General features: G+C 73.3%; 32 protein-coding genes, 1 other RNA gene and 2 pseudogenes. 20 read left to right on the forward strand and 15 right to left on the reverse strand.

Going from position 1 to position 43,764, the window contains the following annotated elements; genetic code table 11:
- Together ACZ62B_RS15575 and ACZ62B_RS15580 are read right to left on the reverse strand one after the other, a co-directional pair.
- Positions 1 to 439, reverse strand: a pseudogene (locus tag ACZ62B_RS15575) (hypothetical protein); the annotation flags it as partial.
- Positions 440 to 665: 226 nt separating this feature from the next.
- Entirely contained in the window at positions 666 to 1,634 is a 969-nt protein-coding gene (locus tag ACZ62B_RS15580; protein WP_468719391.1) for a LysR family transcriptional regulator, read from the reverse strand.
- 83 nt (positions 1,635 to 1,717) lie between these two features.
- Here ACZ62B_RS15580 and ACZ62B_RS15585 point away from each other — a divergent pair, with 83 nt between their 5' ends.
- Together ACZ62B_RS15585 and ACZ62B_RS15590 are read left to right on the forward strand one after the other, a co-directional pair.
- Positions 1,718 to 3,064, forward strand: a complete 1,347-nt coding sequence (locus ACZ62B_RS15585) for an MFS transporter (protein WP_469690664.1) — start codon at positions 1,718 to 1,720, stop codon at positions 3,062 to 3,064.
- A 90-nt stretch (positions 3,065 to 3,154) separates the two neighbouring features.
- Positions 3,155 to 4,162 (forward strand): LacI family DNA-binding transcriptional regulator, encoded by a 1,008-nt coding sequence (locus ACZ62B_RS15590; protein ID WP_468886150.1) that lies wholly within the window; start codon positions 3,155 to 3,157, stop codon positions 4,160 to 4,162.
- Positions 4,163 to 4,294: 132 nt separating this feature from the next.
- Here ACZ62B_RS15590 and ssrA read toward each other — a convergent pair.
- From ssrA to ACZ62B_RS15605, 3 genes are all read right to left on the reverse strand, one after another.
- Positions 4,295 to 4,698, reverse strand: a transfer-messenger RNA (tmRNA) gene (gene ssrA / locus ACZ62B_RS15595).
- Positions 4,699 to 4,896: 198 nt separating this feature from the next.
- Positions 4,897 to 5,376 carry an SsrA-binding protein SmpB gene (smpB, locus tag ACZ62B_RS15600; protein ID WP_030834350.1) on the reverse strand — a complete coding sequence of 160 codons (480 nt, stop codon included), beginning with the start codon at positions 5,374 to 5,376 and terminating at the stop codon, positions 4,897 to 4,899.
- 60 nt (positions 5,377 to 5,436) lie between these two features.
- Positions 5,437 to 6,606, reverse strand: coding sequence for a S41 family peptidase (locus ACZ62B_RS15605; RefSeq protein WP_344559202.1), 1,170 nt, complete (start codon positions 6,604 to 6,606; stop codon positions 5,437 to 5,439).
- A gap of 251 nt (positions 6,607 to 6,857) precedes the next feature.
- On the opposite strand from ACZ62B_RS15605, the gene ACZ62B_RS15610 reads away from it, so the two are divergent.
- Positions 6,858 to 8,045 (forward strand): RNA-guided endonuclease InsQ/TnpB family protein, encoded by a 1,188-nt coding sequence (locus tag ACZ62B_RS15610; RefSeq protein ID WP_469690667.1) that lies wholly within the window; start codon positions 6,858 to 6,860, stop codon positions 8,043 to 8,045.
- 34 nt (positions 8,046 to 8,079) lie between these two features.
- Here the strand turns inward: ACZ62B_RS15610 and ftsX are convergent, their stop codons facing one another.
- Positions 8,080 to 8,997, reverse strand: a complete 918-nt coding sequence (ftsX, locus tag ACZ62B_RS15615; protein ID WP_344559201.1) for a permease-like cell division protein FtsX — start codon at positions 8,995 to 8,997, stop codon at positions 8,080 to 8,082.
- Between the two features lie 29 nt (positions 8,998 to 9,026).
- Positions 9,027 to 9,716: a cell division ATP-binding protein FtsE gene (gene ftsE / locus ACZ62B_RS15620; RefSeq protein ID WP_030868506.1), complete on the reverse strand. Its 690-nt coding sequence runs from the start codon at positions 9,714 to 9,716 to the stop codon at positions 9,027 to 9,029.
- A 333-nt stretch (positions 9,717 to 10,049) separates the two neighbouring features.
- On the opposite strand from ftsE, the gene ACZ62B_RS15625 reads away from it, so the two are divergent.
- Positions 10,050 to 10,241 carry a hypothetical protein gene (locus ACZ62B_RS15625; RefSeq protein ID WP_142195050.1) on the forward strand — a complete coding sequence of 64 codons (192 nt, stop codon included), beginning with the start codon at positions 10,050 to 10,052 and terminating at the stop codon, positions 10,239 to 10,241.
- Between the two features lie 98 nt (positions 10,242 to 10,339).
- Here ACZ62B_RS15625 and ACZ62B_RS15630 read toward each other — a convergent pair whose 3' ends face one another.
- The 4 genes from ACZ62B_RS15630 to ACZ62B_RS15645 all read right to left on the reverse strand — a co-directional run bounded on the left by ACZ62B_RS15630 (position 10,340) and on the right by ACZ62B_RS15645 (position 15,783).
- Positions 10,340 to 11,113 carry a hypothetical protein gene (locus ACZ62B_RS15630; RefSeq protein WP_469690669.1) on the reverse strand — a complete coding sequence of 258 codons (774 nt, stop codon included), beginning with the start codon at positions 11,111 to 11,113 and terminating at the stop codon, positions 10,340 to 10,342.
- 307 nt (positions 11,114 to 11,420) lie between these two features.
- Entirely contained in the window at positions 11,421 to 12,527 is a 1,107-nt protein-coding gene (gene prfB, locus ACZ62B_RS15635) for a peptide chain release factor 2 (protein ID WP_344559197.1), read from the reverse strand.
- A gap of 234 nt (positions 12,528 to 12,761) precedes the next feature.
- Positions 12,762 to 14,006: a serine/threonine-protein kinase gene (locus tag ACZ62B_RS15640; RefSeq protein WP_468886146.1), complete on the reverse strand. Its 1,245-nt coding sequence runs from the start codon at positions 14,004 to 14,006 to the stop codon at positions 12,762 to 12,764.
- 109 nt (positions 14,007 to 14,115) lie between these two features.
- Positions 14,116 to 15,783: a serine/threonine-protein kinase gene (locus ACZ62B_RS15645; protein ID WP_468886144.1), complete on the reverse strand. Its 1,668-nt coding sequence runs from the start codon at positions 15,781 to 15,783 to the stop codon at positions 14,116 to 14,118.
- 494 nt (positions 15,784 to 16,277) lie between these two features.
- Between ACZ62B_RS15645 and ACZ62B_RS15650 the strand changes: the two genes are divergently transcribed.
- The 9 genes from ACZ62B_RS15650 to ACZ62B_RS15690 all read left to right on the forward strand — a co-directional run bounded on the left by ACZ62B_RS15650 (position 16,278) and on the right by ACZ62B_RS15690 (position 33,922).
- Entirely contained in the window at positions 16,278 to 19,970 is a 3,693-nt protein-coding gene (locus tag ACZ62B_RS15650) for an FHA domain-containing protein (RefSeq protein ID WP_469690672.1), read from the forward strand.
- Positions 19,971 to 20,335: 365 nt separating this feature from the next.
- Entirely contained in the window at positions 20,336 to 21,742 is a 1,407-nt protein-coding gene (locus ACZ62B_RS15655) for an ABC transporter substrate-binding protein (RefSeq protein WP_468719384.1), read from the forward strand.
- 7 nt (positions 21,743 to 21,749) lie between these two features.
- Positions 21,750 to 23,099, forward strand: a complete 1,350-nt coding sequence (locus tag ACZ62B_RS15660; RefSeq protein ID WP_344559188.1) for a carbohydrate ABC transporter permease — start codon at positions 21,750 to 21,752, stop codon at positions 23,097 to 23,099.
- Positions 23,096 to 23,998: a carbohydrate ABC transporter permease gene (locus ACZ62B_RS15665; RefSeq protein ID WP_468886136.1), complete on the forward strand. Its 903-nt coding sequence runs from the start codon at positions 23,096 to 23,098 to the stop codon at positions 23,996 to 23,998. The genes ACZ62B_RS15660 and ACZ62B_RS15665 overlap by 4 nt, the downstream gene beginning before the upstream one ends.
- Before the next feature lie 148 nt (positions 23,999 to 24,146).
- Positions 24,147 to 26,417, forward strand: a complete 2,271-nt coding sequence (locus ACZ62B_RS15670) for a bifunctional glycosyltransferase/CDP-glycerol:glycerophosphate glycerophosphotransferase (RefSeq protein ID WP_469690675.1) — start codon at positions 24,147 to 24,149, stop codon at positions 26,415 to 26,417.
- Between the two features lie 163 nt (positions 26,418 to 26,580).
- A complete protein-coding gene (locus tag ACZ62B_RS15675; RefSeq protein ID WP_469690677.1) occupies positions 26,581 to 28,785 on the forward strand; it encodes a bifunctional glycosyltransferase family 2 protein/CDP-glycerol:glycerophosphate glycerophosphotransferase in 2,205 nt (734 codons plus the stop codon).
- A gap of 7 nt (positions 28,786 to 28,792) precedes the next feature.
- Positions 28,793 to 31,006 (forward strand): bifunctional glycosyltransferase/CDP-glycerol:glycerophosphate glycerophosphotransferase, encoded by a 2,214-nt coding sequence (locus ACZ62B_RS15680; protein WP_469690679.1) that lies wholly within the window; start codon positions 28,793 to 28,795, stop codon positions 31,004 to 31,006.
- Complete coding sequence (locus ACZ62B_RS15685) at positions 31,003 to 32,268, forward strand: hypothetical protein (RefSeq protein ID WP_469690680.1); 1,266 nt, start codon at positions 31,003 to 31,005, stop codon at positions 32,266 to 32,268. Before ACZ62B_RS15680 ends, ACZ62B_RS15685 begins: the two co-directional genes overlap by 4 nt.
- Positions 32,269 to 32,368: 100 nt before the next feature.
- The gene (locus tag ACZ62B_RS15690; protein WP_469690682.1) at positions 32,369 to 33,922 is read left to right on the forward strand and encodes a hypothetical protein; all 1,554 of its coding nucleotides are present in this window, start codon (positions 32,369 to 32,371) and stop codon (positions 33,920 to 33,922) included.
- On the opposite strand, the gene ACZ62B_RS15695 is transcribed toward ACZ62B_RS15690, so the two are convergent.
- Positions 33,912 to 34,325: an organic hydroperoxide resistance protein gene (locus ACZ62B_RS15695; protein WP_030868470.1), complete on the reverse strand. Its 414-nt coding sequence runs from the start codon at positions 34,323 to 34,325 to the stop codon at positions 33,912 to 33,914. The two genes, ACZ62B_RS15690 and ACZ62B_RS15695, sit on opposite strands and share 11 nt — an antisense overlap.
- Before the next feature lie 136 nt (positions 34,326 to 34,461).
- Between ACZ62B_RS15695 and ACZ62B_RS15700 the strand changes: the two genes are divergently transcribed.
- The 5 genes from ACZ62B_RS15700 (at position 34,462) to ACZ62B_RS15720 (ending at position 40,212) form a co-directional block, all read left to right on the forward strand.
- Positions 34,462 to 34,959 (forward strand): MarR family winged helix-turn-helix transcriptional regulator, encoded by a 498-nt coding sequence (locus ACZ62B_RS15700; protein WP_344559174.1) that lies wholly within the window; start codon positions 34,462 to 34,464, stop codon positions 34,957 to 34,959.
- A 133-nt stretch (positions 34,960 to 35,092) separates the two neighbouring features.
- Positions 35,093 to 36,553, forward strand: coding sequence for a nitronate monooxygenase (locus ACZ62B_RS15705; RefSeq protein ID WP_469690684.1), 1,461 nt, complete (start codon positions 35,093 to 35,095; stop codon positions 36,551 to 36,553).
- Between the two features lie 56 nt (positions 36,554 to 36,609).
- Positions 36,610 to 38,241, forward strand: a complete 1,632-nt coding sequence (locus ACZ62B_RS15710) for a glycosyltransferase family 2 protein (RefSeq protein WP_469690687.1) — start codon at positions 36,610 to 36,612, stop codon at positions 38,239 to 38,241.
- 55 nt (positions 38,242 to 38,296) lie between these two features.
- A complete protein-coding gene (galE, locus tag ACZ62B_RS15715; RefSeq protein WP_468719377.1) occupies positions 38,297 to 39,280 on the forward strand; it encodes a UDP-glucose 4-epimerase GalE in 984 nt (327 codons plus the stop codon).
- Entirely contained in the window at positions 39,280 to 40,212 is a 933-nt protein-coding gene (locus tag ACZ62B_RS15720; protein ID WP_468719376.1) for an ADP-ribosylglycohydrolase family protein, read from the forward strand. The genes galE and ACZ62B_RS15720 overlap by 1 nt, the downstream gene beginning before the upstream one ends.
- Positions 40,213 to 40,247: 35 nt before the next feature.
- Here the strand turns inward: ACZ62B_RS15720 and ACZ62B_RS15725 are convergent, their stop codons facing one another.
- On the reverse strand, positions 40,248 to 40,892 hold the full coding sequence (locus ACZ62B_RS15725) for a dihydrofolate reductase family protein (RefSeq protein ID WP_344559165.1): 645 nt from the start codon (positions 40,890 to 40,892) through the stop codon (positions 40,248 to 40,250).
- A 422-nt stretch (positions 40,893 to 41,314) separates the two neighbouring features.
- A complete protein-coding gene (locus tag ACZ62B_RS15730) occupies positions 41,315 to 42,061 on the reverse strand; it encodes an SDR family NAD(P)-dependent oxidoreductase (protein WP_344559163.1) in 747 nt (248 codons plus the stop codon).
- A gap of 81 nt (positions 42,062 to 42,142) precedes the next feature.
- Here ACZ62B_RS15730 and ACZ62B_RS15735 point away from each other — a divergent pair, with 81 nt between their 5' ends.
- The gene (locus ACZ62B_RS15735) at positions 42,143 to 42,760 is read left to right on the forward strand and encodes a TetR/AcrR family transcriptional regulator (RefSeq protein WP_344559161.1); all 618 of its coding nucleotides are present in this window, start codon (positions 42,143 to 42,145) and stop codon (positions 42,758 to 42,760) included.
- 15 nt (positions 42,761 to 42,775) lie between these two features.
- Here ACZ62B_RS15735 and ACZ62B_RS15740 read toward each other — a convergent pair whose 3' ends face one another.
- On the reverse strand, positions 42,776 to 43,402 hold the full coding sequence (locus tag ACZ62B_RS15740; protein WP_344559159.1) for a TetR/AcrR family transcriptional regulator: 627 nt from the start codon (positions 43,400 to 43,402) through the stop codon (positions 42,776 to 42,778).
- Positions 43,403 to 43,547: 145 nt separating this feature from the next.
- Here ACZ62B_RS15740 and ACZ62B_RS15745 point away from each other — a divergent pair.
- Positions 43,548 to 43,764: pseudogene (locus ACZ62B_RS15745) on the forward strand (ABC transporter permease); the annotation flags it as partial.

Below are 43,764 nucleotides of genomic sequence, written 5' to 3' on the forward strand. Positions count from 1 at the left end.
AACGCCCAGCGTTCCGGGAACCGTCCGCCGAGCTCTCGGACGGCCCCGTCCGGTGCGGCGCCGCGGAACGCCCAGCGTTCCGGGAACCGTCCGCCGGGCTCTCGGACGGCCCCGTCCGGTGCGGCGCCGCGGAACGCTCGGCGTTCCAAGGGCTGTCCGGACGGCCCGACGCCGACGCCGTCCGACCCGGCGTCGCGGGGCCACGGGTGTCGTCGGTGCGTGGCCCGGGCCGGGCGGGGGGCTCCGTGCGGTGAGCGGTGTCGGGCAGGATCTGGGTCCTGTCGTTGCCGCTGGGGAAGACGCCGAGGCGGGCCCAGCGGTCGTCGAGGGAGCCGGGGCCGGTGTCGCGCGCGTCCGGGTCGGCGGGCTTCTCCCCCAGGGGGAGGACCCTCGTCTCACGCAGGTCCTCGTCCTCGGCGTTCCCGTCGAACGCCGACACGCCCTCGGGCCGATCCGGTTGGGCGTCTTCTCGCCAATTTTCCACGCGCACGCACTTCCCCCCACAGGGCACTTACGGTGCGCACGTACGACCCGAGCACCCGTCGGCGGACCGGGCCCCCACCCGCTCCGAGCGCCCCGTTTATCACACCGTGCTCGGGGACCGAATGTAGCGTACGTGGAGGCCCTGTGTTCCCGCGGCAGTCGTTCGTGTCAGTAGTGAGACATCACCGGGCCGCCATCACGACAATATCCCTCTCGGGCAGCCATCCCCCGTCCGGCCGCCGCAGCCAGCCCTCCTCTGCGGCGACGACGGCCGCCGCCCGCCGCAGGGCGTCCAGAGCGGGATGGGTCATCCCTTTCCTCCACACCAAGGACACGGGTGACAACGGAACCGGATCCACGAGGGGGCGCAGCACCGTCGAGGGCAGTGGCGGAAAGTCGACCACGGCGAGGATCGGATGACGTGTCCTGGCCATGATCCGCTGGAACTCCTCCTCCCCGACGGCCAGCGGCGCGGGCGACGCGAGCGTGATCCCCCGCCCCTCGAACAGCGACCGCGCGAGGTCCGTCCACTCCGGCGTACGGGGGTTCCCGGCACCGGCGTAGACCGTCTCGCCGGCGAGTGCGGCGAGCGGCACCTCGGTCAGTGCGGCCAGCGGGTGGTCCTCGGGCAGGACGACCCCCATCGGCTCGTGGCGCACGGGCTGCTGGTCGAGTCCGGCCCGCAGTGCGGGGGCGAGGCCCGCGAACCGTCCGAACGACGCGTCGAGCCGCCCCGCGAGCAGCTCCCCCGCGGCCCCGGTCAGTCCGCTCTCGTAGCGGGCCATCAGTTCGTGGGCGGGGGCGAGTTCACGGGCCCGGTGCAGTACCCGGCGCGGGGTGGCGAGGCCCGGTGAGTTGAGGTCCACCAGCAGGGGCCGGGCCTGTCCGGCGGCGGCGAGCAGGTCGTCCTGCGCCTGGAGCACCGCGCGGGCGTACGGCAGCAGGCGTTCGCCGTCGGCGGTCAGGGTCACCTGGCGGGTGGTCCGTACGAACAGCTCGCTGCCCAGGTCGCGTTCCAGCCGCCGTACGTCCCGGCTGAGCGCCTGCTGGGCGACGTAGAGGCGCGTGGCGGCCCGGGTGAAGTGCAGCTCCTCGGCGACGGTCACGAAGGCGCGCAGCAGGCGGGGGTCGAGGTGGACGGGGGCGGCCATGACGCGAACTTACAACACGGGTGCGTCAATCGGTGCGGGGAAGGTGTTGGACCGGCCGTACGGCCGCGGGCGACGGTGGTGTCATGCCTCAGCCGACCTCCCGGGCCGCCCGGGACACTCCCCTGTTCGCGGTCACCGCCGACACCCTGGTCGCCGTCGACTTCGGCCCGCGCGGGCGGAGCGAGCCCCGCGCGGAGGGCTCGTACCGTCGCCCCAAGGGCCCGTACCGCCGTCTCTTCGCGCTGCCCGGCACCCGCGCGTTCACCGCCGGGAACCTGATCGCGCGGCTGCCGATGGGCATGTTCAGCGTGAGCGCGGTCGTGATGATCGCCGGGACGCGGGGCTCGTACGCCCTGGCCGGCGCCGTCACCGCGACGGGCCTGGCGGCGACGGCGGTGGTCGCCCCGTGGACCGCGCGCCTGGTCGACCGGTACGGGCAGGCCCGGGTCGCCCTGCCGGCCACGGTGTTCGCCGCGCTCGGCTCCCTCGCGCTGCTGCTCTGCGTGCGGCACGGCGCCCCGGACTGGACCCTGTTCGCCTCCTACGCCGCCACCGCCACGACCCCCAACACCGGCGGGATGTCGCGGGCCCGCTGGGCGCACCTGCTGAAGGGGGACGCCGAGGCCCTGCACACCGCGAACTCCTTCGAACAGGCCGCCGACGAACTGTGCTTCATGCTCGGCCCGGTGCTCGCGGCCTTCCTGTGCGGGACGTTCTTCCCGGAGGCGGGCACGCTCGTGGGTGCCGTGCTGCTGCTGACGGGCACCGTGCTGTTCACCGCCCAGCGGTCGACCGAGCCGCCGGCCGCACGGCGTTCCTCCGCGCGGGCGCCGCTGCGGTCGCCCGGCATGCGGCCGCTGCTGGTGGTCTGTCTCGCGACGGGCGCGGTGTTCGGCTCGCTGGAGGTCGTCACCCTCGCGTTCGCGGACGAGCGGGGGCACCGCACGGCGTCCGGCGCCGTGCTCGCGCTCCAGGCGGCCGGTTCCTGTGCGGCGGGGCTGCTGTACGGGGCGATACGCCCGGCGGGGTCCGCGCGGTCCCGGCTGCCGTGGTGCCTGGCCGCGATGGCCGCGCTGATGACCCTGCCGCTGCTCGCGGCCGGGCTCACCGGCTCGCTGGTGCTGCTGGCCGGGGCGCTGCTGGTCGCCGGGATGGCGACCGCCCCCACCATGGTCACCACCATGACCCTGGTCCAGCGGTACACGCCCGAGGACCGGCTGAACGAGGGCATGACGCTCGCGGTGACCGGTCTCCTCGGCGGGATCGCCTGCGGCAGCGCGGCGGGCGGCTGGACGGTGGAGCACGTCTCGGCGACGGCCGGGTACGGCGTACCGGTGGCGGCGGCCGCGATCGCCCTTCTCGTGGCCCTCTGCACCTTTGTCCCGTTCGGGCCGTCGAACCGCGCCGGCGATTCCCTCCCGACCCATTGACGGGCACAGGTCCCGCACATACCTTCACCCGTCGAAGCGCTTCGAAACCGCTTTCTGCCTCCCCACGGACCGTGCAGATGAGGACCCCCGATGGTGAAGATCACGGATGTGGCCCGGCGCGCCGGGGTCTCCCCCAGTACGGTCTCGTACGCGCTCAGCGGCAAGCGTCCGATCTCCGACGCGACCCGGCTCCGGGTGCAGGCGGCCGTCCGTGAGCTGGGCTACCGCGCGGACGGCGGTGGCCGGGGCGCGGCCGGCCACCGGTCGAAGGTGCTGGCCCTGGCGGTCCCGATGCGCTCCGGCGTCCACGTGCCGGTGGTCACGCAGTTCGCGGTGTCGGTGGTCACCGCCGCCCGCGCCCAGGACCACGACGTGCTGATGCTCACCCAGGGCGAGGGCGAGGAGGGCATCGGGCGCGTCGCGGACACCCGGATGGCGGACGGGGTGATCGTGATGGACGTACAGCTCCAGGACCCCCGGCTGCCGCTGCTGCGCTCGGGGTCCTTGCCGTCCGTGCTGATCGGCGTGCCCGCCGAGCCGGACGGGCTGACCTGCGTCGACCTGGACTTCCGGGCGGCCGGTGAACTGTGTGTGGACCATCTGGCCCGGCTCGGGCACCGGGTGGTGGCGCTGGTCGGCTCGCCGCCGGAGGTGTACGTGCGGCGGACCGCGTTCGCGCGGCGGCTGGTGGAGGGCTTCACGACTGCCGCCGACCGGCACCGGCTCACCTCGGCCGTGCATCCGTGCGGGGCGGGCCGTGACGCCGCCCGCGCGATCGCCGAACGGCTGGTGCGCGAGCTGCCGGCGCTGACGGGGGTGGTCGTGCACAACGAACCGCTGGTCGATCCGCTGATCGACGCCTTCGAACGGCTGGGGCTGAGCGTCCCCGGCGATCTGTCCCTGACCGCCGTCTGCCCGTCCCCCGTCGCCGCGTCGGCCCGCGTCCCGGTCACCTCGGTCGCCGTGCCGTCGGCGGAACTGGGCACCCGCGCGGTGCACCTGCTCGTACGGAAGCTGTCCGGTCTCCCCGTACCGGGGACCACCCTGCTGCCGCCCCGGCTGACGGAACGGGCGAGCACGGCACCGCGCGGGGCGTGACGGCCGGTGTACCGGCCTCAGCCCGGTTGCCGGGCGTTCCAGGGCCTTCCCCCCGTCCGCCCCGGGCCTTCCCGGGGCCGCATGACAAAGGCCCCGCCGCTCGAAGCGACGGGGCCTGTGCCCACATGGGATGAGTGGAGATGGCGGGAATCGAACCCGCGTCCAACGGTGCGGAACCAGGGCTTCTCCGTGTGCAGTCGGCTGTGCTTTTCTCGGCCCCGGAGATCACGCCGACAAGTCTCCGACGGGCCCAGTCACTGTGTGGTTTCCCTCTTCACCCCGTGACCGGGATCAAGGTTTAGTTCCCTAGCTGATGCCAGGATCCGGGTCGGGAACATCCCCGGGCTGACACTCCCTTAAGTAGGGGAGCCGCTGCTCGCTACCTGAAGATCAGGCAGCGAGGGCGAGCTCGCCCTGGGAGACAGATCGCTTGGAATTGGCGATTATTTTTTTCGGCCTGTGGTTTACGAGATCATGGCCGCTTCCTCGACACGCTTCCCCTGCTTCGACAGCCGCTGTCGAAACCGATCATCCCCATGTTGTTTTTTCAAGCCCCCCGAGAGGGGCACGCACCCTCTGTGAGGTGCTTGCGCCATCGTACGTGACCAACGCCCGACGATGCCACCGTATTCCCGGCGGTCGTCCCGCCGTTTCCAGCGGTCCTCCCGCCGTTTCCGGTGGTCCTCCCGCCTTCGTACCGGGTTCAACGCCACCCGGGTCCGGGATGTTCCCGCTCAGGCCCGCTGCTTCCTGCGGACCGCCGAGATCGCCCGCTCGGTCTCGCGCCGGTCCTGCTTCTCCCGGAGCGTCTGCCGCTTGTCGTACTCCTTCTTGCCCTTGGCCAGCGCGATCTCGACCTTCGCGCGGCCGTCCTTGAAGTACAGGGCGAGCGGCACGATGGTGTGGCCCGTCTCCTGGGACTTGGACTCCAGCTTGTCGATCTCCTCGCGGTGCAGCAGCAGCTTGCGCTTGCGCCGTGCGCTGTGGTTGGTCCAGGTGCCCTGGCTGTACTCCGGGACGTGCACGTTGTGCAGCCACGCCTCGTTGCCGTCGAGCTGGACGAAGCCGTCCACCAGCGACGCCCGTCCCTGGCGCAGGGACTTCACCTCGGTGCCGGTGAGGACCAGGCCGGCCTCGTAGGTGTCGATGATGAGGTAGTCGTGCCGCGCCTTCTTGTTCTGCGCGATCAGTTTGCGCCCTTTTTCCTTAGCCATAGTGCCGCCCATTTTCGCACTACGGAGGGGGTCGGCGGGAAGCCGATTATCGACGGTGCCCTACCGGCCGAGTCCGCTGAGGACCGTCTCGGCCCGCTGGAGCGCCTCTTCGTCGGCCTCCACGTCGGGGGTGAGGCCGTGGCCGTCGACGCCGCGACCGGAGGGGGTGCGGTAGTGGCCCACGGTCAGCTCGGCGACGGAGCCGTCGGGCAGCGGGGTCGGCATCTGGACCGAGCCCTTGCCGAAGGTGCGGGAGCCCACGACGACCGCCCGTCCGCGGTCCTGCAGGGCACCGGTGAGGAGCTCGGCCGCGCTCATCGTGCCGCCGTCGACGAGCGCGACCAGGGGTCTGGTGGTGTCGCCGCCGGGCTCGGCGTGCAGGGCGCGCTGCTCGCCCTCGACGTCGTACGTGGCGACCAGGCCGCCGTCGAGGAAGGCGGAGGCGGCGGTGACCGCCTCGGCGACCAGACCGCCGGAGTTGCCGCGCAGGTCGAGGACGATGCCGGCGCCGGCGGGGGCCTGCCGTACGGCGGCGCGGACCTCGTCGCCCGTTCCCTTGGTGAAGGCGCCGACCTTGACGACAGTCACCCCGGAGGCGAGCTCGCGGACGGTGACGGTGTCCCGGGACAGCCTGGCGCGGCGCACGGTCTCGTGCCACGCGCGCGTGCCGCGTTCCAGGCCGAGCCGGACGGTGCTGCCGGCGGACTCGCCGGTGGCCTCGCCGCGCAGTAAGGAGACGACCTCCGTGACGGGCCGGCCGTCGACCTTCTCGCCGTCGACGCTGCGCAGCCGGTCGCCCGCGCGGATCCCGGCGTCGGCGGCGGGCGTGTCGTCGCCCACCTTCGTCACCTCGATACGGCCCTCCCGCTCGCGGGCCCACAGGCCGACGCCGGTGTACCGGCCGTCCAGGGCCTCCTCGAACTCCTCGTACTCGCCCGGGGAGTAGACGGCAGCCCAGCGGTCCCCGCTGCGGCTGACGGCGCGCTGGGCGGCCTCCATGGGGGAGGTGCCGTCGGCGGCGGCCTCCTCGGCCGCCCTGGTGACGTCGGCCTGGTGGCCGACGGGAGCGGCCGGAGGGGCCGGAGGAGCCCCCTCCGCCGTGGCCCTGCCGTCTGCCCCGGGGAGGTTGCCCGTGGCCGCGCCGGCGACGAGCACGCTCGCGAACACCAAGGTCAGGGCGGCCCCACGGCGGATGCGGCGGGGCTGACAGAACAGGGCACGACCTGACATGCCGGTGAGTCTAGGACAACACGAAGGGGCGCACGGCCGGTTGGCCGTACGCCCCTCGTGGCAAGGGTCACTCGGTCTCTTGCGAGGAGACCCCGACGTTCAGGCCGAAGCAAGGAAGGGGCACGAACACGCATACCCAGTTCACTGGTCAGAGTGATCACGGCGGAAGAAGTGGGCGGGTGTGCGGGGCTCGTACGTACGGTCAGTTGACCAGGAGTCGACTGACCGGGACAGGGGCGGAGGCGGAGGCCGTGGAAAAGGGTGCGCAGCGTGCGCGGTACACCTACCGGCTGAGGGTGTCGGCCGCCTCCCGGACGGAACTGGAGAGGGAGTGGGGGCGGTGCCGGTGGCTGTGGAACGAGTGCGTGGCCCGCGCGAAGAAGGCTTATTCGGAGGGGGAGGTGTGTGGTCCGGCCCGGCTGGACGGGATGTTGACGCGTGCGCGTGCGGTGACACCGTGGCTGGCCAAGGGTGCCTCCGTGCCGCAGCAGCAGGTCATCCGTGACTTCGCCGCATCCCGTGGCAAAGCGCTCAAGGACATCAAGAACCGGCTGCCGGTGAAGCGGCGGGCGGGAATGCCCCGGCACAAGAAGCGGCGCGGGACTCATCCGTCGCTGAACTACACGCGGCGCGGCTTCCGCATCAAGAAGGGGCGGCTGCATCTGGCGGGCGGGATCGTCCTGACCGTGGTCTGGTCCCGCCCTCTCCCGGCCGAGCCGTCCTCGGTGCGGATCTACCGTGACCGTGTCGGCCACTGGTACGCCTCGTTCGTCGTCCCCGCCCCGATCGAGCCGCTCCTGCCCACCGGTGCGGTCATCGGCGTCGACTGGGGTGTGAGGGAGACGGCCACCACCACCTCCGACGCCCACGACCTGCCCCACCCCCGCCACGGCCGCAAGGCGCAGGAGAAGCTGTCCCGCTACGACCGGATGATGGCCCGCCGCAAACCGAAGAAGGGGCAGGCGGCGTCGAAGGGCTACCGGGAGGCGAAGCGGTGGCGGGCGAAGACGTACGCGAAGATCGCCCGGCAGCGGCAGGACACCGCCCGCAAATGGGCGAAGAAGGTCGTGCGGGATCATGACGTGATCGCGGTGGAGGACTTCCGCCCGAAGTTCCTTACGAGGACCACGATGGCGCGCAAGGCGGCCGATGCCGCGATCGGCGCCACCAAACAGGCGCTGGTCGAGATGGGCCGCAAGCACGCCCGGGATGTACGGCTCGTCCATCCCGCGCACACCACCATGGACTGCGCGCGGTGCGGAGCGAGAGCCAAGCACGCCCTGCCGCTGTCGGAACGCACCTACACCTGCACCGCGTGCGGAGCCGTCTGTCCGAGGGACAAGAACTCCGCCCGCGTGATGCTCGTCCGGGCAGGTCTGGACCCGGCTGGTGTCGAGGGCACAAGGCCTCCCGGAGCGCCGCTCCGGGAGGCGGCCTGAGCCAGAAATCCCCTCCCACCGGGGAGAGGAGCGGTCAAACCTTCAGGTACTTGCGCAGCGCGAAGAACGCGGCCAACGCCGGCATCAGCAGACTGGTCGCGAGGATCAGCGGGAGCTTCGTCAGTACGGCGTCCCAGCCGATGAAGTTGATCAGGTTCAGCTTCTCCGACAGGGCCAGCCCGTTGTCGATGATGAAGTACCGGCCGACCACCAGGAACCCGCACGCGAGGATGCCGCCGATGAGTCCGGCGACGGCGGCCTCCATGATGAACGGCGTCTGGATGTAGAAGCCGGAGGCGCCGACCAGGCGCATGATGCCGGTCTCGCGGCGGCGGCTGAACGCGGAGACGCGCACCGTGTTCACGATCAGCATCAGGGCGACGACCAGCATGAGCGCCATCATCGCGAGGGCGGCGATGTTCATGCCCTCCAGCAGCCCGAAGAGGTTGTCCAGGATGCCCTTCTGGTCCTGCACCGACTGCACGCCGTCCCGCCCGTCGAAGGCGGTCGCGATGACCTGGTACTTCTCCGGGTCCTTCAGCTTGATGCGGTACGACTCCTGCATCTGGTCCGGCGTCAGGGAACTGGCCAGCGGGGAGTCGCCGAACTGCTCCTTGTAGTGCTTGTACGCCTCGTCCTGCGACTCGTACGTCACGCTGTCGACGACCGACATCTTCTCCAGGTCGGTCTTGATCTGACCCTTCTGGTCGTCGGTCACCGCGCCCTTGGCGCAGTTGGGGTCGGACTCGGCGTCACTCTTGTTGCACAGGAAGATGGAGACGTTGACCTTGTCGTACCAGTAGCCCTTCATGGTGTTCACCTGATCGTTCATCAGGAGCGATCCACCGAACAGGGCCAACGACAGGGCGACGGAGACGACGACGGCGAAGGTCATCGTCAGGTTGCGACGGAGACCGACGCCGATCTCCGACAGGACGAACTGGGCGCGCATGGCGTCTGATCAAGCCTTTCCGTGGAGCGTCAGTGCTGGTAGCCGTAGACGCCGCGTGCCTGGTCGCGGACGAGACGGCCCTTCTCCAGCTCGATGACGCGCTTGCGCATCTGGTCCACGATGTTCTGGTCGTGCGTCGCCATCACCACGGTGGTGCCCGTCCGGTTGATGCGGTCGAGCAGCTTCATGATGCCGACGGAGGTCTGCGGGTCGAGGTTGCCGGTGGGCTCGTCGCAGATGAGCAGCTTGGGGCGGTTGACGAAGGCCCGCGCGATGGCGACGCGCTGCTGCTCACCACCGGAGAGCTCGCCGGGCATCCGCTCCTCCTTGCCGCCGAGCCCGACGAGGTCGAGCACCTGCGGCACGGACTTGCGGATCTCACCGCGCGACTTGCCGATCACCTCCTGCGCGAAGGCGACGTTCTCGGCGACCGTCTTGTTCGGCAGCAGACGGAAGTCCTGGAACACGGTCCCCAGCTGGCGCCGGATCTGCGGCACCTTCCAGTTGGAGACGCGGGCGAGATCCTTGCCCAGGACGTGCACCTGTCCGTGGCTGGCCCGCTCCTCGCGGAGGATCAGCCGCAGGAAGGTGGACTTTCCGGAGCCGGAGGACCCCACGAGGAACACGAACTCGCCCTTCTCCACTTCCAGGGAGACATCCCTGAGTGCGGGGCGGTTCTGCTTGGGGTAGGCCTTGGACACGTTGTCGAATCGGATCACGGATGCACCACGGTTAGCCGGGGGTAGATGAGCGTGACCATACGCGAACCGGGTAGGCGTGCGCAGGCACCGGTAGGGGTTGCGTAAGACTTGCGCCCTTTTGTTCCGGTGCCGGGTGGGCACAGCACCCCAGGGGCGCGGGGCTGTGACATGTGCGGCTCCGCCGCGTGGGCGCGAACAACCCCCACCACGCCGCAGCCGCGAAATCCCCCGGAACCACCCCTCTGGGAGCGACCCCACGCAGCTTCCGCAGGAACCTGGCACAGTGGGAGGGGAACGTTCGCGAGAAGGCGGGCGTTGTTCATCTGGAACCGGTGCGAGGAGGGCGAGCGCATGACGTACGACCGGCTGGTGTGCGCGAACTGCGCCGCGCCCGTGAGCGAGGGCCGGTGCCCGGTGTGCCGTGCGAACCGCGAGCGGCTGCAGCAGGAGAACTTCTTCGCGGGGCTGAACCCCATGACGCTGATCGCGCTGCTGGCGGTGCTGGTCGCGGCGGTGGCGCTGCTCGCCCACCAGACCGCCTGACGCCGGGTACGCGGACACGAGCGAGGGCCCGGAGCGCGGTTGCGCTCCGGGCCCTTCGCCCTACGTCATGCGTACGGTGCGTACACGCGCGGCGACCGTCAGGCGGCGGCGCCGCCGCGGCCGGACATCATGCGCGGCAGCACCCGGAAGCCGATACCGCCGGCGATCATCGTGGCGGCACCGATCAGCAGGAACGTGGTCTCGGCGGCACCGGTCTCGGCGAGCTCCTTGCCGTCGCCGCCCTGGGCCGAGGTGGCGTCGTCGCCGGTGTCGGTGAGGGCCGAGGAGCCCTGGTCCTGCGGAGAGGCGTTGTTGCCGCCGTCCGGGGTGGTACCGGTGTTGTCGTCACCGCCGTTGCCCGTGCCCGGGGTGGTCGGGTCCTCGGTGGGCTCCTCTACGGGGTTCTCACCACCGGTGTTGTCGTCGCCACCGCCGGTGCCGTCATCGCCACCGCCGGTGCCGTCGTCCCCACCGCCGGTGCCGTCATCGCCACCGCCGGTGCCGTCGTCCCCACCACCGGTGCCGTCGTCCCCACCGCCGGTGCCGTCATCGCCACCGCCGGTGCCGTCATCGCCACCGCCGGTGCCGTCGTCCCCACCACCGGTGCCGTCATCGCCACCACCGGTGCCGTCGTCCCCACCACCGGTGCCGTCATCGCCACCACCGGTGCCGTCGTCCCCACCACCGGTGCCGTCATCGCCACCGCCGGGGTTCTCACCCTCGCACAGTTCGGTACCAATGATGCCGCAGGTCTGCTCCGGGTCCGGCTCGCCTGCGGCCTGAGCGACACCCGCCACCGTCAGCGACGCACCCGCGGCGATCACGGCGCCGGCTGCGATGCGTGCGACGCGGATCCGCGTCTTCTTCGTCATGTGGTTGCTACCCCCAGTAGCTCATCGTCAATGAGGCCGCGCTCGGGGCCGTGATCAACGGAGGTAACTGTGATGAAACGCCCCCCGGTTCACATGCGCCCCAGAGATACGCATGCCACGCTTCACCCTTCCCATTTTCCAAAAGAACGTCAAGGCCGTTGCGTGCGCGATGTCCGCCTACGCGCGCTTTGCGGGAAAACGAAACTGTGAGTGTGATGTAAATCCCGGATGTCACCGGACGAAAAAGGCAACTGCCGTCCAAGTGACGGCAGTTGCCTTGTCGACAAATCGGCGTTCACGCCGGAGGTTACTTCTCCTGCTGCTTGCGCCAGCGAATTCCGGCCTCCAGGAAGCCGTCGATCTCGCCGTTGAACACGGACTCGGGGTTGCCGACCTCGTGCTCCGTGCGCAGGTCCTTGACCATCTGGTACGGGTGCAGCACGTACGAACGCATCTGGTTGCCCCAGGAGTTGCCGCCGTCGCCCTTGAGGGCGTCCATCTTGGCCTGCTCCTCCTGACGGCGCCGCTCCAGGAGCTTGGCCTGGAGGACGTTCATCGCGGTGGCCTTGTTCTGGATCTGGGAGCGCTCGTTCTGGCAGGAGACCACGATGCCGGTGGGGAGGTGGGTGAGCCGCACCGCGGAGTCGGTGGTGTTCACGCCCTGGCCGCCGGGACCGGACGAGCGGTACACGTCCACCCGCAGCTCGGACTCGTCGATCTCGATGTGGTCGGTCTGCTCGACCACGGGGAGGATCTCGACGCCGGCGAAGGAGGTCTGGCGGCGGCCCTGGTTGTCGAAGGGCGAGATGCGCACCAGGCGGTGCGTGCCCTGCTCGACGGAGAGGGTGCCGTAGGCGTAGGGCGCCTGGACGGAGAAGGTGGTCGACTTGATGCCGGCCTCCTCCGCGTACGACGTCTCGATCAGCTCGGTCTTGTAGCCGTGCTGCTCGGCCCAGCGCAGGTACATGCGCTGGAGCTTCTCGGCGAAGTCGGCGGCGTCGACGCCACCGGCCTCCGCGCGGATGTTGACGAGCGCCTCGCGGGAGTCGTACTCGCCGCTGAGCAGCGTCCGGACCTCCATCTCGTCCAGCGCCTTCCGGACCGCGGCGAGCTCGGACTCGGCCTCCGCGCGGGTGTCCGGGTCGTCCTCCTCCTCGGCCATCTCGAAGAGCACGGAGAGATCGTCGATCCGGCCCCGGAGCGCCTCGGTCTTCCGCACCTCGGCCTGGAGGTGGGAGAGCTTGCTGGTGATCTTCTGCGCCTCGTCCGGGTTGTCCCACAGGGACGGCGCGGCCGCCTGCTCCTCGAGCACGGCGATGTCTGCCCTCAGCTTGTCGAGGTCCAGAACGGCCTCGATCGACTCCATGGTCGAGGAGAGGGACTTGAGCTCTTCGGATACGTCGACGACTGCCACGCCCTCCAGCGTAACGGCTCCGCGCGCCGGCCCACGCAGTGCGGCGGGGCCGGGGCTGCTCATTACCGGCCCGGGCCGGTCGGGGCAGGGTGGCTTCCGGGCGTGGGGCGGTCGTTTGTTTCGCCCCTGCCGCCCCTTCCCGTCCCGTCCCTGGGGGCTTTGCCCCCGGACCCCCTTCGCGCCCACGTGGCGGAGCCGCATGTCGACACAGCCCCGCGCCCCTGAGGGGGGTTGTCAGGGGTTGGCCGGGGCCGAGTTCCGGGTGTCCTGGGGTGGGGTCGGGTCGTCTTCCGTCGTGGCCAGCCACGTGCCCACGCCCGCCGCCACGAGCACCGCCGCCGCCACCGCCAGGGTGAGCCGGCGGCGGCGGGTGATCGCGCGGTTGCGGGCGGAGCCCGGGCGGCGGGCGCCCGTCGTGCGGGGGGCGCGGGCCGTGCCCCGGGCGCCGCCGGCCAGCTCGTCGGGGGTCGGCACCCTCATCGACGTATGCGTGTCGCGGTTGGAGTCGGCCGGTTTCGCGCCCGGTACCAGCGGGACCGCGCCGCGGCGCCGCACCGGCTCTCCGGCGGCCGGGGCGGGCCCGGAGGGCTGGAGCTCCTCGCTCTCCTCCTCCGCGGGCTCGGTGTCCGGCTCGTCCACGTCCAGCGGCGGCATCCCCGCCAGCATCGGCAGCAGCTCCCGCAGCCGCGCGCCCAGCTCGGAGGCGCGCAGCCGGGACGCCGGGGCCTTCGCCAGGCACTGCACCAGGAGCTGCCACAGCTCGTCCGGGATGCCGGGGAGGGGGACGACCGTCTCCGTGACGTGGCGGCGCAGGACCGCGCCCGGGTGGCCGCCGCCGAACGGTGTGAAGCCGGCGAGCAGCTCGTACAGGACCGTGGCCAGCGCGTAGATGTCGACCGACGCGCGCGGGGGCAGGCCCTCGACGATCTCCGGGGCCAGGTAGTCGGGCGTTCCGATGATCTTCGTGGCGCGGGTGCGGCGCGGGGTGTCGATGAGTTTCGCCACACCGAAGTCGGTGAGCAGGGCGCGGTGGGAGCCGCCGGGGCCGAGCGGGCCCTGCATGTCGAGGAGTACGTTCTCCGGCTTCACGTCCCGGTGCACGACCCCGGCCGCGTGGGCCGCCGCCAGGCCGTCGGCGACATCGGCGACGATCGCCACGGCGGCCTCGGGGGCCAGCCTGCGCTCCCGGTCGAGGCGGGTGCGCAGGTCCGTGCCCCGGACGAGGTCCATGACGAGGGCGAGATCGTTGCCGTCGACCACCAGGTCGCGTACGGAGACGACGTGCGGGTGCTCCAGACCGAGCAGCGCCGTCCGCTCCTGCACGAAGCGGCCGACGAGCTCCTGGTCCGAGGAGAGATCCTCACGCAGCAGCTTGATGGCGACGGGCCCGTCGGGGCCCTCGCCCAGCCACACCGTGCCGGCGCTGCCCCGCCCGAGGATCTGGTGGGCGGTGTACCGGCTGCCGATTCTCCGTGCCAAGACTGCTCCTACCGACGCGTGTTGTCGCTAAAACTACGCGTCCGGGGCGCCGGCCTTCACAGTGGATCCGGAAATCAGCCCTCAGATGTCGACAAATCAGTAAACAAGCTCAGTTCGTCCCGGAGGGCACCGAGGGCTCTTCGGAGCCGCCCAGGTCCTCGATCCAGCCCGTCACCGAGCCGAACCAGTCGCTGAGCTGGTCCCAGTAGCCCTTGCCGGTGCCGATCCAGTCCTGGAGCGGGCTCAGCTCCCAGATCAGCCAGCTCGCGACGAACAGGATGAGGATCGTGAACAGGCAGCCCTTCAGACATCCCAGGCCGGGGATGCGCATCGGGTTGGCGCCGCGCTGCCGGGGCTGCCGCGGCTCCCGGACCGGACGCTGCGGCTCCGGCGGCGGGGGCGGGGGCGCGTACCGCTGCGGCTGGGGCTGCTGAGGCTGCGGCGCGTACCGCTGCGGCTGGGGCTGGGGCTGCTGTGGGTAGCCGTATCCCGGACCGGGCTGCTGCTGGGGCTGCGGGCGTCGCTGCTGCGGCTGCTGCGGGGGTCGGGCGACCTGCCGCTGGGGGCGGCGGCGCAGCGGGTCCTCGCTCGGGTCGAGGTACTGGACCTGGGTCTGCTCGTTGCGGTCGCGGGCCGCGCGGAGCTGGTTCTGCCAGGGGTGCGGGTCCTCCGGGCCGGCTCCGGGGCCGTCGGGCCGGCCGGGCGGTACGGGGGGCATGACGGCCGTGGGGTCGGCGGCGCCCGCCGGGCCGCCGGTCTGCGGCAGGACGCTGGTCGCGCCGTTGGGGTCGTAGGCGCCCGCGCCGTGCGGCAGCACCTGCGTCGGGTCGGCGTCCCCGCCGGGCGCGCCGGGTACGGGTGCGGGCGCCGGGTCGGGGGCGAGGAGCGCGCCGACGTTCTCGGCGGCGGCGATCTGCGCGGAGTTCGCGTGCACGCCGATGCCGTCGGCGACGACGCGCAGGCCGCGCGCGAGGTTCTCGGCGCTGGGCCGCTGGTCGGGGTTCTTGCGCAGGCAGCGCTCGATGACCGTCCACAGCGGGTCGGGGACCGTGGAGGGGCGGCGCGGTTCGGCGCTCAGATGCTGGTGCAGCACCTCCAGGGCGGTGCCGCCGGAGAACGGCGGGCGGCCGGTGACCAGCTCGTAGAGCAGGATGCCGGCGCCGTAGATGTCGACGGCGGAGGTCTGCGGGCGGCCCTCGGCGGACTCGGGCGCGATGTACGCGGGCGTGCCGACGAACTCGTGGGTGCGGGTGAGGCCCGGGGAGTCGGCGAGGCGGGCGATGCCGAAGTCGGTCAGCATCGGGTGCATCTCGCCGCCCTGCTGCTTGAGCAGGACGTTGGCGGGCTTCAGGTCGCGGTGCACCACGCCGTCGGCGTGGCTGGCGCCGAGCGCGTCGGCGATCTGCGCGGTCAGCAGGGCGGCGGCGACGGGGGTGAAGGGGCCGTTCTCGCGGAGGTGGCGGTGCAGGTCGGGGCCCTCGACGAGGTCCATGACCAGCGCCAGCAGATCGCCCTCGACGACCAGGTCGCGGACCCGGACGATGTTGGGGTGGGTGAGCCGCAGCAGGACGGAGCGCTCGCGGAGGAAGCGCGTCACGATGTCGGCGTCGTTGGCGAGCTCCTCCTTGAGGACCTTGATCGCGACGGTCTCGCCGGGCTGTCCGGGCACGGCCGCCTCGGCGCCCGCGGTCTCCCGCTGGCGGGCTCGCCAGACGGTCCCCGTGGCGCCGCGACCGAGCGGCTCCTCGAGGAGGTACTTGCTGCCAACCGGCCGCACGTCGCGCTCCCTGCTGCTTGCCTGGCGTACACCGTGGTCCACCGTGCTACGGAATGTTTCCGACCCACTGTAGTGCCGCCGCGCGGGATACCGGCTGGTCGTCTTCGACGTGATCTCACGGTGATCTCACGGCGGGTCTCACGGTGGGTCTTACGTACCGGTTCCCGTCCGGGTTCGAAGTTTCTGAATGTTTCGAAGGAAAGACGCTCGACCCGGTCCGTTGGTTGCCGCATGCCGGACGTGACCGATCTCAAGTGGACTCGGAACGATCATTCGCTCCTCACTGGTCAGGCACTTTTACGGGCAGAGCCGACCAATCAAGATCATTTGCTGCCGGAGGGCGGGCGCGTTGTCGGTGGCAGGTGCGAGGATGCGTGCAGTACTGGCCGTACGTGCGCGTGTGGCGGTGGGGGAAGCCCGCGGTCGGGGGATCCGCGGGGCGGTGGTGTCCCCCCGCGTCGCGGGCGCCCGCGCAGAAGGGACCGCTGACGGCGATGCAGATCCGGCTGACCGTCGTAGACCCGCTGGGCCCCTCCTCCCCCGCGCGGGAGCGGGCCGCGAGCTGTGACGTCCTGGTCACGGCGCCCGCGGGCACGGCCCTGGCCGCGGTCGCCTCCGCGCTGGCCTCGGTGGTCTCCGGCGCTGACGGCTCGTCCGGCTCACCGGTGCTGTACGCCGGTGAGCAGCGGCTCGACGCCCAGCGCTGCACGCTGGGCGAGCCGCCGCTGATCGACGGCGCGGTGCTGGCCGTGGGCGCCCCCGGCGAGCCCGAGCCGCATCCCGAGCTGGACGAGGCCCCGACCCGGCTGCACGTCGTCGCCGGTCCCGACGCGGGCGGGGTGCACCTGCTGCACGGCGGCGAGATCCGCATAGGCCGTTCCGCCGACGCCGACGTGCCGCTCGACGACCCGGACGTCTCCCGGCTGCACTGCGCCGTGACGGTCGCCCCGGACGGCGGCGTCTCGGTCGCCGACCTCGACTCCACCAACGGCACGACCCTGGACGGCCGGCGCGTGGGCCCCCGCCCGGTCCGCCTCGCCCCGGGCGCGCTCCTGCGCATCGGCGAGTCGGCCCTGCGCCTGACCCCGGCGGCGGGTCTCCCCGCGCGAGCGGCCACGGCACCGGACGGCGAGGGGCACGTACGGGTACCGGGGGCGCGGGGCGGGGACAGGGCCGGGACGTCCGGGAACGACGGCGGTTCCCCGAGCGCCGACGACTCCGCACGCGCGCGTGCGGAGCGTGCGGAGCCGGTGTCCCCACCGCACGCGCGGACCCATCACACCTACGGCTCGGCGGAGTGGGCCGCCTCCGGCGACGGTGCCGGGCGCTCTCCCGGCGTCCAGGACCCGGCCGGCCCGCACTCGGGCCGGGCGCCGCTGGTCCCCGGGCAAGGTGGCGCGCCGGACGCCGAGGCGGAGGAACGCGCCACCGGCCGGCGGGCGGTACGCGTCACGCCGCGCGGGGACGTGCCACGGGTGCCCGAGGGGCGGCGCGTGTCGCGGCCCGGGCCCGTCGGTGACGAGACCCACGCGGGCAGCGGATCCCTCGACGGCGGTTTCGGTCACGGTGTCGTCGCCGCCCCGGGCCACCGGGCCTCCGACGCGGCTCACGGAGACTCCCGGGACGAGGCACCCGCCGCCGCGACCGGTGACGGACGGCACGGCGGGATGCCGGACCGCGGCTCCGTCCGGACGGATGACGACCCGCGTGACGGACAGCACGGCCGGTACGCCGGCAGTGGTCCCGTCCCCGCGGCCGGTGACCGCCGGGAGGGGCGGTACGGCCGGTACGCCGACCACGAGTCCGCCGCCGACGGCGCCCGTGGCGGGCGGCGTGGCGGCGTGCATGACGGGTGGCGTGCCGGTCGGGGTTCCGTTTCCGCGGCCGGTGACGGTCTCGGCGGGACGTCGGGGGGAAGCGGGGGCGGTTCCCGCAAGGACACTCCTCCGCGTGGGACCGATGTCCCGCAGCCGCCCGTCGGGCGGAAGCGGGGTGGCATCGGGGCCTGGGCCCGGCGGTTGGCCGGGGGGCGGCAGGAGCGGGAGGCCGCGTGGGACGGGCGCCGTGAGGAGCCGGGCGGGTTCGTGGCCGAGCCGGCCCACCTCGCCCCCGTACTGCCCGAGACCTGGCCGGACCCCGCCACGCTGCTGCTGACCGCGCTCGGCCCCGGCCCCCGGTTGTGGGAGCGCGGGCCGGATCACCCGGAGGCGCTCGCGGTGCGGCTCGGCACGGCGGACCGGCCGGCGCCGGACGGCTCGGGTCTGCTGCCCGCCGTACCGGTGACCTCGGGGCTGCGCGAGGTCGGCGCGCTGGGGCTGGCCGGCCCGCGCGAGCGGCTCGCCGGGCTGGCCCGCGCGGTGCTCGCCCAGCTCGCCGCGCTGCACTCCCCCGACTCCCTGGAGATCGTCCTGATCGCCGCGGACCACTCCCGCCCCCTGGCGGAGCGCACCGCCGAGTGGTCCTGGCTGGGCTGGCTGCCGCACGTACGCCCGGGGCACGGCCAGGACTGCCGCCTGCTCCTCGCGCACGACCACGAACAGGCCACGGCCCGCGCCGAGGAACTGCTGCGCCGACTGGCGGACCACGACCACGCGGCCTCCCGCATATCCGGCGGCGAAGGGCCGTACACCGTGGTCGTCGTGGACGGCGACCCCGGCGGCCCCGACGCGCGCGAGGCGGTGGCGCGGCTGGCCCTGGAGGGGCCCCGGGCCGGGATCCACGTGGTGTGCCTCGCCGAGACGGCCGCCGCCTCCCCCGCGTCCCCGGTGACGGAGACGTACGAGGCGGCCTGCGCGGTGGCGCCGACGTTCCGGCGGTGCGGGGCCGTCGCCCTGCTCAGCGGGGACGTGGCGACCGCCCTGCGCCTGCTGCGGGTGGCCGGGACCGGCTCCGGTCGTCCCCCCGGCCCCGTCGGCCACGGCACCCTCGCCACGGTCGACGCGGTCTCCCCCGCCTGGGCCGAGCGGTTCGCGCGGGCGCTCGCGCCGCTGCGCACGGACGGCACCGGCGGGGAACGGCACGCGCGCGTGTCGGCACCGCTGCCCCGGTCGGCGCGGCTCCTCGACGAACTGGGCCTGGCCCGGGCCACCCCGGCCTCGCTGATGGCCCGCTGGGCGGACGCGGCCGACGACACCCAGGCGCTCGGCGGACGCGTCACCGCCATACTGGGTGCCGGTCCGCGCGGCCCGGTCACCACCGACCTCGCCGCCGACGGACCGCACCTGCTGGTCGAGGGGCCGTCCGGCAGCGGTCGTACGGAACTGCTGCGGGCGGTCGTCGCCTCGCTGGCCGCCGCCGAGCGTCCCGACCGGCTGGGCATCGTGCTGGTCGACGGCCGGGGCGTGCCCACGACGGGCGACGCGCCCGGCGAGGGCCTGCGTGTCTGTACGGACGTACCGCATGTCACCACGCATCTGTGCGCCAACGACCCGGTACGGATGCGGGAGTTCGCACAGTCCCTGAGCGCCGAGCTGAAGCGGCGCGCGGAGCTGCTGGGCCGCTCGGACTTCGCGGAGTGGCACACCGGGCGGGAGCTGTCGGACCGTATGGTCGCCCAGCGCACGGCGATCGCGTCCCGCGCGGAGCAGAACGGGGACCTCGACACCCCGCCGAGTTCGACGCTGCGGCTGCGGCCGGGGGCGGACCGGCGCAAGACGGGGGCCGCGCCGCCGCTGCCCCGGCTGGTGGTGGTCGTGGACGATCTGGACGCGCTCGTCTCCCCGGCGCTCGGCTCGCCCGGGCGGCCCGCCGCCGGATCGGTGATGCGGGCGCTGGAGGCGGTGGCGCGGGACGGCGAGCGGCTGGGCGTGCATCTGGTGGTGGCCAGCGGGCCCTGCGACCGTACGGCGCAGAGCGAGCCGGTGCGGCGGGCGACGCTGCGGGTCGCGCTCGACGCGGTGGTACCGGGGGGCGGGCCGGAGGAGCCTGCGCCGGGGCGGGGGCGGGTGGTCCTGCCGGACGGGCGGGAGACGGCGTTCCAGGGGGGTCGGGTGACCGGTCGTATCCCGCGGACGGCGACTCTGCGGCCGACGGTCGTGCCGCTGGAATGGCATCGGATGGGGGATCCGCCGGCTCGGCGGCAGGTTCGTGAGCTCGGTAACGGGCCTACCGATCTGGCTCTGCTCGCCAGTGCGTTGGAGCGGGCCGCGCGGCAGGTTGCTGCGGCGGAGGTGCCGTCGCTTCTCTGACGGGGGCGGCCGGTCGTGCGGGTGCCCGGTGTTGCGGCTGGGCGGGGGTGGGTCGCGCTGCCCGGCGCTCGCGGGGTGCCGTCGCGCCCACCCGTGCCGCCCCAGCGGCACGACTGCCCGCGGAAGCGATGGGGGCGGTGGCGCGGCTGCCCGCGGGAACGCGGGAACGGTGGTGCGCGGCTGCCCGCGGGAACGGCGGGGGCGGTGGCGCGGCTGCCCGCGGAAGCGGTGACTCGTGGTCACGACGGTGTCACGATCTCCGACTTGACATGGGAGGCGGTCTTGCCGCCCCTGCCCCCCGGGCGTAGACCAGAGCGCACGGGACAGCGCTCGGCGTTCGACGGAGTACGAAGAACGGGGCAGTGATGCGCAGGACGAGCAGAATCATCCGGACACGCAGGTCGCCTGAGAACCACGTGACGGCTCCCCGCACCCGCAGGGCCGCCGCGGCGCTCGCCGCGGGAGTGCTCGCGGTCTCCCTCGCCGCGTGCGGCGGGGGCGACGACGACGGCAACAGCGATGACGAGAACAAGGGCGGCGGCGGCGAGACCGGGACCACCGTCACCCTTCCCAAGCTGGACGGCGCGAGCTTGGAGGTCGCCGCCGTGTGGACCGGCGCCGAGCAGGCCAACTTCAAGAAGGTCCTCGCGGAGTTCGAGAAGCGCACCGGCGCCAAGGTGACCTTCGTCCCCGCCCAGGACCCGATCATCAACTTCCTCGGCTCGAAGGTCGCGGGCGGCGCCCCGCCGGACGTGGCGATGCTGCCGCAGCCGGGCGCCATCAAGCAGGCCGTCGACAAGGGCTGGGCCAAGCCGCTCGGCGCCGAGGCGGCCAAGGAGCTCGGCGAGAACTACTCGCAGGGCTGGCAGGACATCGGCAAGGTCGACGGCAAGCAGTACGGCGTCTACTACAAGGCCGCCAACAAGTCGCTGATCTGGTACAACGCCCAGGTCTTCGAGAACGCGGGCGCCGCCGAGCCGAAGACGTGGGACGAACTGCTCACCACCGCGCAGATGGTCTACGACTCCGGTGTCACCCCGTTCTCGGTCGGCGGTGCCGAAGGCTGGACGCTCACCGACTGGTTCGAGAACGTCTACCTCTCCCAGGCCGGACCGGAGAAGTACGACCAGCTCGCCCGGCACGAGATCAAGTGGACGGACCCCTCCGTCAAGGAGGCGCTGACCACGCTCGCCGAGATCTGGGGCAAGAAGGACTACGTCGCGGCCGGCGCGCTGGGGACCGATTTCCCGACGTCCGTGACGCAGACCTTCACCGGCGGTGACCAGCCCAAGGCCGGCATGGTCTACGAGGGCGACTTCGCGCAGGTCAACATCGGTGAGACCAAGGCGAAGGTGGGCACGGACGCCAAGGTGTTCCCGTTCCCGGCGGTCGGTGACGCCCCGCCCGTGGTGTCCGGCGGCGACGCGGCGGTGATCCTGGAGGACTCCGAGGCGTCCCAGGCGCTGGCGACCTTCCTCGCCTCCCCGGACGCCGCGCGCATCCACGCCGGGCTCGGCGGCTACCTCTCACCGAACAAGAACGTGCCGGCCTCGGCGTACCCGAACGAGGTCCAGCAGAAGATCGCCAAGGCGCTCGTCGACTCCGGGGACGACTTCCGCTTCGACATGTCCGACCAGGCCCCGCAGGCGTTCGGCGGCACGCCCGGCAAGGGCGAGTGGAAGATCCTCCAGGACTTCCTGAAGAACCCGGAGGACGTCGCCGGTACGCAGGCGAAGCTGGAGGCCGACGCGGCCGCGGCGTACGGGAACTGAACCGGCGATGGCGTCGGACACGGCGGCAGGGGCACCGAAGGCGGCCCCTGCCGCTCCCAAGTCGCGCAAGAGCGTCACCGGCACCCGCGCAACCGTGGCGGCGCTGTTCCTGCTGCCCGCGCTCGTGCTGCTCGGTGCGCTCGTGGTCTACCCGATCGGGTACTCCGTCGTCCGCAGCTTCTACGACCAGTCCGGCGACGGCTTCGCCGGATTCGACAACTACCAGGCCCTGTTCACCGACGACGGCATCCGCACGGCCCTGAAGAACAACGTCGTCTGGGTGGTGTTCGCGCCGACGATCGCGACCGCGCTCGGTCTGGTCTTCGCGGTGCTGACCGAACGGGTGCGCTGGGGTACGGCGTTCAAGCTGGTCGTCTTCATGCCGATGGCGATCTCGATGCTGGCCGCCGGGATCATCTTCCGTCTGGTGTACGACCAGGACCCGGACAAGGGCGTGGCGAACGCGGTGTGGGTGGGGGTGCACGACACCTTCGCCCAGTCGTCGGCGTTCCCGAAGGCGCACCCGGGCCGCGAGTCGCCGCTGGAGCCGGCCGGCGGGGGCGCGTTCATCACCAAGGGGACGGTGAGCGCCGGCGACACGGTGACGCTGCCGCTGGTCGGGGTCGCCCCGGACCTGATGCCGGACGCGGCGGAGCGGGCGGCGGCGCCGAAGCCGGAGGACGACCGGATCACCGGCACCACCTGGCAGGACTTCACCCGCGGCAAGGGCGTCGGCACGCTGAACGCCGTCGACGCGGCCGAGCTGGGCTATCCGGGGATGAGGATCGAGGCCGTCAAGGACGGCGCGGTGGTGGAGACGGCCACGGCGGGCGACGACGGCACGTTCTCCTTCTCGTCGAAGGCCGACGGGGCTCGGCTGCGGCTCCCGGCGAGCAACTTCGCCGAGCCGTACAACGGCCTCGACTGGCTCGGCCCGTCGCTGGTCACACCGGCGATCATCGGCTCGTACATCTGGATGTGGGCGGGCTTCGCGATGGTGCTGATCGCGGCCGGGCTCGCGGGCATGCCCCGGGAGCTGCTGGAGGCCGCGCGGGTGGACGGCGCGAACGAGTGGCAGGTGTTCAGACGCGTCACGGTGCCGCTGCTGGCGCCGGTCCTCGCGGTCGTCACCGTCACCCTGATGATCAATGTGCTGAAGGTGTTCGACCTGGTCTTCATCATCGCCCCGGGCTCGTCCCAGGACGACGCCAACGTCCTCGCGCTGGAGCTGTACCGCAAGGGCTTCGCGGCGGACCAGCCGGGCATCGCCAGCGCGATCGCGGTGTTCCTGCTGCTGCTGGTGATCCCGGTGATGTGGTTCAACGTCAGGCGGCTGAGGCGGGAGGTGCGGCGATGAGTGCGGACGCCGGCAGCGTCACCAAGGCGGTCCCCGTCGTCAGGGCCGAGCGGTCACTGGGCTCCCGGCTCAGCGAGTGGGTCAGCGGCGGTCTGGTCCGCGTCTTCCTGATCGTCGTGGGCCTGTTCTGGCTGGTCCCGACGGTCGGGCTGCTGCTGGCCAGCCTGCGCACCCCGCAGGACATGGCCGCCGACGGCTGGTGGAAGGTCTTCACCGAGCCCTCGCAGCTCACCTTCGGCGCCTACGAGACGCTGCTGGAGAACGACGACATCACCGGCTCGCTGCTGAACACGGTGTACATCACCGTCCCGGCGACCGTGCTGGTGGTGGTGATCGGCTCCCTCGCGGGGTACGCCTTCGCCTGGATGGAGTTCCCGGGCCGGGACTGGTGGTTCCTGGCCGTGGTGGGGCTGCTGGTGGTGCCGGTGCAGGTGGCGCTGATCCCGATCGCCGAACTCTTCGGCAGCATCGGCCTCTTCGGCTCCGTGACCGGTGTGGTCCTCTTCCACGTCGGTTTCGGTCTGCCGTTCGCGGTGTTCCTGCTGCGGAACTTCTTCGCGGAGATCCCGAAGGAGCTGCTGGAGGCGGCCCGGCTGGACGGCGCGGGCGAACTGCGGCTGTTCGTACGGGTCGTGATGCCGCTCGCCGGTCCGGCCATCGCCGCGCTCGGCATCTTCCAGTTCCTGTGGGTGTGGAACGACATGCTGGTCGCGCTGATCTTCACCGACTCGGGGAGCCAGCCGATCACGGTCGCCCTGCAGACCCAGGTACGGCAGTTCGGCAACAACATCGACGTCCTGGCGCCCGGCGCGTTCATCTCGATGGTGGTCCCGCTGGTCGTGTTCTTCGCGTTCCAGCGGCAGTTCGTCTCCGGTGTGATGGCGGGCGCGGTGAAGTAGCCGAAGCACGGACGAAGTTGAGGGGGCGGGCCGTCACAGGTCCGCCCCTTCGTGTGACGGGCGTCCCCCGGATGCCGCAGGGGGCGTAACCAAGTGGGGCCGGCGGCCGTTGCCGGGCAGAACGCCCGCACCGACCGTTGGATGCCCCTTGCCCAGGTTCAGTGTCATTGTCCCCGCGTACCAGGTTCAGGCGTATCTGCACGAGTGCCTGGAATCGGTGCTGTCCCAGTCGTATCCCGATCTCGAACTGATCGCCGTCGACGACTGCTCGCCGGACGCCTGCGGTGCGGTGATCGACGAGTTCGCGGCCCGCGACCCGCGCGTACGGGCCGTGCACCTGCCGGAGAACGCCGGTCTCGGTCCGGCCCGCAACGCCGGGATGGAGCGGGCGACCGGCGACTACCTGGTCTTCCTGGACGGCGACGACACCCTCACGCCCGACGCGCTGCTCGCCCTCGCCGACCGGCTGAAGGAGACGGGCGAACCGGACGTGCTGGTCTACGACTACGCGCGCACCTACTGGTCGGGCGAGGCCGTGCGCAACCGGGTCGCCGCCGAACTCACCGAGGACGGACCCGCGCCGTTCCGCCTCGAGGACCGGCCGGGGCTGCTGAACCTGCTGATGGTGGCCTGGAACAAGGCGTACCGGCGGGAGTTCGTCGAGCGCGCGGGGTTCACCTTCCCGCCCGGCTACTACGAGGACACCCCGTGGACGTACCCGGTCCTGATGACGGCGGGGTCGATCGCCACCCTGGACCGGGTGTGCGTGCACTACCGGCAGCGCCGGGCCGGCGGCATCCTGCGCACCACCAGCGAACGGCACTTCGACGTCTTCGACCAGTACGACCGGGTCTTCGCGTTCCTCGACGAGCGGCCCGCGCTGCGGCGCTGGCGGCCGGTGCTGTTCCGCCGCATGGTCGACCACCTGGCGACGGTGTACACGCGGCGGGACCGGCTGCCGCGCGGGTCGCGCGCCGCCTTCCTGCGCCGGGCGCGGGTCCACTGCCGACGCCATCGGACGCCCGGCGCGTCCGTGTCCGCGCGTGCCCGGGTCCACCACACGATGGTCCGTCTCGGGCTGCACCGCACCTATCGGGCGCTGCGGCTGGCGGCGGCGCTGCGCCGCAGGTGGGCCCGGACCGCGGGGCGGCTGCCGCGCGCCCTGCGCCGCGCGGCCCTGCGCCTGCACTACCGGTTCCAGCGGCTGCTCCCGCTCCGCGCCGACCGGGCCGTCTTCGCCGCCGACGGGGGCCGCGGTCACGGCGGCGACCCGGGCGCCCTGGAGTCGGCGCTGCGCGAGCTGGCCCCGCACATCCGCACCGCCTGGGTGGCCCGTCCCGAGTACCACCACACCCTGCCGCCGGGCGCCCGCCGGCTCGTGCCCGGCACGGCCGCCCACTGGAGCGCGCTCGCCCGGTCCGCGTATCTGGTGACCGACGCCGACACCGTGCCGGGGCTGGTCAAGCGCAAGGGGCAGACCGTGGTGCAGACGCGGCGCGGCACCCCCCTCGGGCACGAGGGCCTGGACCTGCTGGAACGCCCCGCGGCGGCCCGGGACACCGACTTCGCGCGGTTCCTCGCGGGCGTCGACCAGTGGGACTACGTCGTCTCCGCCGACCGCCACTCGACCCTGACCTGGGAGCGGGTCTGCCCCGGCCGCTACACCACGCTGGAGTACGGCAGGCCGCGCACCGACCGGTTCCACACGGCGACCGCGGCGGACGTGGCCCGGCTGCGGGAGTCGCTCGGCGTCCCGGAGGGGTCGGTGGCGATCCTGTACGCGCCGGCCCACCGCGACTACCGGCGCACCCAGCGCCGGCTGCTCGACCTGGAGCGCGTGGTGCGCCGTCTCGGCCCGCGGTTCGTCGTCCTGTCCCTCGCCGACCGCCACCCGTACGGCGGGCCGCGCGAGGCCGCCTCCGACCGGGTCCTGGACGTCACCGGCCACCCGGACGTCACCGCGCTGTGCCTGGCCTCGGACGCCCTGGTCACGGACTACTCGCCGCTGATGTTCGACTACGCGGGCCTGGACCGGCCGGTGGTGCTGCACATCGACGACTGGGAGGCGTACGAGGCGGCCCGCGGCGCCTACTTCGACCCGCGGGCGTTCCCGCCGGGCGCGGTCGCGGGCGGCGAGGACGAGCTGATCGACGTCTTCGCGAGCGGTCACTGGTGCGGTGCCCGCTCCACCCGGCTGCGGGCGGACTTCCGCGAGCGTTTCTGCCCGTACGACGACGGCCGCGCCGCCGAGCGGGTGGTGCGCCGGGTGGTGCTCGGGGAGAGCGACCTGCCGCCGGTGGTGCCGATGGACGGGCGCCGCCCGGTGCCGTCGGCCGGTGCCGTGTCCGGCCCGCCGGCGCTCACGACGGTGCCGCAGCAGCAGCCCGCCGGTGTCCTGGCCGTCACCGACCGCGGCTGACCGCCGTTCCCCCTTGTGGACACAGGGAGTTCCCATGCCCTCCGGATCGTCGCGACCCACCCCGACCCGGCCCCCGTCGGGGCGGCCCGGCCGGCGCCCCGCCCGCTGAGAGCGCCACGCCGGCCTCCACGGACCACGGACCACGGATTACGGAAAGAGCAGAATGCCCCGCTTCAGCATCATCGTCCCGTCCCACGGGGTCGCCGGCCGGCTGGGCCAGGCGCTGGACTCGGTCCTCGCCCAGTCCTTCGGTGACTTCGAGCTGATCCCGGTCTGCGAGGTGCCCGGGTCCGCCGCGGCCGACGTGGCCGCCCGGCACGCCGAGCGGGACTCGCGGGTGGCGCCGGTGCACGCGCCGCCGTCGGCCGGACTGGCGGGGGCGCGCAACGCGGGGACGCGGGCGGCCACGGGGACGTACCTGCTGTTCCTCGACGGTGACGACGTCCTCGTACCGGGCGCGCTCGCGGCCCTGGACGCGCGCCTGACCGAGACCGGTCCGGTGGACGTGCTGCACTTCGAGCACGAGCGCGCGCCCTGGTGGGAGGGCGAGCCCTCCAACCCGGCCGCGCCCCTGCTGGCGAAGGCCCCCGACGGCGCGTTCCCGCCCGACCGCGCCCCGCACCTCACCGGCGTGGGCCTCCCGGCGTGGAGCGCGGCCTGGCGCCGTGCCTTCGTCACCGAGCGGGGTCTCGCCTTCCCGGCGGGGCACTTCACGGACATCGGCTGGGGCGGACAGGCGATGCTCGCCGCCGAACGGGTGGCGGTGCTGCGCGCGGTCGTCGTACGGCATCTGGTGCGGCGGCAGGGCAGCCGGCTGAGCCTGCCCGGGGAGCACCACGCCGAACTGCTGGACCAGGTCGAGCTGGTGCTGGAGCGGGCCGCCGAACGGGGGCTGTCCGACGGGCGGTCGGCGCCGTTGTTCGAGCAGCTCTTCACCGCCGTGCTGAAGACGGCCGCCCGTCCCCGGCGGCTCCCTTCGGGCCGCCGCGCCTTCTTCCGCCGGGCGAGCACCCTGTACCGCCGCCACCGCCCCGCCGGTTACCGGCCCCCGCGCGGCAGCCTCGGGGTGCAGCACCGGCTGCTGGCGTCGGGCTCCTACGGGGCGTTCGCCGCCCTGCGCGGCGCCCGCCGCGCGGTGGCGCGGACCGTGGCGGCGGTGCCGCGCCCGCGGGGCCTGCGCACCCGGCTGCTGTACCGGATGCACCTGTGCCGTCCGCTCGATCCGAACCTCGCCGTGTACTGCGCGTACTGGGGCCGGGGTTACGCCTGCAACCCGGCCGCGATCCACGCCAAGGCGCGTGAACTCGCCCCGCACGTCCGCTCGGTGTTCCTGGTGGAGGCCGGCCGGGAACACACCGTGCCGGACGGTGTCGAGTACGCGGTCATCGGCAGCCGCCGTTACTGGGAGGTGCTGGCCCGCGCCACGTACCTGGTCAACAACGCCAACTTCGCGGAGGGCGTGGTCAAGCGGCCCGGCAGCGTCCACCTCCAGACGCAGCACGGCACCCCGCTGAAGACGATGGGCGTCGACCAGTCGACGTACCCGGTGGTGGCCGCCGCCACCGGCAGCTTCACCAAGCTGCTCGGCCGGGTGGACCGCTGGGACTACAACCTGTCCTCCAACCCGCACTCCACGCGCGTGTGGGAGCGCGCCTTCCCCGGCTCCTACGAGCACCTGGAGTACGGCTATCCGCGCAACGACGTGTACTGCGCGGCCGGCGCGGACGACGTGGCCCGGATCCGCGCGGAGCTGGGCGTCCCGGAGGGCGCGCGGGCCGTGCTGTACGCGCCCACCCACCGCGACCACCGCACCGGCTTCGAGCCCGGCCTCGACCTGGAGGCGTTCTGCGAGGCGGCCGGCGAGGACGTCGTGGTCCTGCTGCGCGCCCACTACTTCTACGACCGGGGCACCGCGCGGGCCGGCGGCCGGGTCATCGACGTCACCGCGCACCGCTCGCCGGAGGACGTGTGCCTGGCCGCCGACGCGCTGGTCACCGACTACTCGTCGATCATGTTCGACTACGCCCTGCTGGACCGCCCGATCGTCGTGTACGCCGACGACTGGGACGTCTACCGGGAGGTCCGGGGCGTCTGCTTCGACCTGATGGAGGGACCGCCGGGACCGGTGGTCCGCACCCCCGAGGAACTGGCCCGCGTGTTCCGCGACGGCTCGTACGCGGACGCGGAGTCGGCGGCGCTGCGGGCCCGGTTCCGGGAGCGGTTCTGCGCGTTCGACGACGGGCGGGCCGCCGAACGGGTCGTACGCCGGGTACTGCTCGGGGAACCGCCGGAGGCCCTGCCGCCCGTGATCCCGCTCGCGGAGCGCGTCCCCGCCCCCGCGGCCGCCGCCACCCTGGTGAGGAGCTGACGAAACAGTGCCCCGCTTCAGCGTCATCGTCCCCGTCCACAAGGTGCAGGGGTATCTGCACGCCTGCCTCGACTCGGTGCTCGGGCAGTCGTACCGCGACATCGAGGTGATCGCCGTCGACGACCGCTCCCCCGACGGCTGCGGCGCGGTCCTCGACGCGTACGCGGCCCGCGACGAGCGGGTCCGGGTGGTGCGCCTGCCGGAGAACGTGGGCCTCGGCCGGGCCCGCAACGCGGGGATGGAGCACGCGACGGGCGACCACCTGTTCTTCCTCGACGGCGACGACACCCTCACCCCCGGCGCGCTGCGCGCGCTGGCCGACCGTCTCGACGAGACCGGCGACCCGGACGTCCTGGTCTTCGACTACGCCCGCACCCACTGGTGGGGCGGCACCCGCCGCAACGTCCTGGCCCGTCTGCTGGCCACCGAGGACGTGTTCACGGCGGCCGAGCGGCCGGAGATCCTCGATCTGCTGATGGTGGTGTGGAACAAGGTCTACCGCCGTGACTTCGTCGCGCGGGAGGGCTTCGCCTTCCCGCCCGGCTACTACGAGGACACGCCCTGGACGTTCCCGGTGCTGCTCAGCGCGGAGCGCATCGCCACCCTGGACCGGATCTGCGTGTACTACCGGCAGCGCCGCCGGGGCAGCATCCTGTCCACCACCAGCCGCAGGCACTTCGACGTCCACGAGCAGTACGCGCGGGTCTTCCGGTTCGTCGACGCCCGCCCGGCGCTCGCGCACTGGCGGCCGTTCCTGCACGCCAAGATGGGCGAGCACTGCCTCGACATCCTCTCCAAGCCGGACCGTCTGCCGCCGTCCGACAAGGGCGAGTTCTTCCGCCGTACGGCCGAGATGTTCCGGGCGCACCGGCCGGAGGGCGACGTGCCCGTCCCGGCGGAACTGCGGGTGCTGGAGGGGAGCTACGCCGGGTACGTCCTGCGGCAGCGGGCGGGGAGAGCCGGGCGGGAGCTGGGCCGTCGGGCCCGGTCGGCGGGTACGGCGACGGCGGCGCGGTACGCCCGTTTCCGGCCGGCGTTCCGGCGCCCGCTCGACCCCGACCTCGCCGTGTACTCGGCGTTCTCGCACCGGGGCGTGCTCGGCGACCCGGCGGCGGTCCACCGCGCGGCGCGCGAACTCGCCCCGCACATCAGGAACGTATGGGTGCTGGCCGACGAGGAACAGGCGGCCGGTCTCGATCCGGACACCGAGTACGTGCTGCCCGACTCGCCCGGATACCGCCGGGTGACCGAGCGGGCCACGTACTTCGTCAACAACGTCAACTGGTCCGGGGCGCTGGTCAAACGCCCCGGCAGCGTGCACGTCCACACCCACCACGGCACCCCGCTGAAGTACCTGGGCGCCGATCTGCTGGACCGGCCCGGCGCCCGGCTCGGCTTCGACGTGCCGCAGATGCTGCGCCGGGCCGACCGCTGGGACTACAGCCTGGTCGCCAACCGGCACTCCGAGCTGGTGTGGGAGCGGGCCTACCCCTGCCACTTCACCTCCCTGCGCAGCGGCAGCCCGCGCAACGACGTGCTGGTCGGGGCGTCGGAGGAGCGGGGGCGTGCGGTGCGCGCACGGCTCGGCGTCCCGGACGGCGACACGGTGGTGCTGTACGCGCCGACCCGCCGCGACTACCGCAGGGGCGGGCTGGTGGAGCGGCTCGACCTCGCCCGGTTCGCCGCCGACCTGGGCGAGGGCCGCACCCTCGTGGTCCGCCTGCACCCCTCGCTGGCCGCCGGACCGGCGCGCGGGCTCGGGCTGTCCGAGCTGCACCGGCGGGGCGTGCTCGTCGACGCGACGGACGAGCCGGAGGTGCAGGACGTGCTGCTCGCCGCCGACGTGCTGGTCACGGACTACTCGTCGGTGATGTTCGACTACGCCCTGCTGGACCGCCCGATCGTCGTGTACGCCGACGACTGGGACGCCTTCCGGGCGAGCCGGGGCGCCTACCTGGACATCGTGGCCGAGGCGCCGGGCCATGTGGCGCGCTCCCCCTGGGAGCTGGCGTGGCTGTTCGACTCCGGGACCTGGCGGGACGAGGAGGCGGCGCGGCTGCGGTCGGCGTTCCGGAGGCGGTTCTGCGAGTTCGACGACGGGCGGGCCGCCGAGCGGGTGGTACGGACGCTGATGCTGGGCGAGCCGGTGCCCGAGCGGCCGGCCGGACCGGCCCGGGTGCCCGCCCAGGCCACCGGCGTCGACCTGCTGACCCCGTCGTGACGCCGCGTGCCCGGGTCCTGCTGCTGGCCGCCGTCTTCGCGCTGCTGCAACTCGCCAACGTCACCGGCCGGGACACTCCCGACAGCAAGAACTACCTGTCGTACGCCCTGAGTCTGACCGGTGCGGACAAGCGGGAGGCGGCCACCGCCACCATCGACTGGTTCTGTGCGGGCCGGGCGACGATCGCGCACCGCGAGCAGAACGTGAACGTGATCCGTTTCCACGCCCCCGACCCCGCCCCGGAGGTCCTGCGGGAGTGCCGGGAGCGGGAGTGGCGGCAGGTGGAGGCACGGCTGGCGGCCGGGCAGACCGGCGGGCACACCGTGCCGTTCATGCCGGAGCGGTTCATGCGGATCTTCGAGGTGCGGCCCGGCTATCCGGTGTTCCTGGCGCCGTTCGTCTCCCTGCTCGGGGTGGCCTGGGGGGTGTGGGCGGCGGGCGTGGTGGTGACCTGCGCGGGCGGGGTGCTCGCCTTCCTGGTGCTGCGCGCCCTGTCGGTGCCGGTGCCGCTCGCGCTCACCGGGCAGGCGCTGTTCCTGGTCCTGCCGTGCGGGACGACGGCGATGCGCCCGATGACCGAGGGGCTGCTGCTGACGCTCACCCTGGCGGCGCTGTGGGGCTGTGCGCTGGTGCTCCAGGGGCACAGGAGGCGGGCGGGCCTGGCGCTGGTGGGCGGGGCGCTGCTCGCGCTGTTCACCGTCAAGCACTCGCAGGCCCTGTTCCTCGGGCTGTGCCTGGCGGGCGCGGGCGCGGCGATCGCCGTACGGCGCCGGTGGCGGGGGCCGGAGCCGGGGCGCGGGGTGGTGGCGCTCGCGGGGGCCGGGTGCGCGGGGGCGTTCGGCACGGTGCTGCTGGCCCGGCTGCTGGGGTATCCGTCGGTGTCGGAGAGCGTGCAGGACCTGCTCACCGATCACTTCGCCCGTCCGGACCGGGAGCGGCCGTGGGCGGAGTTCTTCCAGTTGCAGGGCAACTTCTGGACGGAGTGGCTGCGGCGGCAGCTGTGGGAGCCGATGTTCGTCGCGTTCCTGGCGGCCGGTGTCCCGGGGGCGCTGCGGCGGCCGGCGTTCGGCGCGTTCCTGGTGGCCGCCGCCTGCACGGGGTTCCTCAACCAGGCCGGGCATCCGGACATCAACATCTGGGGCGACCGGCTGATCACGCTGGCCTGGCTGCTGCCGGTGCTGGGGGTGCCGCTGCTGCTGGAGCCGGTGGTGCGGCGGGCGGTGGTGCCGGCGCAGGGGGCTCCGGTGGAGCTGGCGCGCTGAGCCCCTCGGCATCACTCGATGAGGTGATACGAGGTCATGCCGTCGACACTGCCGGGAACATACGGCAGATGCCCAAGACGCTCCTCTTCCCCACCCCCCGATGAGCTCCGGAGTCCTCGTCCGGCCGGCCGTGCGCGGTGCCACGGCGCTGCGCGGCGGCGGGGCCTGGCGCCCCACCCCGTACCAGCTCTTCGGCTTCCTGTTCTGGCTCGTGATGTCGCTGGCGTACTGGAGGGTGCCGCTGTGCTGCGACGCCGGGCAGCACGCGGCGGTCGTGGAGCGCCTCAAGGACGATCTGCTGAACCCCCGGCACCCGATGGCGGACCTGCCGGGGGCGGGCAGCCCCTACTACTCGCCGTTCGCGCTGGCGCAGGGCGCGTTCGCCCGGCTGACGGGGCTGGGCGGCTGGGAGGTGCTCAAGCTCACCGGGCCGCTGAACCTGCTGGTGCTGCTGACCGGGATCGGCCGCTTCGTGCGGGTGCTGACCCCGCGCCCCTGGGCGCCGGTGCTGGCGCTCGGCGCGATGACGCTGCTGTGGGGGGTGGAGCGGGCCTGGTGGAGCGGCTATCTCAACCTGATGTCGATGACGGGCAATCTGGCCTACCCGTCGGCGTTCGCGATCGGGCTCGTCTTCTGGGCGTGGGCGCTGACGGGGGCGCGGGCCCGGAACGCGGGGGCCGTGCGGTACGTGGGGCCGGGCGGGCTGCGCCCGGTGTCCGGGTACGCGGCGCTGGGCGCGCTGTACGGGCTGGTCCTGCTCGTGCATCCGATCACCGCGGTCGCGGCGGCGCTGGGGGCGGTGGCGCTGGTCGCCGGGTGGCAGCGGCGGTGGGGGGCCGCGGTCGCCGGGCGGTGGGCGGTGACGGGGGCGGTGGCGCTGCTGACGGCCGCGTGCTGGCCGTACTTCGACGTGTTCGCGCTGGCCGGGGACGACAGCGTGGACGCGATGCACCGGCGGCTGTACCTGGACCTCGGCGGGCAGTTCGGGCTGGCGCTGCTCGGGCTGCCGGTGCTGTGGCTGCGGGCGCGGCGCGCCTCGTGGCGTGATCCGCTGGTGCTGATGTTCGTACTGGACTGCCTGGTGGTGGCGTACGGCTGGGTCAGCGGCCACTACACCTACGGCAGGATCCTCGGGCTCACGCTGGTGCCGTTGCAGTTCGCGTCGGCGGTGGAGCTGGCGGCGCCGCGGCCGTGGCCGGTGTGGCGGCGGCTGCTGGGCGGGGTCACGGCGGCGGGGGCGTGCGTGGCGTTCCTGACCGTGCACGCGGGGGCGGTGGTGCCGGCGGGCTTCGAACGGCCGCCGGACTGGCCGTCGTACCACTGGGCCGCGCGGTACGTCGGTCCGGGCGAGGTGGTGATCACCGACGGCTACTACGCCGTCCACGCGATCGCCGGGTACGGCCCGAACCTCGCCGCGCCCGCCTGGCCGGACGCCTCGCTGGACGAGGGGGAGCGGCTGCGGCGGGTGGCCGATGTGCGCGCGTATCTCGGCCCCGGTGCGACCCGCGCGGAGCGGGCCGCGATCGTCCGCCGGTACCACGCGCGCTGGCTGCTGCTGACGCCCGCGCAGCGGGTGCCCGAGGAGGCGGTGGTGGTGGCGTGGAGCCGGCGGACGGGGGAGGTGCTGGCGCGGGTGCCGGGGATTACTCGATGACGAGGTCGACGGGGATGTTGCCGCGGGTGGCGTTGGAGTAGGGGCAGACCTGGTGGGCCTGCTCGACCAGCTTGCGGCCGGTCTCCTCCTCGATGCCCTCGGGCAGCTCGACGCGCAGCGTCACCGCGAGCGCGAAGCCCTCGCCCTGCTTGCCGAGGACGACCTCGGCGGTCACCGCGGCGTCGCTGACGTCGACCTTCGCCGCCCGGCCGACCACGCCGAGGGCGCTGCCGAAGCAGGCCGCGTAACCGGCGGCGAAGAGCTGCTCCGGGTTGGTGCCCTGGCCGTTGCCGCCGAGCTCCACGGGGGCGCTCAGGCCGAGGTCCAGCTTGCCGTCGGAGGTGACGGCGCGGCCCTCGCGGCCGTGGGTGGCGGTGGCGACAGCGGTGTAGAGCGCGTCCATGGAAAGGACCTTCCCTCTCGAGTCGTGGCTCGGCCGGGCCCTTCGGTTCGGTGGGTCCGGCCGCCGTACGACCACAAGTAGAGCACGCAATTGAATTGCGCGCAACCAAATGGCCCGCGAGAGCTACCCTGGAGCCATGACAGCCACCCCGATCCCACCCCCCGCGACGGCCCCGCTGCCGGGCGCCGCGGACGACTGGCTCCGCCTCGACCAGCAGATCTGCTTCAACCTGAACGCGGCCTCCCGCGCCTTCAACGGCGTCTACCGGGTGGTCCTCAAGGACCTCGGGCTCACCTATCCGCAGTACCTGGTCATGCTGGTGCTGTGGGAGCACGGCACGCTGCCCGTGAAGAAGCTCGGCGAGCACCTGCGGCTGGACTCCGGCACACTGTCCCCGCTGCTCAAGCGGCTGGAGGCGGCCGGCCTGGTGCGCCGGGAGCGCAGTGCGCGCGACGAGCGGTCGGTGGAGGTCCGGCCCACCGAGGAGGGCACCGCGCTGCGGCAGCGGGCCCTGGAGGTGCCGCGCCGGATCGTGGCCGCGACCGGCTTCGACATCGACGAGATCCGCGATCTGAGCACCCGTCTGCACCGGCTCACGGCGGCGCTGGACACGGCGGTGGCGGAGGGCGCGTAGGGGCCGGGCCCGCCCCCGTAACCTACGTAGGCGTAGGTTACGATGCCGTAGCTTACGGAACCGTAAGTTCACGGATACGCCGGTACGGACCCGGTGCGTCACCCGGTCCCGCCGTCACCTTTGCGAGGACCGCATGAACGAACCCCGGACGGCGGCCGAACCGCCCTGGCTGATCCAAGGCGGCATGGGTGTGGGGGTGTCCGGCTGGCGGCTCGCCCGCGCGGTCGCCCGCACCGGGCAGCTGGGGGTCGTCTCCGGCACCGCCCTCGACACCCTGCTGATCCGGGTGCTCCAGAGCGGCGACCCGGGCGGTCACCTCCGGCGGGCGCTGGCCGCCTTCCCCGTACCGTCGCTCGCCGCCGGACTGCGGGAGCGCTACTTCGTCGAGGGCGGCATCGGACCCGGCGAGCGGTTCGCGGCCACCCCCATGACGACCGCCGACGAGGCGTGCCCCGCGCGGGCGCTGACCGTGGTCGCCAACTTCTGCGAGGTCTGGCTCGCCAAGGAGGGCCACGACGGTCCGGTCGGCGTCAACTACCTGGAGAAGGTCCAGCTCGCCACCCTGCCCGCCCTGTTCGGCGCGATCCTGGCGGGCGTCGACTACGTCCTGGTCGGCGCGGGCATCCCCGCGCAGATACCCGGGATCGCCACCGGTCTCGCCCGGTCGGAGCCGGTCACCGTACGGGTGGACGTGGCGGGCGACGACCAGCCCCACGAGCTGCGCTTCGACCCCGCCTCCGTGCTGCGCGGGACGGAGCCGGGCCGCGTCGGCCGGCTGCGCCGCCCCCGGGTCCTGGCCATCGTCTCGCTGCCGGCGCTGGCCTCGTACCTGAACCGGGACGAGGAGACCCGGCCGGACGGATTCGTCGTCGAGGGCCACCGCGCGGGCGGCCACAGCGCCCCGCCGCGCGGACCGCTGGGCCTGGACGAGTCCGGCGACCCCGTCTACGGCCCCAGGGACGTCCCCGACTTCACGAAGATGACCCGCCTCGGACTGCCGTTCTGGATCGCCGGCGGCCAGTGCGGACCCCGGCAGCTGCGCGAGGCCAGGGCGGTGGGGGCCGCCGGTGTCCAGCTCGGCAGCGTCTTCGCGCTCTGCGAGGAGTCCGGCATGGACGCCGGGCTGCGGCGGCGGCTGATCGAGCGCGAGCTGACCGGCGGACTGCGGGTGCGCAACGATCCGGCGGCCTCCCCGACCGGCTTCCCGTTCAAGGTCGCCGACCTGCCCGGCACCCTGGCCGACCCCGGCGTCGGCGCCGCCCGCGCCCGCGTCTGCGACCTCGGCTACCTGCGCACGCCCTACCGCACCCCCCAGGGCACCATCGGCTACCGCTGTCCGGCGGAGCCGCGGGGAGCGTACGTCCGCAAGGGCGGGGACGCCGAGCGGACCGAGGGGCGGCACTGCCTGTGCAACGGGCTGCTGGCCACCGTCGGCCTCGGACAGCGCCGCCCACGGGACACGGTGGAACCGCCCGTCGTCACCATCGGCCAGGACCTGGGATTCCTGCGCCGTCTCGCGCCCGAAGGGGGACCGTACAGCGCCGAGGACGTCGTGCGGTGGCTGCACGCGGGGATGACGGCCTCCCACGTGTGAGCGGACGGCTCGGGGCGCGCGCCGTCCGGCCGGGGTACTTAATGGGTGAAAGACAGATGAACAGCCCGTATCACCCCGAGGATGTCATGCGCCCCGACCACCCCCAGGTCGCCGTCGTCGTCATCGGCCACGACGACGCCGCCCATGTGACCGACGCCGTGCGCTCGGCGCTCGGGCAGGGGCCCGCCGTGCGGGAGGTCGTCGCCGTGGACGACTGCTCGACGGACGGCAGCGGGGACCTGCTGGACCGGCTCGCCGAGGGCGAACCGCGGCTGCGGGTGGTCCGGCTCCCCGTCAACAGCGGCGGCTGCGGCACCCCCCGCAACGCCGGGCTCTCCGCGGTGACCTCGCCGTACGTGATGTTCCTGGACAGCGACGACGTACTGCCGCCCGGCGCGGTGGACGCACTGCTCACGGCCGCGACCGGGGCGGACGCGCAGGTCGCGGGCGGCCTGTGCGTGCGCCGCGAGCTGCCGTCGGGAACCGAGGTGCCGTGGGAGCCGGCCCTGTACGCGGCGCCCGCCGTACTCGCCCGCCCGGCACTGCGCCCGCGCCTGGTCCACGACACGCTGTGCGTCAACAAGCTCTACGCCACGGCCTTCCTGCGCGCGCACGGCATCCGCTTCCCCGACGGCCGCTTCCCCTACGAGGACGTCGTGTTCACCGCGCGGGTGTGGGCCGCCGCCCCGCGCGTCGCGCTGGTCCCCGACCCGGTGTACGTCTGGCACGTCCGCCGGTCCGCGCGGCGGCTGTCGATCTCTCTGGACCGCGCGGGCGTCGACAACTGGCGGGCCCGCACGCGCGCGTGCCGCACCGCCCACGAGATCCTGCTGGACGCCGGGCAGAAGCGGCTGGCGCGCAGGGCGCGGGCCAAGTTCCTCGACCACGACCTGCGCATGTACGCCCGCGAGCTGCCGCTGCACGACGAGGAGTACCGGCGGGAGTGGTGGGCGCACACGCGGGCGTTCCTCGCGGAGTACGACGCCGCCGACCTGGCCCGCGACCCGGTCGCCCCCGGCCGGCTGATCGGACGGGTCGTGCTGGCCTCCCCCGAGCCGTGCGACCTGCCCCGGCTGCGGGAGCTGGCGGCCCGGCCGGCCCGGCTGTGCCCGCCGTACCCCCGCGCGGCGGACGGCACGCCCTGCTGGTCGGCCGCCCTGCCCGGACTCACCCTGGAGCACCTGCTGACCCGTCCCGTGCCCCTCCTCCCGCTCGCCGTGGACGCGGAACTGCGTCCCCGCGCGCACGGCCCGCGGCTGCGGGTGCGCCTGCACGAGCTGTACGGCCGGGTGGCGCGGGCCGGACCGGTGGCGGCGGAGGTGGAGTGGCGCCACCGGGACCGGGGCGGCGCCCGGGTCCGCCGTACGGTGCCGCTGCGGACGGCCGCCGACGGCACCTGGGTCGCGGAGACGACCGTACGGCCGGACCGGCTGGCCACGCTCGGCACAGGCACCTGGGACCTGCGGCTGCGGGTGCGCTTCCGGGACGGTTCGAGCCGCCGGGTCACCGCGCACGCGCTCGCCGGGCCGGGCCTGCTGCGCCGCTGTGTGATGCCGGGCCGCCGGCACGGCGTGGTGCTGGTACGGCCGTACGCCACGCACTCGGGCGCGCTGGCCCTGCGCGTGGCGGCCGGCGTACGCGGAGTCGTCCCGGTGCTGCGCGGAAGGCTCCGGCGCCTGCTTCACTGAGGACCGACCTGTTCAATTGCGGAAGCACGGGCCAACGACGAGGGGACGGCCATCCATGACCTGGTTGATCACCGGCGGCGCCGGCTACATCGGGGCGCACGTCGTACGGGCGATGACCGAGGCGGGCGAACGGGCGGTGGTGTACGACGACCTGTCCACCGGCCTCGCCGACCGGGTGCCGGACGGGGTGCCGCTGGTGGTCGGCTCCACCCTGGACGGCGAACGGGTCACGCGGGCCCTCACGGACCACGAGGTCACCGGGGTCGTCCACCTCGCGGCGAAGAAGCAGGTCGCCGAGTCGCTCTCCCTCCCCCTGCACTACTACCGGGAGAACGTCGAGGGCCTGCGCGTCCTGCTGGACGCGGTCACGGCGGCCGGGGTCCGCTCCTTCGTCTTCTCCTCCTCGGCGGCGGTGTACGGCATGCCGGACGTGGACCTCGTGACGGAGGAGACCCCGTGCGTGCCCATGTCGCCGTACGGTGAGACGAAGCTGGCCGGCGAGTGGCTGGTCCGCGCGGCCGGCAGAGCGGCCGGACTCTCCACGGCCTGTCTGCGCTACTTCAACGTGGCCGGCGCCGCCCGCCCGGACCTCACCGACACGGGCGTCTCCAACCTCATCCCCATGATCTTCGAGAAGCTGGCGGACGACCTGCCCCCGCGCGTGTTCGGCGACGACTACCCGACCCCCGACGGCACCTGTGTCCGCGACTACATCCACGTCGTCGACCTGGCCGAGGCCCATGTGGCGGCGGCCCGCGCGCTGCGCGCCGCCCCCGGCCGGGACCTCACCCTCAACATCGGCCGCGGCGAGGGCGTCTCCGTCCGGGAGATGATCGACCGCGTCAACACCCTCACCGGCCACGACCGCCCGCCCGTGGTCACCCCGCGCCGTCCCGGCGACCCGCCCCGCGTCGTCGCCTCCGCCGACCGCGCGGCCACGGAACTGGGCTGGAAGGCCCGCCACGGCATCGACGACATGATCGCCTCGGCCTGGGCCGGCTGGCAGCACCTGCACCCGCCGACGGCGGCCCGCCCCTGATGCCGACCCGCACCGAACGCGCCCTGGGCGCCGTCATCGGCTCCGCCGTGGGCGACGCCCTGGGCGCCCCCTTCGAGTTCGGCCCCGAGGGCGCCTTCTCGGCCCGCTTCCCGGCACCGGGGACCGGCGGCGAGATGTGCGGGGGCGGCGGCTGGGACCCGGGCGAGGCGACCGACGACACACAGATGGCGGTGCTGGTCGCCGAGTCACTGCTGGAGCGCGGCGGCCTCGACCTGCCCGACGTCTTCCACCGCTTCCGGCGGTGGGCCGCCGCCGACCCGAAGGACATCGGCCTCCAGACGGAGGCCGTACTGACCAGCGGCGACCCGTGGGACCTGGCCGCCGCACTGCACTTCCGGACCAGTCAACGGGCGGCGGGAAACGGCGCCTTGATGCGGGCGGCCCCCTCCGCCGTGTACTTCGCGCCCCTGGGCCGCGCCACCACCATGGACGCCGCCCGCCGCCTGTCCGCCCTCACCCACGGCGACCGGGCGGCCTGGGAGGGCACGGCCGTCCTCCACGAACTCATCCGCGTCGCCCTCACCGGCGCCGACCCCGTGACCGCCGTACCCGACACCCTGGGGGCGGTGCACCCCGACCACCGCGAGCGCTACACGACCGTCCTCGCCCCCGACTGGCACCCGGACCGGGCCACGGAGTTCAACGGCGCGGTCTGGCCCTGTCTGGCCTCCGCCGTCTGGGCCCTGCGGACGACGACCGGCTACGAGGACGCCGTACGCGCGGCGATCGACCTGGGAGGCGACACGGACACGGTGGCGGCGGTGACCGGCGGCCTGGCGGGGGCGGTGTACGGCATCGACGCCGTCCCCGCACGCTGGACCGGGGCGCTGCACGTCCCCTTGCCGGGCTTCGCCGGACGGGTCCTGACCACGGCGGACCTGACCTCCCTCGTCCGGCGGCTGTGCGGTTGAGCACGCGGGGCCGCCGGGACGGTCCCGGGAACCGGTCACTTCCGCCAGAACAGATGGTGGGTCACGCCGCTCGGGCTGGGCACGACCTCCAGGTGGAACCGGTCGAGCAGTTCGTCGGGGGACTCCCACAGCCGCAGTCCGGACCCGAGCTTCACCGGCGAGACCACCACGTGCATGGTGTCGACGAGACCGGCTTCGAGGAACTGCCGGATGGTGGTCACCCCGCCTCCGAGCCGGACGTCCTTGCCCTGCGCCGCTTCCCGCGCCTGTTCGAGGACCGTGGCCGGGTCTCCGTCGACGAAGTGGAACGTGGTGTCGGAGAGCGTGAACGAAGGACGCTCGTGGTGGGTCATGACGAACACCGGTGTGCGGAACGGCGGCTCGTTCCCCCACCAGCCCTGCCACTCGTGATCCTGCCAGGGCCCGCGCTGGGGACCGAACTTGTTGCGGCCCATGATCTCGGCACCGATGTTGCGGGCGTAGTCCCGGGTGAAGTAGTCGTCGAGGCCCCGGCTCCCCCCGGGATCGGTGCGCCCGGGCCAGCTCGCCGTGGCGCCGGCCCAGGCGAACATCCTCTCGGGATGGTCGTGACCGAACGGCCGCTCGAGGCTCTGGTCCTCACCGGCACCGATGCCGTCACTCGAGACGATGAAGTTCTGGACTCTCAAGAGCTGAGCCATGTGTTCCTCCAGGGTTGCCGGACAACGGTGTTGAGACCCTCCGGGCCGGAGAAAGTCATCGCCGTGTCCGTGACCGGCCGGAAATCCGGCTGTCCGGTCTTCTGAACCGGCGGGTTCACGGTCCGCCGTGCGCCCGCCGGACCTCTCCATGGCCCCGGCCCGCAGGAGGTCGCACTCCTCGCGCGGCCGGACGGGCTTCGGCGGGCGGGGCTGCCGGGTGCCCGATGCGGCCGGGGCTCGGGTGTGCGCGTGTCGGCGCCCCGACCGCCGCGGACGGCCCGTTCGATGCCGGTGAGGAGCAACGGTGTCATGGCGGGCATCCTCGCAGCCGGCACTGACAACGGCCACCCGCGGAGACCGCCGCCGCGCCGCGGGAACGGACGGCGCCGGCGCGCCGGTCCCGGCCGTCGCCGTGTGCGGGCTCAGACCTGGTTGAGGCCGCCGTCCACGGCGAGCTCGGCGCCGGTCACGAAGCTGCTCCGCGGCGTGGCGAGGAAGAGCACCGCGTCGGCGACCTCCTCCGGGCGGCCCAGCCGGCCCATCGGGATGGCTTCGGCGAAGCCGGCCCTGAAGGCGTCGGCCCCGACCTCCGCGGGGGCGACCCCGGCGAGCCCGGGGGTGTCGATGGGACCCGGGACGACGGTGTTGACCCGGATGCCCCGGCCCTTGAGTTCATTGGCCCAGGTGCGGGTGAAGGAGCGGAGGGCCGCCTTGGACGCCGCGTAGACGCCGAACGCCTCCGCGCCGCTGGCCGCGTTGGTCGAACCGGTCACGACCACCGTGGCGCCGTCGTTGAGCAGCGGCAGCGCCTTCTGGACGGTGAAGAGCGCTCCCCGGACGTTGACGCCGAAGATCTGGTCGAAGTGCTCCTCGGTGATCTCCTCCAGCGACGCGAACGAGCCGATCGCGGCGTTCACGAACAGCACGTCGATCCCCTGCCCGCGGTCGCGGACCGCGGCGTACAGCCGGTCCAGGTCGGCCAGGTCGGAGATGTCGCCCCGCACGCCGGTCGCCGAGCCGATGGTCTCGACGGCCGCGTCCAGCTCGGCCTCGCGCCGGCCGGTCACGAACACGTGCGCGCCCTCGTCCGCCATCCGTACGGCGGTCGCCAGACCGATGCCGGTGCTTCCGCCGGTGACGACGGCGGTCTTCCCTTCGAGCTGCCCCATGACAGCACCTCCCTTATTCTGTATCGATCGGTACGTTAACACGCGAATACCGAACGGTACAGAATGGGTATGCTGGTCGGCATGGACAGCAGGCGGAAGGCACCGGCGGGCCGGCCGAGGGGGTTCGACACGGAGGAGGCCCTCGAACGCGCGCTGGTCGTCTTCTGGCGGCAGGGCTACGAGGGCGCCAGCCTCACCGACCTGACGGAGGCCATGGGCATCACCCGCCCCAGCATGTACGCGGCCTTCGGCAACAAGGAGGAGCTGTTCCGCAAGGCCCTCGACCGCTACACCGAGGGCCCGGGGGCCTACGTCGCCAGGGCCCTGGAGGAGCCGACCGCCCGCGCGGTGGCCGCCGCCCTCCTCAACGGCACGGTCCGGGCCACCACCCGCCCCGGCTACCCGACGGGCTGCCTGGGCGTCCAGGGCGCCCTGGCCACCGGCGACCCCGGGCACCGGGCCCACGACGTGCTGATCGCCTGGCGCAACTCCAACGGGGCCTGCGTCGCCGACCGGTTCCGGCGCGCCGTCGCCGAGGGCGACCTGCCGCCCGGCACCGACCCTGACCGGCTCGCCCGGTACGTCGTCTCCCTCTCCTACGGGATCGCCGTCCAGGCCGCGAGCGGCATCGACCGCGACGACCTCCAGCAGGTCGCCGACACCGCCCTGCTCAACTGGCCTCCGGTGACCTCCGCCTGACCGCGGCCGTCACCCTCACAGCGCCTTGAGCGCCTCCGCCGTCGCCCGCGTCAGCGCCTCCAGGTAGCCCTTCGGCAGCTTCGGACTGCGGATGACCACCGAGCGCCAGTACAGGGGACCCGAGATCAGGTCGAGGGCCAGGGCGTGGTCGGCGCCGGGGCGGAGGTCGCCGCGCTCCTGTGCCGCCGTGACGATGCCCTTGGCGACCCCGTCCTGACCCTCGCGCAGCGCCTTCTGCAGGGCCTCGGCGATGTCCGGGTTGCGGGCGGCCTCGGCCTGGAGGTCGGGGAGGATCTGCGAGGCGACGGGGTGGCGCAGGGCGCGCGAGGTGACCTCGTACAGCAGGCGCAGGTCGCCCTCCAGGGAGCCGGTGTCCGGCGCGGGCAGGCCCTGGACGGCGATCGCGGAGACCAGGTCGAGGACGAGGTGCAGTTTGGAGCGCCAGCGGCGGTACACCGCGGTCTTGCCGACGCCCGCGCGGCGCGCGATCCCCTCGATCGACATCCGCGCGTAGCCGGCCGCGGCCAGCTCCTCGAAGACGGCCGCCCGGATCGCCTCCGTCACGTCCTGGCGCAGTACGGCGGCCCCGGCGGGGGCCCTGCGGCGCGGACGCGGCTGGAGCTCGTCGGCGTTCGTCGTCATGCGGACAGCATAGGCCGCCACCGTCACGACGAAACGGTTGCGTTCCGACGTTCTTTCGACTTACGCTCCCGTTGCGACGGTACGGTTCCGTTCCGACGTATGACCGGCCCGTCGCCACCCCCTCTCTCTAGCGAAAGCGCCGGATGTGAGTCAGGTCCTCCACACCCCGCCCCCCGCACCGGGCGCCCCGGTACCCGCCGAGGCCGACCTCGCGGCCCTCGCCGCCCGGCACGGCCTCACGGTCAGCGGCGCCCGGCCGTCCCTCACCGAGTACGTCCGTCAGCTCTGGGACCGGCGGCACTTCATCCTCGCCTTCTCCCGGGCGAAGCTGACCGCCCAGTACAGCCAGGCCAAGCTCGGCC

Source organism: Streptomyces sp. NPDC053426 (assembly GCF_055585405.1).

Bases quoted from the DNA above. Each gene is read 5' to 3' on its own strand.
- ACZ62B_RS15665 (WP_468886136.1), top strand. From the start codon at position 23,096: ATGAGTGCGGACGCCGGCAGCGTCACCAAGGCGGTCCCCGTCGTCAGG.
- ACZ62B_RS15695 (WP_030868470.1), bottom strand. From the start codon at position 34,325: ATGGACGCGCTCTACACCGCTGTCGCCACCGCCACCCACGGCCGCGAG.
- ftsX (WP_344559201.1), bottom strand. From the start codon at position 8,997: ATGCGCGCCCAGTTCGTCCTGTCGGAGATCGGCGTCGGTCTCCGTCGC.
- ACZ62B_RS15700 (WP_344559174.1), top strand. From the start codon at position 34,462: ATGACAGCCACCCCGATCCCACCCCCCGCGACGGCCCCGCTGCCGGGC.
- ACZ62B_RS15690 (WP_469690682.1), top strand. From the start codon at position 32,369: ATGAGCTCCGGAGTCCTCGTCCGGCCGGCCGTGCGCGGTGCCACGGCG.
- ACZ62B_RS15705 (WP_469690684.1), top strand. From the start codon at position 35,093: ATGAACGAACCCCGGACGGCGGCCGAACCGCCCTGGCTGATCCAAGGC.
- ACZ62B_RS15630 (WP_469690669.1), bottom strand. From the start codon at position 11,113: ATGACGAAGAAGACGCGGATCCGCGTCGCACGCATCGCAGCCGGCGCC.
- ACZ62B_RS15580 (WP_468719391.1), bottom strand. From the start codon at position 1,634: ATGGCCGCCCCCGTCCACCTCGACCCCCGCCTGCTGCGCGCCTTCGTG.
- smpB (WP_030834350.1), bottom strand. From the start codon at position 5,376: ATGGCTAAGGAAAAAGGGCGCAAACTGATCGCGCAGAACAAGAAGGCG.
- ACZ62B_RS15625 (WP_142195050.1), top strand. From the start codon at position 10,050: ATGACGTACGACCGGCTGGTGTGCGCGAACTGCGCCGCGCCCGTGAGC.
- ACZ62B_RS15730 (WP_344559163.1), bottom strand. From the start codon at position 42,061: ATGGGGCAGCTCGAAGGGAAGACCGCCGTCGTCACCGGCGGAAGCACC.
- ACZ62B_RS15720 (WP_468719376.1), top strand. From the start codon at position 39,280: ATGCCGACCCGCACCGAACGCGCCCTGGGCGCCGTCATCGGCTCCGCC.
- galE (WP_468719377.1), top strand. From the start codon at position 38,297: ATGACCTGGTTGATCACCGGCGGCGCCGGCTACATCGGGGCGCACGTC.
- ACZ62B_RS15585 (WP_469690664.1), top strand. From the start codon at position 1,718: ATGCCTCAGCCGACCTCCCGGGCCGCCCGGGACACTCCCCTGTTCGCG.
- ACZ62B_RS15740 (WP_344559159.1), bottom strand. From the start codon at position 43,402: ATGACGACGAACGCCGACGAGCTCCAGCCGCGTCCGCGCCGCAGGGCC.
- ACZ62B_RS15650 (WP_469690672.1), top strand. From the start codon at position 16,278: ATGCAGATCCGGCTGACCGTCGTAGACCCGCTGGGCCCCTCCTCCCCC.
- ACZ62B_RS15590 (WP_468886150.1), top strand. From the start codon at position 3,155: ATGGTGAAGATCACGGATGTGGCCCGGCGCGCCGGGGTCTCCCCCAGT.
- ACZ62B_RS15710 (WP_469690687.1), top strand. From the start codon at position 36,610: ATGAACAGCCCGTATCACCCCGAGGATGTCATGCGCCCCGACCACCCC.
- ACZ62B_RS15725 (WP_344559165.1), bottom strand. From the start codon at position 40,892: ATGGCTCAGCTCTTGAGAGTCCAGAACTTCATCGTCTCGAGTGACGGC.
- ACZ62B_RS15675 (WP_469690677.1), top strand. From the start codon at position 26,581: ATGCCCCGCTTCAGCATCATCGTCCCGTCCCACGGGGTCGCCGGCCGG.
- ACZ62B_RS15660 (WP_344559188.1), top strand. From the start codon at position 21,750: ATGGCGTCGGACACGGCGGCAGGGGCACCGAAGGCGGCCCCTGCCGCT.
- ACZ62B_RS15605 (WP_344559202.1), bottom strand. From the start codon at position 6,606: ATGTCAGGTCGTGCCCTGTTCTGTCAGCCCCGCCGCATCCGCCGTGGG.
- ACZ62B_RS15655 (WP_468719384.1), top strand. From the start codon at position 20,336: ATGCGCAGGACGAGCAGAATCATCCGGACACGCAGGTCGCCTGAGAAC.
- ACZ62B_RS15735 (WP_344559161.1), top strand. From the start codon at position 42,143: ATGGACAGCAGGCGGAAGGCACCGGCGGGCCGGCCGAGGGGGTTCGAC.